The sequence below is a fragment of the Enterococcus sp. BWB1-3 genome (genome assembly GCF_016745275.1).
In the GTDB taxonomy this organism is placed as follows: domain Bacteria; phylum Bacillota; class Bacilli; order Lactobacillales; family Enterococcaceae; genus Enterococcus_L.
This window is the reverse complement of record NZ_JADOEP010000009.1, coordinates 57,672-115,342: the sequence shown is the minus strand read 5'-3', so window position 1 is coordinate 115,342 and position 57,671 is coordinate 57,672. Positions and strand designations below refer to the sequence as shown.

Genomic DNA, 57,671 nt, shown 5'->3' with positions numbered 1-57,671 from the left:
AACAACTGAATCAAAGCGGAAACTATGATTTATATCCACTGAGTGAAATTCAAAATGAGAATAAATTAGGAAATAAATTGATTCAGACAATTGTTGCCTTTGAAAATTATGAGGATGCTTCTCAAGCTGGAATACAAGCACCCTTATTTACGCTAGAAAGAATTAGAGAAGAGACGAATTACGACCTTACATTATCTATTCAAGAAGGTGAGACCTTTGCAATTAGTTTACTGTTTGATAGTAAAAAATATTCAGAGCAAGGGGCAATGCATATTTTGACTCATTTTTGTCAAATGCTTAAATCGGTTGCAGCTGCACCGCAGCAGCAGATTTCAACCTGTGATTTTCTTACCGCTGAACAGCGTATTCAGATTGAAAAAGGATTCAACCAAACGAAAGAGGATTTTCCTGATAAGAAATCAGTTATCGATCTATTTAATAGTATCTTGCCGATGCATCAAAAACAAGCAGCAGTGTCCTCTGAAGGAATTACGGTAAGCTATGAACAGCTTGACCGGCTTTCGACAAATTTAGCGTATAACTTAAAAGCTGTTGGTATCATTAAAGGCGATTTAGTTGCAGTGGTGGCTGATCGTAAAGTAGAAACGATCATCTTCTTTTTAGGTATTTTAAAAGCAGGTGCAGCTTATTTGCCGATTGATGTGAATAATCCGTTAGAAAGAACCGCGTTCATTCTTGATGCTGCCAAATGTAAAGTGATTTGTGATCCGAGTCAGCAAATAAATGATCAGCAATTAGTGGAAAACTATAAAGTAATCACACCAGATGCATTTGATGAAGGGACAACCAAAGGAGAACTGCCTCAAATTGATGCAGAAGATTTAGCCTATGTTATCTATACCTCAGGTACAACAGGTGTTCCAAAAGGGGTTATGATTACACACAAAAATATTTTGAGATTGGTTAAAAATACAAACTATGTTGAATTTAATGATAGCCGTATTTTACAAACCGGCTCACTGACATTTGATGCCTGCACTTTTGAAATTTGGGGTGCGTTATTAAATGGCGGCGAGCTGTTCATGACGACGACAAATGTTTTACTTGATCCCGAACGGCTTGAAGAAGTGATCCAAATGAACAAAATCAACACATTATTTATTACTACAGCATTATTTGTAAATATTGTTGAGCTTTATCCGAAAGCATTCAGCACACTTAAACGAATTCTTGTCGGCGGAGAGAAAATTGTTTCTGCACCAATCAAGCGATTTAAGAAATTTAATCCAAGTGTAAGCATCTGCAATATTTATGGACCGACTGAGAATACGACATTCTCTTTATTTGAAGAACTTGATTATGAAATAGAAACGATTGTACCTATAGGGAAACCAATTTCAAATACCACTGCCTATGTAATGAAAGACGGTCGGTTGTGTGGAATAGGGATTCCAGGCGAACTTTACCTTGGCGGTGCTGGAGTAGCAGCAGGATACTTGAATTTAAAAGAGAGCACAGATGAAAAATTTGTTATTTCAGAATCTAATGAACGATTGTATAAAACAGGTGATCTTGTGCGTTGGCTTGAGAATGGTTCGATTGACTATCTTGGACGTATTGACGATCAAGTGAAAATTAGAGGCTTTAGAATAGAGCTGGAGGGAATCACTACTGTAATCAAACAATTCCCTTATGTAAGTAATGCAATAACGATTATTTTTGAGGAAAATGGTCAAAAAGAGATTTGCTCGTACGTTCAATTTGAAGGTACAGCAGATATTGAATTAGTTCGTCATGATTTGATAGTAAAACTGCCGCATTATATGGTTCCGAAAGTAATCATGAACATGGAGAAATTTAAGCTTAATAAAAATGGAAAGATCGATAAATCAGTGTTGCCTGCTCCGGAAAAAATAGAGGAGCCTGGATTTGCAGCGGCACGTAATGAAACAGAGCGTATTGTCTGTGATACATTTTCTGATATTTTAGCTTTTGATAAAGTTGGAGTGAAAGATGATTTCTTTGCGCTGGGCGGTCACTCATTAAAAGTTATGCAGTTGTCGACTAAACTTGCAGCTGTAACAGGAATTAAACTATCTTTAGAAGAAATTATGACAGCACGAACTGTTGAGAAAATTGCCCAAAAATTACAACTGGGAGAAGCTTACCAGCCGATTGAAAAAGGGAACAGTTTAGTGACGAGTTCAGCACAAAATCGTATTTTATTGGTAGAAGAAGCAGTAACAAACAGCACAACTTATAACATTCCAGTTGTGTTAATGATTGAAGGATCGTATTCACTCGACACTTTGAAACATTCAATGAAGCTGCTAAGTGAAAAATATGAAATACTGAGAACCTCATTCATCTTTAAAGACGGGAACTATTTCCAGACGATTGCTGATGAAGCTGCGATTCCAATATCCGTTTCAACGATTAAAAAAGATACATTAAATCAAGCAGTTTTTGATTTTATTCAGCCATTTGATTTAGCTGAAGGACCATTACTCAGAGGACATGTTTTTACTTTCTCACCCAATGAGCATGCTTTGGTAGTTGATTTTCACCATACTATTTTTGATGGTGAATCAATTCCGATCTTTGTTAATGAACTTACTGCGTTGTATAACGGTGAACAAGGAAGGGATATAAAAATTCAGTACAAAGACTATAGCTCTTGGAAAAACCAGTTAGATCTCCAGCAACAAGAGAATTTTTGGCTGAACAAATTGGCAGATGCGGAACTCAATACGGAATTTCCAACTGATTTTGTTAGAGGCTCTGATGCAAACTTTATCGGAAATAGTGTATCTATTACTCTTCCGGCGAGTGTAAAAGAACAAATTCAAGATTTTGGAAAGAAGCACGGCATCACAAACTATATTTTTTATACAGCTATTTTTGACTTACTACTTTCAAAGTATACGAGAAAAGAAGAGATTATTATAGGAACAGCTATTTCAGGAAGAAATCATCCCGATCTAGAGAATATGCTGGGTATGTTTGTAAATACAGTTGTTTTGAAACAAGAAATTAATCCGGAACGTTCATTTGCTGCGTTTGTTAAAGACGTACAAGTTAATTTCTTTGACGTATTTAAAAATCAAGATTATCCATTTGAAAAATTAGTCGAAAAACTTGGAATTCAATCAAGTCAAACACGCAACCCAATTTTTGATATTATGTTTTCTTATGAAAAATTGGAGGATCAGGAATATTTATTAGACAATGCAGTGCTGCGGCATTATGAACTGCCCAATACTACAGCAAAATTTGATTTGACATTGACGGTCAAAGAGCATCCTGAAAAGGTTCTGCTAAATTTTGACTATGACTTCAAGTTGTATAAAGAAGAGACTATGAAAAAAGCATTAGAACACTTTGTGATGCTACTTACCCATGTACTTGAAGAGTCGAATCGTTCATTAAGTGAGCTTTCAATGATTGATCCAGTCGAAGAAAAAAAATTGTGTCATACATTTAATACACAATCATTGACGCTGTTACAACACGAAACAGCTGCTTCCTGGTTTGAGGAAAATGTAAAGAAATACCCTGACCGCATTGCAGTTGGCATTGGGGACAAAGAGGTCACTTATGCGGAATTGAATCAAATGGCGAATGGCGTTGCCAAAAAATTAAAAGAGTCAGGGGTCCGCAGACAAGATGTAGTTGGATTGCTGTTTCATCGTTCAATCGAATTTGTTGCATCAATTTATGGTGTTTTAAAAGTTGGAGCAGCTTATCTGCCAATAGATGTCGAATTACCGAATAAACGAATTGAATATATTTTAGAAAACAGTCATACAAAAGTAATCTTGACGAATGAAGAAGTTCAGCGATCAAATCTAAAAACAATTTTTGTTTCAGCTGAAGATAGAATAGAAGAGAATTTACCTTTGGACGGTACGGCTGAAGATTGTGCGTATATCATCTATACATCAGGCAGTACAGGACATCCTAAAGGTGTTGAAATCAAGCACAGTAGTTTGATTAATTTAATTGAATGGCAAAAAGAGCAGGGGAATATTACTGACCATAGTGTTGTGTTACAAAAAGCTACTTGTTCTTTTGATGCCTCTGTTTGGGAAATCTTCCTAGCAACACTTTCAGGAGTAAAACTTCAAATGATCTCAGAAGAAGAGAATCAGGATTATGCAAAATTACTCCAAATCATTCAAGAAAAACAGGTTACACATACATTGATGGTACCGACCGTTTTTGATTCTATTTTGGATTATATGAAAGCAGAAAATTTAACTGATGCATTTGATGGTTTGGAAAAAATCTATTTAGGTGCAGAGGCTTTGACAGTGAAGCTATTAGAGAAATATGCAGAAGTAACGAACGGCAAACAAAACTTAACTAAGATTACAAACTTATATGGACCAACAGAGACAACTGTTTGTGCAACTTTCCATGAAGTAAGTCAGGAAGATTTAGCTGATCGTATTGCGATTGGGAAACCTGTCAGAAATACACAGGTTTATATTATGAATGAAGGCAGGCTGTGCGGAATAGATGTAGCAGGAGAAATTTGTGTTGGCGGAATGGGTGTCTTTAAGCAATATTCAGGATCAGAGCGTTTAACTGAGGAAAGGATGCTCCAAAGTACGATCAATGAAGGTCAATTATTATATCGAACAGGTGATTTAGGTAAAGTAGATCAATATGGGCGAATCCATTATCTTGGTCGGATCGACAAACAGATTAAAATTCGTGGATTTAGAATCGAAATTGAAGAAATCGAAAAAGAGCTTCTAAAACTGCCAACTATTTCAAATGCAGCTGTGATTGTCAATGAAAGTCTGGGCAGTCCGCAAATCTGTGCCTATTTAATAAGTGATACACAGATAGATATTTCTAAGATTTCTGCTGAATTGAAGGATGTCTTTCCAGATTATATGATTCCGACTTTTATGAAACAAATTGAAGAGTTACCAGCAAATCATAATGGAAAGCTGGATGAGAAAGCATTACAAGCTATACCGATTGAATACAATACGGCGATTGTTCCGCCTAAAACGAAGGACGAAGCTAAACTGTTGCCATTGTTCAAAGAGGTGCTGAACATTGAGGATATTGGAGTGACTGATAATTTCTTTGAGCTTGGCGGTTATTCGCTTAAAGCTGTGGAATTATCACGAAGAATTGAGCAAGAATTTAGTTTACGAGTGTCGTTAAAAGATATTATGAAAGAACAAAATGTGGAAAATATTGCCAAAATTATCAAGAAAAAAAATAAAAAGGTCTTTAAACCACTGCTAAAAGCCGCTGAGGAGTGCTTAGATGAGTAAAAAGTATTTAATGAGTTCCAACCAAAAACGAATATTTACACTTGAACAATCTCGGGAATCAAGTCTTACCTATAATATGCCGCTTGTTTTAACATTTGAAAAAGCGTTAGATTATTCTCGTTTAAATGAAGCGTTCAATCACTTATGTGAACGTCATGAATCACTTCGAACAAACTTTTTGCTTGAAAAGGATAAGTTCATACAGTGTATCTATCCTTTAAAAAAACAACAAGTTGAAATGATTGATGGGAAAACGAGTGCGGAGGTCATCAAAAAATTTGTACGTCCATTTGATTTGGAAAAAGACTCATTGATTCGAATGGGGCTGGGAAAAGACCAAAACGGGCTTACACTTTTGATGATTGATGCGCATCATATTATTTCTGATGGTGCTTCCACAGGGATTTTACTAAAAGAGTTTAGTGCATTATATGATGGAGATGCCTTGGAGCCGGTAGAGCTTCATTACAAAGATTTTTCTGCTTGGCAAAATAATTTGGATATTGAAGAGCAAGAAGAGTTTTGGCAGGAAGAATTCCTTGAGCCGTTGCCGGAAACAGAACTGCCGATTGATTTTAAACATCAACATCAAGCGTTTGCAGGACATCATGTAGAACGAAAAATCAACAGCTCTATCAAAAAGAGGATCGACGAGCTGAATAAAGAGACTCGCTCAACCGGATTTACGTTGTTTTTAACAACACTGATGATTTTTCTTTCCAAATTGAATCGTCAAGACCGAGTTGTAGTTGGAACTGTTGCTGAAGGTAGGAGTCATCCTTCAGCAGAAGATATGATTGGAATGTTTGTAAATACTTTACCAATCATTGAAACAGTGGATCATCAAAAAAATTTTTTAGAGATTCTGGAAGCTGTCAAAAATAAGAGTTTGGATGTCTTTGAAAATCAGGATGTTCCATATGAAAAAATTGCAGAATATTCTTCTAAAAATCCGATTTTTGATGTGATGTTTTCTTATGAAGTTGGTTATGATGAAATGATCCAGATGGGCGGACAGTATGCAAAAATTGAACAAATTCAATTAGCAGTCTCCAAATTTGATTTAACGATTACCTTAATTGAACATGCTGAAGACTATACAATTAACTGGGAGTATCATTCAGGGCTGTTTAAGGAAGAGACGATCCAGCAGTTAGCAGAACATTTTAATGTACTGCTGGAAAATCTTTTGACTCACCCAGCAGAACCTGTGTCTACACTTCAGTATCTAAAAAAAGAACAGCTTCTTCAGATCAAAGAAGCGTTCAATCGGTCCCAAGAGTTGATAAGTCCCTCTGATTTTGTTTCGCCTATTGATCAATTTGAAAACCAGGTGCTGAAAAATCCAGATAAGACTGCTTTGTATTATTTAGAAGAACAAATTACTTACAGTCAGTTGAACGAGCGGGCAAATGCTGTAGCCAATCAGCTAAAACAAACTGGGATTGGAAAAAATGATGTTGCAGCGTTGATCGTTGCTCATTCTCCGGAATTGATTGTTGGGCTATTGGGGATTTTGAAGACAGGAGCAGCATACCTGCCTATTACACCGACAACACCAATTGAACGGATAAACTATATGATAACTAATAGTCAGGCGAAAGCCGTCTTGTGCTCGTCAACAATTGAGCGGACTGTTACTGACAAACTTGATTGTAAACCGACAATTTTTGATTTTAAAAATAGTTCCAAAGCTTCTATTACTCGTAAGCAAGCTGAAGCAACAGATCTCAGCTATATCATCTATACATCAGGAAGTACGGGAACACCTAAAGGAGTAATGATCGAAAACCATTCCTTAGTGAATTTGATTAAATGGCAGGAAAAAGAAGCAGAGATAAATGAAACTAGTATTATTTTGCAAAAAGCCATTTATACTTTTGATGCTTCGGTTTGGGAAATTTTCTTAGCGTTGCTTTCAGGATCATCATTACAGCTTTTATCGGTTGAAGAGCAGGATGATTTTGGTCTGCTGCTGAATATCTTTGAAAAAAATCATGTGACGCATTTTCTATTAGTTCCAACGTTTTTAGAGGCTTTATTGGATTACACAAAAGAAAATAGCCGTGCTGCAGCTTTTGCAACAATTCAAGCAGTGTATATAGGTGCAGAAAAAGTAACCAATCATCTGCTTCGCAAGTTTGTCGAGATCACAGGCAAAGACCGATCAATAATCCGCAACTTATATGGTCCGACAGAGGGAACGGTGTGTGCAACGTATTATCGCTATTCAGAGCAGCTGGATAATCAGGATACATTGATCGGTAAGCCGATTAAAGGATCAAAAATCTATGTGATGAATGGACAAACCTTCTGTGGAATTGATCTGCCGGGAGAATTATGTATTGGCGGCGAAGGTGTTGCAAGAGGCTACTTGAACCAACCTGAGTTGACAGCAAAACAATTTGTAACACTTGATGGAGAGATAATCTACAAAACAGGAGACTTAGGGAAATATCGTGCAGACGGTTCGATAGATTATCTGGGACGGCTGGATAATCAGGTGAAAATCCGTGGATTTCGGGTAGAGCTGGCTGAAATAAAGCAAGCACTATTACAGGCAGAGAATGTGAAATCAGCAGCTGTTGTAACAAAGAAGTTAAATGGTACGACGCATCTATGTGCATATGTAGTAGCAGAAATAACATCTGAAAATGTGTTAAAGGAGCATTTGAAGCAAAAATTACCGGACTACATGGTGCCGAATTATTTTATATTTTTAGAACAATTGCCGATAACGGCAAATGGTAAATTGAATGAAAAGCAATTACCGGAACCAGTATTTATGCATGAAAAAAATGTTTTGAAGCCGGAAACTGAAAAAGAAGAGCTGGCACTTAGACTATTCAAAGAGGTTTTACAGCTGGAGCAGGTTAATCTTTTAGATAGTTTTTATGAGTTGGGCGGGGATTCGATCAAGGCGATCCGCATTGTTTCAAAAGCCCGTGAGCTGGATTATCAACTAACTGTTAAGGAAATCATGCAGGCTAAAACAATTAGAGAAATTGCTCAAAAAATGAAGAAACACACGCAGCAGCTAACACAGGAAATGGTCACAGGCACTGTCAGCCCTACACCTGTTCAATCGTTTTTCTATTCAAGTCATTTAAACAAGCCGGAACATTTTAATCAGTCAATGATTTTACAAACGAATCAGGTATTGAATACAGACTATTTACAAGAAGCATTAGATGGGCTTGTTTATCACCATGACTTGTTGAGAATGTGTGTGGATCAAAGTGAACAGAAGATCCTGCCTTGGGAAAAAGGGAAGAACTACACTATCCATTTCTTTCAATTAAGCGAAGAGCATATGGATGTATCTGAAGAAATTCAAACGATCGGTGCTGATTTTCAAGCAAAATTTAGGTTTAATCAGTCGCCGCTGCTTAGAATATTAGTGTTTCAGTCAAAAACAGCTGCTTATGTTTGGGTTCAGATGCATCATCTGATCGTAGATGCAGTATCTTGGCAAATTTTTATCGAAGATTTAAATAGCAGCTACAACCAGTTGCTCAAGGGGCACGAGCTTCAGCTTCCGTCTAAAACCATTTCTTATCTTTCTTGGAGTGAAGGATTAAAGGAAGCTGTTAAAAGTTATGAAATCAGCAAAGATTTAACTTACTGGCAAGAAATAAATCAAAAAGTAACAGAGTCAACTGTTTTTGATCAAATGAACGCCTCTATACAAACACAAACGCACACCTTTACCTTTACAGTAGGGAAAGCTGAAACGGAACAGCTGCGCTTTTCTGCAAACAAAGCCTTTTCCACTGAGCTAAGTGATTTGTTATTGACCGCCTGGACAACTACGTTAGGGCACTTCTTTAAACGTTCGACTGTTTCCTTTACATTGGAAGGGCATGGTCGTGAACTATCTGATTCAATCGGTTCTGTCGATCGGACGATCGGTTGGTTTACTTCAATGTATCCGTTAGTTCTCATGATTGAAGATACCTTACCGGAATCAATCAAGCTGGTGAAAGAAACGATCAGAAAAATTCCTAACAAAGGGATAACCTATGGACTTTTAACTAATTACACTGACAAAATCGTAAACGAGAAAACAGATGTGACGTTTAATTATCTGGGAGAGCTGGGAGCAATCCAAGAGGATGAACAAATATTTTCAATCAGTGAGATTGCGAATATAAATGATAGTGCTTCAGAGAATTCAATCGGCAGCCCTTTATCTATTAACTGCTATCTTCAAAACGATCAATTAGTGACGGATTTGGTTTATGCAGAGCCGTTTTTATCAGCTGACGAAGTATCTGTTATCAGCGAGATGTATCAAAAGGAACTTTCAACAGTTATTAACTATTGTGTAACCAGAGGTGAAACACAAAAGACGGCCTCTGATCTGGGAGAACTTTCATGGAGTCAGGCAGAGTTCGATACGGCACAAGAACGTGCCGTTGAGATTGGTAATGGAGGCATTCAGCGAATCATCCCGTTAACATCGATGCAGGAAGGATTACTTTATCACAAACTATTAGATGAGACTTCGACCAGCTATGTCATTCAATGTTCATACGATGTGAATGCTGAAATAAATCAAACGATTTTAGCACAAAGTCTAATACAGCTTGGAGAAAAACATCCTGCATTAAAAACCAATATCCTATACAAAGATATCAAAGAACCACGTCAGGTAATTTACTCCGGTCGTCTTTTAGAAAGTAATTATTATGATCTTTCAAAAGAAGAAGATGCTGAGGCTGAATACCTTCGGTTCAAGACTGCTGATGTCAATAGAGGATTCGATCTGGAAAAAGAAGCGTTATTTAGAGTAACTTTAGTAGAAATGCCAGAATGTCAACGCCTGATCTTTACGTTCCATCATATTATTATGGACGGCTGGTGTTTGTCGATCGTACTGAATGACTGGATGAAGCTCTATGCTTCTCTGGAAAATGGGAATCAATATGTTCGTTTAGCACCAACTGAAGCGGATACAATTTATGAGGAGTATGCTCGGACAGTAACTGCACTAGATAAAGAAGCCAGTCTGGCATATTGGGAAACTTTGCTGGAGGAATATGAAACACAGGCCGGGTTCACAGGAATGTATCCTAAAAACGACCATAATGCTGAAGTTAGAGCAATTTTTGAGACACTCTCAAGTGAAGAAACCAGTATCCTCCAAAAATTTGCCAACCAAAACAGTGTAACAATGAATACGATCATAGAAGCTATGTGGGGATTGGTTTTACAACGGTACAATCATACTGGTGATGTTGTTTTTGGAAAGATGGTTTCCGGCAGAAACATGCCCTTAAATGGGATCGAGCAGGCAGTAGGGCTTTTTATCAACGCAATACCAGTCAGAGTTAAAAATAAGGAAACTGATCCATTTGTGACGATTGTTCAAGAGCTTCAAAAACAATCGATCGAAAGTGATGCCCATACGTACTGCTCACTATCAGAAATTCAAAACAGAAGTCTGTTAGGGAAAGAATTAATCCAAACAATTGTTGTTTTTGAAAATTATGCCGTTCAAGAAGCAGATAATTTTATTGATTTTCTGGGAGAAATGGAAGATTATCGTGAACAGACAAGCTATCCGATTTCGCTAAGTGTCGGCTCTTCAGAGCAGCTGAGTTTTAAATTGATGTTTGATGAACGACTGTTTACAACAATTGAAGCTGAATATATTTTATCCAGAGTTGTGTGCGGACTAAAAGAACTGGCGCAGAATAACCTATTGACATGTGGTGATTTTTCATTAGTGAGTAAGGCTGAGCAGGATAAAGTAATTTGGGGATTCAATCCGGAAAAATGCAATAATCAAAGCTACCCGACGATTTTAGCAGCATTAAAGGCACAGGCTGATATGCAGCCGGATAAGATTGCTGTTGTATTTGAAGAAACACAGCTAACCTACAAACAATTAGAAGTTAAGTCAACCTGTTTGGCGCAACGCCTTCTTGAAGCTGGCGCAAAAGATGCAGCCTATATCGGATTGTATTGTGACCGAACGCCGGAAATGGTTATTGGAATTTATGGAATAATGAAAACAGGAGCAGCATATATTCCTTTGGCGCCAACTTTGCCGGAGGAGAGAATAGCTTATATCTTAGCAGATAGCGGTATCGAAATTGTTGCTGATGCAAGTAAGACAGGGCAGCCATCACGTTTTCCAGCAGTTCATTCAGTTGCGTATACTGTTGATGAGCTGGAAAATGACTCCATGTTGACTGTTGCTTTACCTAAAGTGGAGCCGGATGATAAAGCCTATGTGATTTATACTTCAGGAACCACTGGTCAGCCTAAAGGAGTGACTGTCGGACACGCTTCTTTGATGAATTTAGTGAATTGGCAAAAAGAGTATTTTGAACTGGATTCAAATCAGACAATCCTTCAGCAATTTTCTTTGATTTTCGACGGTTCAGTGTTTGAATTGTTTGCTGGTTGCTTAACAGGCGGAACACTTGAGATCATATCCGATGAAGTTAAAAATGATCCAGATCGTTTCCTGCAAAAATTAGATCAAAAAATCTTAATTACCGTGCCGTCTCTTTTCAAAATGCTGCTGGAATTTGCAGAAGAAAATAATCGTCAGGATGAAATCAGTCAGTTAAGTAAAGTAGGGCTTGCTGGCGAGGCAACAACAATGGCATTAGTAGAAAAATTCTATCAAGTTATGACGGACGGACAAACGACTCTCTATAATTTATACGGTCCAACAGAAACAACGGTCTGTGCATCTGCTTATCAGGTGAACAATCAGCACTATAAAACAGTTCCAATCGGTAAAGCTGTTGCGAATTCCCAACTATTTGTTTTTCATCAGGAAAAGCTGTGTGGAATTGGTATGCTGGGGGAACTATGTGTCAGTGGTGATAATTTAGCTTTAAATTATTTAAATAATGAGCAGATAACTTCAGAAAAATTTGTTGAAAATCCAGTGATGCCGACAGAAAAAATGTATCGAACAGGAGACTTGGTACGTTGGCAGGAAAATGGAGAGCTTCAGTATGTTGGAAGAATAGATGAACAGGTGAAGATTCGCGGATTTAGAATCGAATTAGGTGAGATTGAAAATCACTTAGGTCTGATCCCTTCTATTTGGGATACTTGTGTGATTACCAGGAAGATTAACAATGAGTTAGTGATTTGTGCCTATATTGTAACAAATGGAAATATTACGGTGCCTGAAGTGAAAGAGCAATTAAAACAAACATTGCCTGATTATATGGTTCCGTCTTTTATCACGATAATGGAGAAACTTCCCGTGACAAAAGCAGGAAAAATTGACAAACGAGCTTTACCTGAACCTAAACAAGAGCAAAACAGCACCTACGAAGCACCAAGAAATGAAATGGAGATGATGATTTGCAGTTTGTTTGAAGAAATATTAGAAGTCGATCGAGTAGGGATCAATGATGATTTCTTTGAGCTGGGCGGACATTCTTTAAAAGCTGTTCAATTAGCAAACGGTATCTCAAAAGCATCTGCTGTAAAAGTACCATTAAGTGATATTCTTCAGGAAAAAAATGTCCGACATTTAGCAGAAAAGGTCAAAAAATTAGCAGTGACAGATTCTTTGATACTTGAGAGTATCGAGATAGTAGATGATGAGGAGTTATAATGGTGAGTAAAAAATATTTAATGAGCTCGGCTCAAAAAAGAATCTATACAATTGAACAGGTTCAGGGAAAAAGTACCACATACAATATCCCCATCGCATTTCAGTTATCCAGTCCATTGGATTTAGATAAGCTGACGGACTCGCTTAATAAACTGATTGCACGGCATCAGGTGTTAAGAACCTATTTTCAAATGATTGATGGGAAATTCGGACAAATTGTTGAAGAAAAATACTGGCTGACGGTTGAAAGAATAGAAGATTCAGTTACACCTTTATCTACCATCATCGAGGAATTCATCCGCCCCTTTGAAATCGATAGGCTGCCTTTGTTGCGAGTGTGCTACTGCACACTTGCAACAGGCGAACGCTATTTACTTTTTGATGCTCACCATATTATTATGGATGGTGGTTCAATGGGAATCTTTTTGGAAGAATTGAAGCGTGTGTACAATGGTGAAAAACTTCTGCCGATCAAGCTGCAATATAAGGATTACAGTGCCTGGCATAGAAAAAAGGACAAACATTTAAGTCGAGAATTTTGGCTGGAGCAATTTTCTGATGGACTGCCGGAGTTTGAATTATTTTATGATCATATGCGCCCCAAAGAGCGTGAATATCTAGGAGACACGGTCAGTACCAGTTTATCCTCTGAACAAGTGAGTCAACTGAATGCTTTGGCTGAAAAAGCAAGTACAACAAATTATATGATTTTTATTGCTTGTTTTATGATTTTCTTGTCTAAATACTCCGGAAGCAAGGATGTTGTCATCGGAACAACGGTGTCAGGACGAAATCATCCTGACATTCAAAATTTATTAGGGATGTTTGTCAATACTTTGCCGATCAATGATACACTCCAACCGGATGAAAGGTTTAGCACATATTTAGAACGGATCAAGCATAAATTACTGGGCATATTTGACCATCAGGATTATCCGCTGGAAGAGATCATTGAGGATGTAAAAGCCCCTATTTGCGAGAATAAAAATCCGATTTTTGATATTCTGTTTAATTATCAAAGCAATGGAGAAATGAATACAACCTTGGGAAATAGTGTGTTGACTGAAGTTCCCAGAGATTCTCAAGTCGCAAAATTTGATTTGACCTTTAATTTAGGCAGTGAGAAAAATCAAATAGAACTAGTCTGGGAATATGATGTCAGTCTATTTGAGAAATCAACTATTGAGCGAATGCAGAAACATTTTGTTACATTACTGGGAGATATTTTAGCAGATCCCACAAAAACACTTGGAGCCTATTCTTGTTTAGCACATAATGAAATTGAAAAAATTCTGACTCAATTTAATGAGCCGGATGATGAGGTCCCTGAAGGATTGAATATCATTAAACATTTCACTGCACAAGTTGAGAAGTTTCCTCAAAAGGTTGCACTAGCTGGAGTAGATCGATCCCTCACCTATGTTGAATTGGATGCTGAATCCTCTAAGATTGCTTCATTAATTAAAGAGAAAAATGTCGGCTCAGCCCTTGTTGCAGTTATTGCTGCTAGAGATATTCAAACGGTTACGGCCTATTTGGGGATTTTAAAAGCAGGAGCTGCGTATTTACCGCTTGATCCTAAAAATCCTAAGCAGAGAAACAAAGAGATAATTGAAAAAAGCAAATCAGCGTTATTGATCAATTTTAGCGTAGAAGAACACGATCCTGATTTTTCAATCATGCAGCTAACTTCTGCCGATTTGAAAGAGTCGCAAATAATCAAAGAGGATGCTCCTGCTGCTTTATCGAAACATTCCTTAGCGTATGTCATATACACATCAGGAACGACAGGGGAACCAAAAGGGACGATGATCGAGCATAAAAGTATTATTCGTTTAGTTAAAGATCCAAATTATGTTTTCTTAGACCAGCCAAATATCCTTCAAACCGGTTCTTTGACTTTTGATGCAAGTACATTTGAAATATGGGGGGCTCTGCTAAATGGCGGAACCCTGTACGTATCTGATGTTGAGAATTTAGTTGATCCTGATAAGCTGCAGGAAAAAATTGAACATTGCAGCATTGATGTAATGTGGCTGACAACGTCTTTATTTAACCAACTTGTTTCATTAAATGCACAGGTTTTCTCCTCACTAAATTATTTACTTATTGGTGGAGAAAAGCTGTCAGCATACCATGTAAGGAAGTTTAAAGAAGTCAATCAGCAAACGCATTTGATTAATGGGTATGGACCTACTGAATGTACTACATTCGCCTTAACCTATGAAATACCGAATGCTGCAAACTCCACAGTGGATATGATCCCAATCGGCAGTCCTATTAATTATACGAAAGCGCTGGTTTTTTCTAATGATTCACTTTGCGGCATCGGAATGCCCGGAGAACTGTATTTAGGCGGTGAAGGACTTGCACGAGGTTATTTGGGTAATGAAGCACTGACAAATGAAAAATTTATAGAACATCCTCTTGCAGCTGGAAAAAAGTTATATAAAACAGGGGATCTGGTTCGATGGAATGAAGCTGGGCAAATTGAATTCTTAGGGAGGATTGACCAGCAAGTGAAGATACGCGGATTTCGGATCGAACTGAAAGAAATCGAAGCGCATCTGCTGGACATCTCTGAAATCAGCGAAGCCGCAGTTATTGCAAGTGCAGGCGAATCTTCAGCTGATAAACAACTGATTGCATATGTAAGCATGACAAATGAGCGTTCACCCAAACAAATAAAAGAACAGCTGAGAGTTGTACTGCCTGAATATATGATACCAAAAGCAATCATCCTGCTAGATTCTCTGCCAAAAACGAAAAATGGAAAATTAGCAGTCAATCAATTACCAGCACAGTCAATCGACCAACTACATGAAATAAAAGAACGACCGGAAACACCTCAGCAAACAAAAGTGCTGATGATCTTTAAAGAAATCCTTAACCTTGAAGAAATCGGGATAAATGAAGACTTTTATGATCTGGGCGGTGACTCGATCAAAGCAATTCGTATTGTATCAAAATTAAAGGAACAGGGATACTCATTAACGATTAATGATATTCTTCACTACCGCACGATTAAGGAACTTAGTAATAATCTTAAAAGTAATAAAACTATATTGATTGATCAAGGTCCTGTAACAGGAGTTGTTCCTTTTACACCGATCCAGTTGAAATTTGCTGCAAGTGAATTAGCTGTTCCGAGTCATTTCAATCAATCGATTATGCTTGAGTTTCCAACGGAACTTTTGAATCAAGGGAAACTGGAAAAAGCATTACAGGCAATACTAAGTCACCACGATATGCTGCGGGCCATTTATAGAGAGACGCAATCTGTACAGCCAATTGAAGCTGTGGATTCTTTTAAGTTAGAGCATCATGTTTTTGATCAAGAATGTCAGGAAGTTGACTGGCTTGATCAGACAACAGAAATCTATCAAATGATAAAAGAAAAAAGCAATACAGCTCAAGCTGGTCTTTCTTTGAAAGAGGGAAAAGTATTTAAGGCGGTTGTTTTTCAATTTGCAGATCACGCACTCTTATTACTGATTGCACATCATTTGGTAGTTGATACGATTTCGTGGAAAATTATTATAGAAGACCTTGAAACAGCCTATAAAAATCTATTAAATGATCAGCAGATAAAGCTGCCTTTAAAAACAATGTCTTATCAAAAATGGAGTCAGGCATTAACTGATTATGCTAAAAGTGATGGTTTAGCGAAGGAATGTGCTTTTTGGCAGGAAACAGCCGATATTGTTGAAAAAAGTCAATTACCTATAGAATCGAATACGAAAGGGGAAAAGCAGTTATCCATCTTGTCTGCTAAGCTTGGTACAGAAATGACAGCTAGGTTATTCGATCAGCAAAATCGCATTCCTAATGTTTATGTCAAAGAAATGCTGATTACTGCTCTAGCAAGAACTCTTGCCGGCATGACTAGAAATCAAGAGGTTTCTATATTGCTTGAGGGTCACGGAAGGGAACAATTAACGTCGGAAATTGAAATTGACCGAACTGTCGGCTGGTTTACGATTACCTATCCAGTCGGATTTTCTATTGGGAATTCAATTGTGGAGGATGATATTGCTGAAGTCAGTAAGTCATTAAAAGCTATTCCAAATAATGGGATCGGCTTTGGTCTTGTTAAGACGCTGGTACCTAAGCTGGACAAGTCAGAACCAATGATAACCTTCAATTATTCGGGAGAGTTTGAGGAGTCTCAACAAACAGATCAGATATTTACACTAAGTCCTGCACCGCAGGGCAATGAAATCAGTTCCCAAAATCATTTTGGAACGCCGATTGCAGTGAACTTAGTTGTTGTTGATAAAAATTTGAATTGTAATATTGTGTATGATAAAGGGGTACTGTCGGAAAGTTTCGCTAATGATCTGGAACGAAATTTTCTGAAAGAAATTGAAAATGTGATTCAATTCTTGGAACAAAAACCTAAGCCTATAAAGGATGAAGCGGTTCTTTTTGTTCCTGCGGGATGGGATGAATCATTAATTAAACAAACCATTCGTCCTTCGGCTATGCAGAAGTCATTTTTAAAGAACTTGCGGAAAACATTGGTTTATGCACCATTTGAGCTGCAGACATCTGATCCTGACAAAATTATTCGGGCTGTTAATATATTGATTCAAGAACAGCCATTGTTACGAACAAGCTATGAATTAGTAGGAGAAGATTATAGTTTATATGAGCATACATTCGATGAAGCCTTCACAATTCCTATAGTTGATTTAAGCTTGAAGACAGAAGAAGAACGCTGGACATTCCTGCAAAAAGTAAAAGAAAACATGACAACAGGGTTCTTCGATAAGAAGTCAACAGCTCTTCATCATATGCTGTTGACGAAAATCAATGAAGATAAATTTGTACTGCACTTATTGATCTCTCATAGTATTTGGGATAAATATAGTGATGCGATTTTTTGTGAACAGTTAAAAAATCAACTTGCAGATATCTCTAATCATCGAATTACTGAAAATACGTACACACAATTTTTGCCTGAAATTACAGATATTGAAAAGCTGGAGGGACTTCAAAATCACCTGTTGCGATTTAAAGAAATGAAAGACCGGACAAAATCCAGTTATCAAGCAAATCAAGAATATGCTATTCGATTATCGACATTAAACTTGGGAGCAAAGGTATTAAACTACTCCGAAAATCATTACTGGTCATTCATCATGTATTTGATACAGATTATTATTCGAAAAAACCATCAAATAGATGATTTTCAAGCAATCCCTGTGTATGTCGTGCAGGATAATAGAAAATATATGCCTGATCTATTCTCAAAGGCAATCGGTTCGTATCTTGACTTATGGCCTATTTTACTTGAGCGATCGAATACAGAGCATGTAGTTGAAGTAGAAGAACAGATGAATCAGTTTCAGCAGTTAAAAATAGATACACAAGTTAGCTTGATTGATGAATTTAGCAAAATTGATAATAGTTACATGGCAAAAGAGATCTATTCAATCAACAACCAAACTGCCTTTGAATTGACTGCAGAAACATTGGCTGCTGCAAAAAAACAAATAGAAACGATGACTAAGGTTGATGGGTTCGAAATTGTTATCAATAGATATGCAGATCAGCTTGTACTGATATATCCAGAAAATATAGCGTACGCAGATCAGCTTGAGTCTCTGCTGCAACAAGGCTGTGAACAATTAGAGCATAAATTAGGAGGAGGCAGATGATTCAGTTAGTGATGTTTCCGTACGCCGGAAGTATCGTAAATCCTTATAAAGAGTGGTTATCGTTAGAGGATCAGCAGTTTAAGATCATACAGATTGAATATGATGGGAGAGGCAAGAGAAGTGCTTATAGCAGACCTGTCACTTGGCGTAAACTGATCGAAAACACATTGGGACAGGTGATGGAACATGTTGATTTTACGAAGGAATACATTTTATTCGGACACAGTATGGGAGCTAGAGTAGCTGCAGATATTTATAATAAGCTGACGGAGATGTCAGTGCAGCAGCCCAGATGCTTGATATTTTCAGGAACTGAAGCATTTCGCGCAAAAAGCTATGAGTCTATTTTGTCTGCACCTGTAAAGAAATTCAATCAGTTTTTCTTTAAGATGGGGGGAATTCCTGCAGAAGTTATTCAAGAAGTTGAGCTTTTAGAGCTAGTAACAGATTATTTAAGAGAAGATCTAAAGCTATTAAATCAATTTACATTTCGCTGGAAAAAATCGACAGTGACATGTCCAGTATTGATTTTTAATGGTGTGAATGAAGATAGAAGTGAACTGAGAGACTGGGTCGATCTGCTTGGTCCAAAATGTGAACAGACAATTTTTGAAGGCGATCATTTTTTCATCAGAAACAATGTTCAGGAAATTCTGACAGTAATTAAGAAAAAAATTGATGAAACAAGCTAAAGAGTTTGTTTGCAAAAAATAAAGTATATGGGGTTAAATAAGTAGTGATCGTGGTCTTTTTTGTATATGAACGGATACAAGCAAATGTGATTTAATTGAAAAGACTTAAAAACTTTGATAGTGTTGTAACCTTCAACTATTTAAGTAAGTTTATCATATTCCCAAGGAGACTCGCATGTCAGCTGTGTCGCTGTCAATAATTTGATGAGTCCAGGATTGGATGAAGAGCTGGACTTGAAAAATGCGGCTCCTTGGGAATATTTGTTAGAAGAAATGTCAAAACTGACATTGACAGCTTGAGCCTTGTACATGCGTGACAACGAGCCTTCTTGTGTATGGTGCTGGTTGAGAACTTTTCAAGGCTGATCCCAAAGTTTTTACCCAACTCTGCCAGTTACAGGTATATACCCCAGCTCGTTGTCAAGCCTGTACTAGAGAGGCTGAAAACTAAATAACGAGCGAATTTTAATAAGCGGCTAACTTGAAATTTATAATTGATTGTTTGAATAAAAAAATGAAAAAAGAAGAAATTCTCCTGATTACAGACTTTCAGGAAGAGAATTCCTTCTTTTTTATTTAATGTCTCTGACTCTTTTTGTTTCCTTGTTTCCTAATTAATATACAACTAATAGTCTCAAAGTTAAATATATTCAGTAATTTCCTGCGCCGCTTCTTCATCCAGAATGAGTGTAAAGTTTGGATGAAGCTGAAAGACAGAGGAGGGAACACTTTCAGTAACCTCGCCGAAGAAAGCTTTTTTCATGATGTTTGCTTTACTCCTTCCAGAGGCCATCATGATAATTCTTGGAATGTTCATAATACTTCTTGGTCCCATCGTCACATAACCGTCAGGAAGTTCTTCCGGATTACCATTAACTTCTCCTAATAAAATATCTTTCATATCTGGTCTGGAATCAATAGACACGAAGGTTGTCTGATCACAAAATTTTGTTGTATAAGGCAGATTTCCGCAAAAATGTCCGTCTGCACCAATCCCTAGAAAGACAATATCCAGTCCGCCAACTTGTTCAAGGTAGTCATCATGTGTTTGATAATTGTCCATTGTTAGTTTATGAAGCTGTGCATCTTCAATACCAGCTTTATCAAAAAAGCTCTTTTTTAGATTAGTTATAGTAACACCATCTCCGCCGCTTTGATGAAAAGGAATTTCATCAAAGTTGTAGAAAGTTGTGTCTGGTATTGGTTTATTTTTTAGAATATACTCTGAAGCTATTTCATAAGCTCGGATCGGGCTGCTTCCTGCAGTAATGGAAATATTTTTGAACCCTTCTTCATAGATGGCACTGATTAATCTTTCTGAAATGCGACTGCTCATTTCCTCATAGTTTTTTGTTACAATAATTTTCATTTATTGTGCCCCTTTCAACTCTTTTTATTATATAATAATGTCTATAGCCACTATAGAGTCAAGAGGATGGAGTGAGATTTTGAAAAATTTTCTTTCGATCGGGGAGATGGCTGAATTATGCGGTATCTCCATTCAAAGACTGCGTTATTACAGCAATATAGGATTAGTAGAGCCGATATATGTGAATCAGGAAAATAATTATCGTTATTATGGTATAAATCAAAAGCAGACGATCTTTTTGATTCAAACGCTTCAATACTTAGGATTGGATTTGAAGGATATTTCAGGATTTATTTCAGATCAGCAGTCCACCGATCATACAGCAGAAAAAATAGATGAGTATATTCGAAGAGAGGAAGAAAAACTGACTCGGATTCAACTGATTACAAGTATTCTATTTGAAAAAAAGGATTCAACAAAGCTCCCGGAGTTTTTTTCTACCCTCGAATTTGAATGTCAGGATGAAACAACTGTTTTTGACTATGGTGATGAATGGATGGCGGCAGCCAAATTTTTTAGGAAAGAGCTGCTTAAACGAAATCTTTCTTTAAGCTATTTGTTTTTTTGCGGTGTTAAATTCCATCAAGTTGATGATAGAAAAAAATATTTTTATTATATGGAACTGCCAGGGGTGTTTTCTGACGCATTGAACGAAGAAAGATATGAAGATTATGATCTATTCTTTTCTCAAGCAGAGAGTCCTTCCAAGCTTTTACATTCCAGTCAAACAGTTTATATTTTGAGGTTGCCGGAGTCGGTAAGTAAAAGCAATTATAGAGTGCTGCAGCTAAGGCAGTAGAAATAAATTGGTAAGAGGTTGAACTATTTAGTGTGCTGTTGAAAAGGAAAAAATAATGCAAGCCATTTTATTGGCAGCAGGATAACGTGAAGAAGCTGAGCAGTTAATTTACTGATGAGGCCATTTAAAAAATGCTGCCGATAACAAAAAGAAGTCTAATTAAGTAGAACGGGGGAATAAGAATATGAAAAAGGATGATGGCAATTTACTGGCAATTGGAATTTCGCTGGGGCTGATATTCGGCTTGCTGATGGATAATCTGGCAATTGGTTTATGCATAGGGGTTGCATTAGGAGCCAGCGGTGCTTTTGCAACCAGAAACAAAAAGAAGGATAAAGAATAAGAGTACTGTTGATAATACACTTAAGACAAACGATATGGTGAAGGAATCCTGTGTACAGAAAACGAATTATTTCCTCGATACAGCAGAACTGACAGGTACTGAATGGAGGAGGTTTTTCCTGTTAAAATTTTGCTGTATCAACTGAAAGGTTACATTAGGGTGTATCTGAAAACTCAAGCGGCGAATAGTTTGATGATTTTTATCAAACCCCTCGTCATAAATACTCGCTTATAAACCACATAAGCTGTGTTTTCTTCCTTGATTTCAACAAAAATCACTGAAAAATTCGAATGCCACTAACTTTTCAGATACACCCTAGTCGATGGAGGAGATAAACCAATTGATTAAAGCTGCCTTCGCTGTATGAACGATGTCTTATTATTGTAAAGAATGGCTGTTTTTATGAGATAAATGAGTCAGTGAGAAAAATATTAATAGATCAAAATTTTTATATTAAGAGGGCTGTAGAAAAATTTTTAGACTTATTGGTAATCGTTACACAGGTACGCAGATCAGATTGAGAACGAAAATTGATTTTCTACTAAAAATGATGAGGCGTGAGCTTTACCGGAGTTTTCAGAAGCGTTTTGATTATGGTGTCATTAAAGAAATGAAGAATAGGGAGTGGAGGACTGACTTATTGATAAAAGAAAAACAAAGCTGGATAAACGAAAAAATCTGATTTTTATTATTGTCTTCTGCTTGTTAGCTGTTTCAGTTGTGTATGCGTTCATCATGATGCAGAGTGCACCTTCCGGAATTTCCAATAAGGAATATAAACTTGTGAAAAGTGATTATGTACTGATGGTATTGCAGTGTCTTGTTGGAATGATTGTTATTTTTATTCCATACAGAGTAGAAAAAATGTACGGGATTGATATTCCGGATTTAATGGAAATCCTTTATTTTATTTTTCTGTTTTGTGCAATATACTTGGGAGAAGTACAAAATTTTTATTATAAAATTCCTTTCTGGGATATGATTCTCCATGGATTTAGCGCGGGAATGCTTAGTGCTTTAGGATTTTTGATCGTTGATTTCATCAGCAGAAGTGAGAGAACAGAGGTTTATTTGAGTCCCTTCTTTGTCAGTCTCTTTGCCTTTTGTTTTGCGACAACCTGTGGAGTATTGTGGGAGGTTTATGAGTATCTGGCAGACCATTTTCTACAAACTAATATGCAGAAATTTATGACAGCAGATGGAAAGATTCTTGCAGGACATGAGGCGCTGGGAGATACAATGAAGGATATCATGGTGAATTTACTGGGAACATTGATTGTTGTGGCAATCGGCTATCTGCATTTGAAAAAGCAGGAGAAACGAAAGAGTAGATTGTTAACCTGAAAATTATTGGAAAGCACAAGAATATTTATTTAGCAGAGAGTTGTTTTAACGAAAAGCAGCTCCTGTTTTTATTTTATGGACATTTTATTAATATATATTTCGCATTAGCAAACTGTGAAATCGGATTTACAAAAGTGAATAAAAGTGATTGTGTATGTTATTCGTGATACGTTATAATTTTAAAGATAAAGTATTTAGTGTTAGTTTAATTTCACCATTGTGGGACAAAAGCTTAGGGAGTTGAAAAATGAAAAAGTTTAGTTGTATGGCACTCTTGTTTTCGTTGCTATTGATTACAGCCTGTTCATCTGAGTCAGGAAAGGGTCAATCTTTTAAGGAAGCACATGATGCATTTGAAACAAAACTGATTAGGGAGGAAAGTGATCAAAATCCTGTACCGGAGCCTCCCGCAGGTGTTTTTGACTTAGTTTACTATGATTCTGAAGTTGGAAAACTTGCAGCCTATGTTTCAAGTGATCCGGGAGAGAATGAAAAGCGTCCAATGATGATTTGGGTGACCGGCGGCTGGGGAAATGGACTCGATGAAATTGCCTGGTCTTATCCGGATTGGGAAAATGATCAGACTGCATCTGCATTTAGAGAAGCCGGGATATTGATGATGTATCCCTCTTTTCGAGGAGGCAGCGGCAATCCGGGAAACTATGAAACACTTTTTGGCGAAGTAAACGATATTGTTTCAGCCTATGAATATGCTGCTTCATTGCCTTATGTTGATCCAGATCGTATTTATCTTGGCGGACACAGTACAGGCGGTACTCGAGCACTGCTTGCTTCTGAGTATACGGATCAGTTTCGTGCGGTATTTTCGTTTGGACCGGTAGATGATGTCAGTTACCATAATGCTTCTGAATTTACCTTTGACACAGAGAATAAAGAAGAGTATAGATTACGTTCGCCGATTCATTGGTTGTCTGATATCAAATCACCTACATTTGTAATTGAAGGATCAGCTGGAAATGCCAGTAATCTCAAGGAAATTGAACGCCAATCTAAAAATGAAAATTTGCAATGCTTTATTGTTGAGGATGCGGATCATTTTTCCGTACTTGCACCGGTTACCAGACTATTTGCACAGAAAGTTATTAAAGATACAGGAGTGGAACCGGATATTTCTTTGACTGAAAAGGAATTACAGACAGCGATGAAACAGGTACCTGAGAAAATATATCCTCTGATGAAAACGTACAGAAATGAAATGTTTGGCTTTGGAATGGAAATCCCGGCTATCTGGGAAGTTTTTGACGAATCAGAAGATGAAGCGGACATCATGTTTGCTTCGGCGTATGAAGGAGATAATTTCTGGGAAGCGTCTTTATTGTTCAGTTACGTGTATGAAGCTGAATCTGCTGTTGCCTTTAGCGAATTCATTCAATACTTAAATTCTGAAGGTGATCAATATGAGGGAAGTGAGATTGATATAAATGGGCAGAAAGCTTTTTCTGCAGAATGTCTGACCTACAGCAGCGGCATTTCGTTTTATAGTAAAGTTATTGGTATTCAAAAAAATGGTAAATTTTATGAGTTTTGGTTTGATACACCGGAAGAATTTTGGGAAGATGCAAGCATTATCTTTGAGCAGGTGATTGAGTCAATTACGTTAAAATAATTTTTTATAAGGAATTATATCTTTTAATTGGCTATACGATGAAATAGTAGTTTAATGCCATCCTTTTCCTCGTAATATAAGGAAAGTGATGGCTCTTGTTTTAACCATTTAAATTGACTTTGCCATTGTAACTCCTTTAAGATTATTTATAAATAACGAAATTCGATGGAAAATTACAGATTTTCCCATCTTAGTTAAATTAATGAAAGCATAAAAGGAGCTGCTAATGAAAATAGTAATTGCAGATTATTCTGATTCGATGATGCCCGCACATGAATATGAACGGGAGATTTTGAAACATGGGTTAAAAGATTGTGAAGTTGTTGTTTATGAATACAGTGACGAGCAAAGGGCAGAATTTTTTGATGTAATTAAGGATGCGGACGCTCTCTTGACCGCATTTATTAGAATAGATGCTGAAGCGATGGATCATGCGCCCCATTTAAAAGTCATAGCCATAAATGCAACAGGCTACGATAATGTAGATTTGCTGGAAGCAAATAAGCGAAAGATCGGTGTATGTCCGGTTGGTGAATACTGCACAGTTGATGTCGCAGAATTTACAATTTCAATGATGATGGCTTTGGTTAAAAATCTGAAAGTTTACAGTCAGGCTGTTGATCTTCATCATCAATGGAGGTATGACTCGGGTGTACCTAATCGACGATTGGAAGAAATGACATTGGGTATTTTTGGCTTTGGAAAAATCGGCAGACAGGTTGGCAAACGAGCGAAAGCATTGGGGATGAAAGTCATTGCCTGTGATCCATTTATTGATCAAAGCAGCGGGAAAGAGTTGGGGATTGAACTGGTTGATAGAGAGGAAATTTTTGATCACGCAGAAGTTATTACTAATCATATGAACCTAAATAAGACCAATGTTCATTTTTTCAACTCTGCTGTTTTCAGAAAAATGAAACGACAGCCCTATTTTATCAATATGGGTCGCGGGACTTGTGTGGTAGAGAATGATTTGATCAAAGCGTTGAATTATGAATGGCTTAAGGGAGCAGCGTTGGATGTTCTAAGTGATGAAACACCTGATTTGGCGAATCATCCGCTGGTTGGACGAAGTAATGTACTGATCAGTCCTCATGCAGCCTTTTATTCTTCGACATCTATTCGGGAGCTGCAAAGAATCTCAACAGAAAATATTGTCTACTATTTGAATGGTGAAAAAGAAAAGGTGTTCAAACTGGTAAGTGAGAATTAATAAATTATACATGCTTTTCAAGCTATGACTTGGGGAACGGAATTATAGCAGATTTATTGATAGAAAAAATAGAACAATGAAAGGTGCAAAAATTGAAACTACGCATACTATAATTCAGCTCCTAAAGGCTAATTAGCAAGTAAAATTCTTTGGAATATGAGGGTCTCCTCCATTCTACTATAGGTTTCTTTATTATTGCTCTGACCAAATTATAGATTACAATAAAAGATAATGTTCAATAATAGAAAATTATAACTTATGTACGTCAATTGTACGTCAATGATAAGAACAAGCAGCTGCAAAAGTGTAATGGTATGAAGCTGGCAATCTTTGAATGTGTAAACATTCAAACTTTAAATAGAGTCAGTCCTCTTGATCCAGCAGAATAATATGCGAATGACAATCAGATGAAGCAGCAATAATTCATTCCTGTATTAAAAGCTTGCTTCTACGAATGCTCGTCACATGTCTTATGGTTATGCAAGATAAGCTGCAAATTATATAGTGGAGAACAAATCGGCATTTTTTACGAGGTGTTCCTGTGCTGACTGCACATTTCTTGGATTAGAAGTATAGCTCAGTTTTAAATCAGTCAAGATATTAATAGAACTGGCGACTTATTTCCTTAATAGTTTTCAGGCCGATCCTGTAAAGTGCATAATTAAATAAATAGATAAAAAATCCTTGGACTTTATGTATGTCTAAGGATTTTTTTTATTATCTGAATATTGAATAATTCAGAGTTGGAAGGAATATCAGTTTTTCTATAAAGAAAAACTGATTTAAAAAGGTGGTTTCTATAATTTGAAATTACAAAAGATGAGAGCTTCCTAAGCTTTATCTAGCAAATTCCAGAATTAATCTGAAGTGTCGAAAGTTAAGTTTCTTAGCTGTTTATGGATGATACATTTTATCCAAAAAACAAAAAAAGTTCTGTTAGAGATGATAGTTTATTTGAATGAAATAAGCCAACTGTTCTTCATCCTCCCTACTAGAACATCAAAGTCTAAAGCTTGTTAAATAGAAATACACTCATTAGATTTTTTATTCAATTCTATTGACTTCTATAACTAACTGCGTTAATATCGAATAGCATTAATTACTAACACTATTAGTTATTAATAATTCAATATAATTATTTTGAAAAAAGGAGGACTCCTATGTCATTCGCGGAAGAAGCTGAAAAAGAGCTCGTTCAATTGATGATCCAAAATCGTGATGGTGCATTTAGCCGGTTTGAAAAGAGTAACAGAGGTGAAAACATTGTCATCAAGTTTCTTGATATTCAGGGTGAACCGATCAGTCCTAAATATTTGGCTGATTCATTGAATCTTTCAAGTGCACGGATTGCGGCTGTTTTAGGAAGTTTAGAGAAAAAAGGACAAATTATTCGTCACATGGACCCTAAAGATCGTCGCCGTATTAATGTTACTTTAACTGCCCGTGGGAAAAAAGCTGTAAATGCGGAGAAAAGAGAGATGCGTGAGAGAATAATTTGGGTTTTTAATCAAATGGGTGAGGAAGATACAAAGAAGTTCATTGAGCTGACTTCCAAGTTCATAGGATACTCCCAAAAATTCTCCCTGGAAGAGGAAGGTGACTGAAAGTGAAAATATTTAAATATCTAGGGAAATACTGGTATGCGGTCATCGCAGTTCTTGTACTTTTAGTCGTGCAGGCACGTAGTGATTTGAGTTTACCGAGCTTAACATCGAATATTGTCGATGTCGGTATTCAACAGGGAGGGCTTGAATACTCCACTCCTGAAAAAATAAGGAAGACAACTCTTCAGGGAATTAAAATGTTTATGACTGAAGATGAGAAGCAGACGATTGAAGACAATTATAAGCTGACAACAGAGACCATTGATGGAAAAGAAGTTGAAGTGTATAAGTTAAACCTTCAAAAGAATATGACGGAAGAAAAACTGGCAGATATTTTTAATTTGCCAATGCTGATGCTGGCATCTTCACAGGCAAAAGATTCATCTGGAGCTAGTGATGCTAAAAAGGTTTTGGATGCCTATACAGCTATCTCAGAAGATGCAGAAAAAGCCCGGAAACTTGGTGCCGAAGCTGCTTCTTTAGGAGAACAGGCAAAAGCTGCCGGAGAAGCTGCGGCTGCAGCAGCAGATATGGCTGAAGCTGCTGAAAAAGGCGCCGAAGCAGAATCTTTGGCAGCAGAAGCACAGGCAAAAGCTGCTCAGGCCCAGGAACTGGCAGATTCCATTAAAGAGGCAACAGATGCTATGCCGACTAAAGTTGAGGCAGCACGCAAAGCTACCAAAGAAAGCCTGGGTGATTTGGGTGATAATTCAATGCGGACAGTTGGGATTCAACTGACTTTGGCAGAATATAAAGCATTGGATATGGATATTCAGCAAATCCAAACGGACTATATAATGAAAACCGGATATCAAATGATTCTGTTGACACTTATTTCAGCAGTTGCTGCAATTATTGTTGGACTGATTGCTTCGCTGGTTGCCGCTGCAGTTGGACGCAATTTGCGTGTTGGTCAATATGAACGAACGCTTCAATTTTCAAATACTGAAATGGAAAAATTTTCTCCGGCTTCCTTAATCACTCGTAATACAAATGATATCCAACAGATGCAAATGGGTATTGTTATGATTATGCGGATGGTGCTGTATGCGCCTATTCTGGGAATCGGCGGAATTTACAAAGTATACAAAACAGGAACAGGTATGGGCTGGATTGTCGGTGTTGCTGTAGTTGCCGTTCTGGTGTTGGTATTAACCCTATTGCTCTTTACTATGCCTAAATTTAAAGCATTGCAGAACTTAGTTGACAGAGTGAATCTGGTTTCCCGTGAAATTATCACAGGATTACCAGTTATCCGTGCTTTTTCACGTGAAAAATATGAGGAAGCGCGCTTTGATGTTGCAAATACAAACTTGATGAAAACTCAATTGTTTGTCAATCGCTCCATGTCTATTATGATGCCGGTCATGATGCTAATGATGAATGGTATTTCAATCCTCATTGTATGGGTTGGCGGACACGGCATGAATAATGGGCAGCTGCAGGTTGGGGATATGATGGCCTTTATCACATATACAATGCAGATTATTATGGCATTCATGATGCTGTCAATGGTTTCAATTATCCTGCCTCGTGCAAATGTAGCTGCCGGTCGTGTTGAAGAAGTACTGGAAACAGTACCGACAATTAAAGATCCTGAAAAACCAAAAGATGATCATGACTTTAAGGGTGAAGTGAAGTTTGAAGGCGTACAGTTTCGCTATGGAGATGCGGATGAAGATGTGCTGCATCATATTAACTTTACTGCAAAACCTGGACAGACGACTGCGTTGATCGGTTCAACAGGTTCAGGGAAATCAACCATTGTAAATCTAATTCCGCGCCTTTTCGATGTAACAGGTGGACGGATTACAATTGACGGTGTAGATGTTCGTGATATGACCTTGCATAAACTGCATGAGATCATGGGCTTTGTACCACAAAAAGGGGTTCTTTTCTCGGGAGACATTGCTTCGAATATTAAGTTCGGTGATGCAGATATTTCAGATGAGCAGATGAGAAAAGCAGCTAAAACAGCTCAAGCAGAAGAATTTATTGATTCAAATGAAAAAGGCTACAGTCGTGAAATTTCTCAAGGAGGCACCAATGTTTCCGGCGGTCAGAAACAACGTTTGTCGATTGCCCGTGCTTTGGCAAAAAATCCTAAAATTCTTATTTTTGACGATTCGTTCTCAGCGCTTGATAATAAGACAGATGTAGCTTTACGTAAAGCTCTTTCTGAAAATATCAAAGAAGCAACACAGATCATTGTTGCCCAAAAAATCTCTACAATTATTCATGCTGACAATATCATTGTTCTAAATGAGGGACGCATCGTAGATCAGGGAACACATGAGGAACTAATGCAGTCATCGGAAGTCTATCAGGAAATTGCTCAATCGCAGTTAAGCAATGCTGAATTAGGCTTAGAAGAAGCGGATTAAGGAGGAGCGAGAAGAATGGCAGAAGAGAAAAGACAAAATCGCCCTCGCGGCGGCGGCTTCGGACAGATTGCACCGGTGGAAAAAGCCAAAGACTTCAAAGGAACAATTAAAAAGTTAGTTTCATATCTTGGCGCTTATAAAATCCCCGTTTTTTTTGTAATGATTTTTGCGATTGCCTCAACAATCTTCAATATTTGGGGACCTAAAATTTTATCAAAGGCAATCACTGAGCTTTTTAATGGGTTAATAGAAAAATATCAGGGAACAGGCGGTATTGATTTTGAAAAAATCGGTGGTATTCTGTTCTTCCTGTTGGGATTATATGTTATAGCAGCCCTTTTTGGAACGATTCAAGGATGGATTATGTCGACAATTTCACAAAAAATTACGTATCGTATGCGAAAAGAAATTTCAGAAAAAATCGATCGTATGCCGATGAACTATTTTGAAAGTCGTACAACAGGTGAAGTATTGTCACGGATTACCAACGATGTCGATACATTGGGACAGTCGCTGAACCAGTCCATCACACAGTTGATTACTTCAACGTTTACCATTATCGGAGTTATTATTATGATGCTGTCTATCTCGGTGCAGATGACAGGAATATCAGTATTGATTGTACCCATCTCATTTATTCTCATTATGATTGTTGTAAAAAACTCACAAAAATATTTTAAAACACAGCAGGAATATCTGGGTGTTATTAATGGTAAGGTAGAGGAAACGATCGGCGGGTATACTATTGTTCGGTTGTTTAATGATGAAGAAAACTCACTTAAAGAGTTTAAAGAGCAAAATGATGTTCTATTTAAATCTGCGTGGAAATCCCAGTTTCTTTCAGGCTTAATGCAGCCGATCATGAATTTTGTCGGTAACTTAGGCTATGTGGCAGTTGCCATCATCGGTGGGATTATGGCATACAATGGGACTATCACTGTAGGAGATATACAGGCGTTTATCCAATATGTTCGGAACCTGACACAGCCTATTGCTCAACTTGCTCAAGTATCAAATATGCTTCAGTCAATGGCTGCAGCTGCAGAACGTGTTTTTGAATTTCTTGATGAGGAGGAAGAAGATCAACAGGCTAAAAATCCGGTTAAACTTGACCAAGCAAGGGGCATAGTAGATTTTGAACATGTACAGTTCGGTTACACTCCAGATAAAATTGTTATCCATGATTTCAGCTCCCATGTCGATCCGGGACAGACTGTAGCAATCGTTGGTCCGACTGGAGCCGGTAAAACCACAATGGTTAAACTGTTAATGCGCTTTTATGATGTGAATTCCGGAGTGATTAAAATCGATGGACACAACATTAAAGACTTTAATCGGGCAGATCTCCGTAAAAATATTGGGATGGTTCTTCAGGATACTTGGCTGTTTAAAGGAACAATCATGGACAATCTTCGTTATGGTCGACTAGATGCAACTGATGAGGAAGTATATGAAGCGGCAAAAGCAGCCCATGTTCATCATTTTATCCAAACATTACCAGGCGGCTATAATATGGAATTGAATGAAGAATCTTCCAATATTTCTCAAGGTCAGAAACAGCTGTTGACAATTGCCCGTGCAATTTTGGCAGACAAACCGATTCTAATCTTGGATGAAGCCACTTCGTCTGTGGACACACGAACGGAAGGGCTGATTCAGCAAGCCATGAATAACCTGATGGCTGGTCGTACATCCTTTGTTATTGCACACCGACTGTCAACTATAAAGGATGCAGATAAGATTCTTTATATGCAGGAGGGTGACATTAAAGAGCAGGGAACCCATGAAGAACTGCTTAAACAAGGCGGCTACTATGCGTCGCTATACAATTCGCAATTTGAAGAATTAGAAGACTAAAATAGTAAAGAGAAAGACTGGAAATCTGCAACAGATGGTTTCCAGTCTTTTATATAGATTTTCAGAATGACCGTAAGTGTATATGAAAGAATGTGATGTTAAGCACAATCTTTCTATTTTTTTGTGTTGATAGAATAATAAATTTCCCTAGATAGAAGTCGAAAACTGTAATTAATTGTTCATTAAGCCTGATTAATAAATTATATCAACATAATAATACGATTTTTAAATTTTTTAAAGACTGTTTTCTAAAATGTGATATAATGAACAATAGAAAAACAATTATATTTAGGGGGCTAATTTAAATGAAAAAAATCGTTTTAACTACTGCGGCATTGTTAACGTTGCTGGCAGTAACAGGGTGTGCTTCAGATAGTAAAGATACAGGAAGTTCATCATCAACTGAGGCAAGCAGTACAGCTGCTGCGGAAAGCTCAAGCAATGCGGCAACTGCTGATATTACAATTGCCGACGGAAGTACAAAAGATTCAGCACCGGCTGAAGGAACAGTCTATATGAGGCAACTGCTAACAGCACCTCATGGTACGAAATCTTTTGCAGTAGTGAACGTAACAATGAATGGAGACAAAATTCTAGGTGTTCAGTTTGACGAATTCCAGTATGTTTCTCCAGATGATTTCACTGGTGTACCGAATGCAGATGGTGCTTTTGGTGAAAACTTCCCAACAGATACTGTTTTAGCAAGCAAACGTGAAAATGACAAAGCATATTCAGCAATGATGGCAGATAAGGGCGGAGCAACTCAAAATTGGTCTGACAGCATGGATGCAATTATTGATTTTGCAGTAGGTAAAACTGCTGGAGAACTGGAAGCAGCTGTTGCTGACTTGGATGCTTTAGGAGAAGATGACAGTCCTGCTGATATAGTAACAGGGGCAACCTTCTCTGATACTTCTGGTTATCTACAAGCGATTATTGATACAGCGAATACAGGGATGATTTCTGAAGGCGTGAAAACTACTACAGAAGACTTCAAAGAAGCACAGCTTTTAGGTGCACCACACGGAGATAAGTCCTTCTCTGTTACAACAGTAGCACTGGATGGCGATAAGCTGGCAACAGTTACTGTGGATGAATTCCAATATGTTGATCCAGCTGACTTTGGCGGTGTTCCAAACTCTGATACCGATTTTGGTGCAGATGTTCAGGGTGGTCTGGTATTATCTTCCAAACAGGCAAACAACGAAGCATATTCAGCAATGATGGCGGATAAAGGCGGAGCAACCAATGCATATTCAGATAATATGGCGGCAATTACTGAATTTGCTTTAGGGAAAACAGTGAAAGAGCTGGAAGATACAGTGAAAGAACTGGACGGTTTAGGAGAGGATGACAGCCCAACTGATGTAGTAACAGGGGCAACCTTCTCTGATACTTCCGGATACCTGCAAGTAATCATTGATGCAATGAATGCAGCAAAATAATTTGTTTGATTAATTAATACGAACTTCCGAAACTGAGAGTAAAATCTGAGTTTTGGAAGTTTTTTAGTTCCATTTTCTACAGCTGCTCTGGTCAAAATAATGTATCAATTCACAGCTATTCATTTTATGAGTAGTGTTTCTTGACAATTTTCGTATATTCCGACTTATTGTCATAAATCACTACGATTGACTTGTCAGAGTAGGTGTGCATGATACCTACTTGGTTCTTGAGCCAGAACACTTCTATCACAACCTCGTTTTGATTCTCTTGTTTCTATTATTAATAAAATTATATTTTTAGAACCATACACTAATGAAGTCATGAAAAAAGCTAAGAAACTCACTCATTAGAGTGTAATTTCTCAGCTTTAAAATTTAGTACTGCAGATTAATCATCCGGATTCATCTTGTTTGCTGCCAGAATAAATGGTGTCCAAATTACAAACGCCACTGCCAGATTCACTAGAGTCAGTACAATGGCACGCCAGTCTCCGCCGGTAGCCAAGAAGCCGCTGAGAATCGTCGGCATTACCCAGATAACATTTACTACCACTGGTCTAACCAGACCAGTCATTGTTGCGAAGTAAGCGATTGTTGCTGTTGCAATCGGTGCCAAGACGAATGGAATCATCAAAATTGGATTTAATACAACAGGCAAACCAAACATTACCGGTTCATTGATATTAAAGGCACCAGGACCGATTCCCAATTTACCAACAGTTTTATAATCATCACGTTTAGAGAAGACCAAAATACAGATAAGAAGAACCAGTGTTACACCGGCACCGCCAGGCCATACAAATGCTTCAAATGAGCCTGCAACCCATTTAAATGGAATTTCCTCGCCGGCTTGATACGCATTGGTATTTTCAACCATGGCTGTACCATATAAGGTTTGTAAAACAGGCGACATGATGTTGGTTCCGTGCAATCCGAAGAACCATAGCACATGTATCAAAATCACGATGATAAATACAGCAAAGTATCCCTGAGATAATTGCATTAACGGAGCCTGGATAGCTGAAGAAATCCAGTCAACCAGATTCTGTCCTGAAATCTGTTTAAACACATCATGAATCAGACCGACAGTATATAATGATACGATTGCCGGAATAATAGCCGCAAATGCTTTTGATACAGCAGGAGGAACACTGTCAGGCATTTTGATAATAAGTTTTTTGTTCATTAAAATTGAGAAAATGACTACTGAAATAAAACCAAAAATCATTGCTGTAAATAATCCGGAGCCGCCCATGTATGAGCCGAAACTGAAGTAGCCCCAGGCACTTCCGCCGATACTTGAAACGCCGCCTTCTGTAACTACAGTACCGCCTGCATCTGAAATCATTGTAGCCACTTCAGATGGAAGTTCACCGGCTAAAGAAAGTGTAGTGGAAGCTGAATCCGGCAAACCAATGAAAAAGGCAACCAAAGATACGATTGCTCCGGAAAGCGGGTCCACTTTGTAGGCTTTTGCCAGATTAAAACCTAAGGACATTGCAAAAACAACGGCCATAATTGCTAAAGTCCCTGTCCAGACCAACCCGTTTATTCTAATAACAGGTGTAAAAAAATCAGTAACTGGATTTGGGTTGCCGATGTATTCTCTTGGAAAATCACGATTCCGATAGGTAAGCCTTTGAAATAATCGCCAACTTTTCCCCCGGACCACACCGTACGTGAGACTTTCACCTCATACGGCGTTCCATCAATTTTACTGATATCAATATACATTTATTTTACAACAAAATTGAACGGTTTTTGTTGTAAAACATTAGTGAAAGCAACAGTAAAAATTACTGTATCAGAACAGAAATCAGTTAATTTGAATAAACCACTGAATCCTGAATGCCTTAAGACATTTCTTTCTATCTATGTAAAGCACATATTTATCAGTAATATGCTTGACTTGCGGCTATCCCTCCACAGCTTGTTATCACTGCTTCACAGGTACTGTGCCGCTACTCTCACTGGTATAAATGAGTTTATTTTTTTCGTCTCAACCATTTCACAGGAAGGTTTAGTCCTCCATGTTACCAGCTTTCCACGTTCCGATGATTCTATCCATTTGTGATACTTTTAGGTGTCTGCTCTAGACCTGTAGTTATCTGGCGCCTGTAACGCCACACGGTTGTTCATATCTATGAATTTTACTAAACCGCAACTTACACTCATTTATAGGGGGATAACCTAATTAGGAGTAGATACATTTCTGTATCCCATGCTTCTAGATCTGTACCTTCGCAGATTTGTCAGTGCTGATGCACATTCTCACCATGAGTATTTTTGGGACTCCCGGCCTATAGGTTACACCATCCGCCTCCGGACAGCTTTCGCTTGTTTACACAACTGCGGTAACTCTCAGCCGACTTCACCGAGCTTTTGACCATTCGCTGCTATCCTCAGCCAATTGCCAATCGGAGTATCAGAGGAAACATTTCCAGACGTTACTCTGTCATTCCATTTCTCGAATCATCAGTTCTCCTTGAAAATTAACTATTCAAGTGCCCAGCCTTTTCAGCTGGAAACGTGTCGCACCATAAAAGCATTTAGTAATACTGCAATAGCACCGGCCATCGTTGCCGGCATCGTTCCGATAAACGCATCCCGCAAAGCAACCAGATGTTTTTCTGATCCGATCTTAGCTGCAACGGGCAGGATGTATTTCTCCATAAATTTCATAATCCCATTCATAATTATCTCCTTAGTTCTTTGAATTTTGTATTATAAGTCAACAAATCTTTCAAAATAATTAAAACGCTGTCATTTCAATTATTTCTGGAAACCAACCACTCCTTTCTATTTTCTGAAACGATACATCTTAATTAAACTTACCTCCCTTCAAATTGGTCTCAAGAATATAATAAGCAAGAACTATGCCGTATTTATTATAATGTTATATGTTTATAAATGCGGTTGTTCCAGTCTTTTTTGAATTTTCTGATATACACACTAAAATTACTGTGCAGAAAAACAGTGTGTATTTTTACACAGTTTGGGTAATTGAGTAAACGAACACAACTCTTATTTACTATTAGAATAGGAAATGGGAATATTTTTTAGGAAGTCATTTTTTCATTTGAAAAGAACAGTGCGTGGTTTTAATAAGAGCATACAGTATCAGTGGGTACTGTCTATGGGAATTGTTCTTTGGTAGGATAAAAAAAGAAAAGCTGCATTGTCTGCAGAAAAAATTCTAAGTTGCAGGCAACGCAATATGCTATTTTTCATTTTTTATTTGATGTACTTTTCGTGCCAGCATTTCAAGGATGTATGTAACCGGCAGCTGAGAGGTAATATTTGTTTCCCGATACATTTCCGTGTTTGTGTAATAGGGTAAATTGACATCTGAAAGACGGGAAATAGTTGAATTAGCACTATTTGTAATGGAAATAATATGTGATTTATGAATTTTTAATTGATTGATACAGTCAATCAGATCTTCATTCTCTCCAGAAACTGAAATGGTAATCAGACAGATTTTACTATCCAGATTTGATGAAATATTATATAAAGGTGTGTTCAATGGATCTTCTATATTTAAAGCTAATGTAAACAGAGAGGAATACAGCATTGCGCCGTATCCGGCCATCGTACTGGATGTCCCGATTCCAACAAAAAGAACTAGATCTGTCTCTTTTAAAATAGTTGCTGCAGCATTAATTTTTTCTTGAAACTCTGGGAAACTTGTACGTTTAAGAAATTCAATAAATGGCATTTCATCAATTGAAGATACTTCCAGCGCTTTTTTATCCAGCTCCTCAGTATAGAGTTGAAGGCGAAGACGAAAATCGGAATATCCTTCACAGCCGAACTTTTTGCAAAAACGTAAAATTGTTGTAGTGCTGACATGAGTGGCATTTGCCAGATCCCTTATTCTCATAAAGCAGACTTTGTGTATGTTCGCAGTAATGTAATTGTAGATATTGACCTCGATATCTTTTAATTCAACCTGATGAGATAAAAAAAGCATATAAACGCTCCCTTAACAGCTTTGTTTTTTTATTCTATTCTTCTGCTCATTCTACGCAACAGATTTTTATCTGTCAAGTATAGAGAATTACTGATATAAAGAGTTTTATGGGGGATTTTATTACGGAAATGAGAAAAAACACAATGTTTTATTTTGTGACATTTTACAAAATAGTGAACATTTCTCTAAGAAAGGTGAAACCATTTACAGAAAGTGTCGAACTTTATATACTTAAGCCATAAAAACAGATTTATATGAAAAAATTAACTATAAAGAAGACAGGAGAATGAAAAAATGAAAAAGCTTAAAATTGTAACAATTGGCGGAGGCTCAAGCTACACTCCTGAATTAGTGGAAGGATTCATCAAACGTCATAAGGAACTGCCTGTCAGTGAATTGTGGCTGGTTGATATTGAAGAGGGGAAACATAAGCTGGAAATTGTCGGTGCAATGGCTGAAAGAATGGTGAAAGCTGCTGGGATTGACTGTGAAGTACATCTAACATTGGATCGCCGTGAAGCATTAAAAGACGCAGACTTTGTAACGACTCAGTTGAGAGTCGGTTTATTAGATGCACGGGTTTTGGATGAGCGCATTCCATTAAGCCATGGCTTAATTGGACAGGAAACAAATGGCGCAGGAGGGATTTTTAAAGCATTGCGCACAGTTCCAGTGATCCTGGATATCGTGGAGGATATGAAAGAGCTGTGTCCTAATGCCTGGTTAATTAATTTTACAAATCCGGCAGGAATGGTAACAGAAGCTGTCTTGCGATACGGCAACTGGAACAAAGTTGTAGGATTATGTAATATTCCTGTCAATGCAGTGTTTGAAGAGTCAGAACTGTTGGGAGAAAAACCGAAAGATTTATTCTTCCAGTTTGCTGGAATCAATCACTTGCACTGGCATACGGTGGTTGATAAGGATGGTCAGGATCGTACCGATGAATTAATTAAAAAAATGTATGGTGGGTCTGAATCAACAACAATCGTTGCAAATATTAAAGACAATGATCTGATTTTTGAACAGGTTGAAAATCTTCATATGATGCCATGTCCATACCATAACTATTACTATTATACAGATAAAATGCTTGCAGAAGAATTGGAAGATTTCAAAAATAATGGGACAAGAGCTGAGAAAGTTAAAATTATTGAAGAAGAGCTGTTTGAACTGTATAAAGATCCCAAATTGGATTATAAACCACAGCAGTTGGCAGAGCGCGGTGGAGCGAGATACAGCGATGCAGCTTGCGAAATCATCAATTCAATTCATAATGACAAACGGACAACAATGACTGTCAGCACCCGAAACAACGGAACAATTACTGATCTTCCGGATGACTCAGCGGTGGAGGTTACTTGTATGATTACTGGAAAAGGGCCGATTCCTTATAATTTTGGCAGCTTCAAGCCACAGGAAAGAGGGCTTCTGCAGTTGATGAAATCTATGGAACTGTTAACAGTTGAAGCAGCTGTAACTGGAGATAAAGGAACTTTATTGCAGGCCTTCACAATGAATCCGCTGATTACAAGTGGTGATGTAGCGAAAGAAGTCATGGAAGAACTGCTGGAAGCACATAAAAGCTATCTTCCTCAATTTTTTAAATAGATAAAAGTGTGTAAAACCAACAGATACTTTTGATGGATGAATCTTTGAACGATACGCTGTCTTTTCCCGATCAAATGGGAAGCAGCAGGCGTTTAAAGGTTCATTTTTTGTGTTCTAATAAATAGCTGCAATGTTTTCGGAACTTTAAGTAATGCAACTGTCTTGCAAGCTTTTTGATGGAAACCTTGAAATGAAATAAAGAACTTTTTCTTTTCTTGTTTAATTACGTTAAACTGGATAGTAACAGTAGCTGGCAACTCAAAAGAACCTATAAAAAAACTTCCTTATTAAATAACCAGTGCACTTGACAACAGGTCTCCATCATTGAGCGTTCGGGCGGTACAAAGAGCAGCGAAGAAACACGCCAGAAAAACGATTGCAGCTCAATGCAGCTCATTGTAAAGTGTTTGGTTTGTTCATAGTTAGCTTATTACAAAGGGGAGAACAAGCACAGGGTATGAATTTTTTCATAATCAAGGATTTTTGGATTTTAGGTGAATATAGTTTAAATTATCCAGTAGATGATGGGGGAGAGACATGAAAAAAATTTGGCAGCGGTTTGGGATGTTTACGATAATGATTCTTTTTGGTGCAGTCATAGGGAGGTACCTTGGGTATTCAGTTGGCTCCGGTGAGTTGACTGGAAGGGAAATTTTCCAGCTGCTTTTATTAACAGTTATCTTTTATATTATTCATATTGTCATTCATGAAGCGGGACATGGTCTTTTTGGTTTTTTAACCGGTTATAAGCTGGTCAGCTATCGGATTTTTTCTTTTATATGGATTTGGCAGGAAAATGGCAAGGTGATTTTTCGACGTCAGAAAGTCCCTGGAACATTGGGACAGTGTCTGATGTCTCCCCCAGCCTATCAAAGAGGAAAATATCCATTTCGCCTATATCTTATGGGCGGTGTTATGGTTAATTTAATTGCAACAGTCATTGCAGGCATCTTTTTTGCGCCTGTTTCATTGTGGGGCAGCTGTTTTGTTGTTGTCGGTTTATTTATTATCGTAACAAATGGTATCCCTATGGGCTTTAATGATGGGATGAGTATAATGCTTGCTTCTGCAAGCGAAGAACAGCAGTACTTACTTTATCTTCAGTTCGAAGTAAATGATCAGATGATGAAAGGAAAAACCTATCGGGAACTGCCTGACAGTTATTTTAGTGATGTTCCTGAAATTCCTAAACGTACGTATTTTAATGACTATCTGAGTTTCCTGCAGGTAGGTCGTGCATTGGATTGTCGTCAATGGAGAATCTATAAAACGAAACTGGAAGAGATTTGGAGGCATAAAGAGGACATTATCAGCCTTTATCAAATAGAGCTGAAGAAAGAGCTGCTGTTTTGTCTGTGTATCTTCGGAGAAAAAGATGTGCGTATTTCTCAATTATGGGAAGACAAGGATGTTCAAATGAGTTTGAAGCAGTCTTCAATGGGAAATTGCCGTGTGACAGCAGCTTACTATTATTATATTGAAAAGAAAAAAGATGAAGCATTGAAACAATTGGAAAATGGACAGCAGCTGCTGATAAAAGCACCAAATCCGGGAGATGGGAAAATGGAGCTCCAGCTGAATCAATGGCTTTCGGAACAAATCATGGAGAACTCTCAAGGTGTATTTTTTTAGAAGAAAATGACCGCAATAAAAAATGACGGAAAAAAAAGAATCGGGGAACCTGTTAATAGAGAACAGGACACTCCGATTTTTTTATTGCTGAGGCTTAATTTTGAGAGATCAATGTGAATGAGTTTTTTTTATAATCAATCAATCCATCTGTTTTCATTCTACCCAGCTCTCTGGATAGTGCACTGCGATCAACACCTAAATAGTCAGCAAGCTCCTGACGAGAAAAAGAAATATCGAATTGGCTGCTGTTGTTTTTTCTGCTTTGAAGTTGTAGATAATAGAGCAGCTGTTCACGGAGATTTTTTTGTGAAGCTAAGTCTATTTTTTGATAAAGAGACTGATTATTTGATAAGAGTAGCTGGAACAGATTTTCAATGATACGTTGACGCAACGGACAAGTCGTTTTTTCGGGATGCAGAATTTTGTCTCTTTCAATGTACAACACAATACACGAAGCGGCAGCTTCGACTTCAAATTTATTGATCGTATTTTTTTCCCACAGACAATTTTCCCCGAAAAGTTCTCCGGCAGAAAGCTCAGCAAAGATTTGCCGCTCCCCATGGATGTTTGTTTTGCTCAGATAAACACTTCCTTCTAAAAGAATACCGATTGAATGAAACACTGTATCAGGATAAAAGAGCGTGTCTTTTTTTGCGTATAAAATTGTCTGTCCCTGTAAACAGTTCAATGCTGTCTGCGTCTCTTCCAGAGTAAAGCCGTTAAAGAATACAGAATGCTGAATTAACGGAAGGTATTTTTCCATAAATTTCCTCCATGTTGCATATGCAACCGAATTTATTTTATTTTTGTGCTATCTTTAAATGAGAATGATTTTCATTATCATTTGTATCAGTTCAATTCTATCAAAAAAAGCTCATTTATAAAAGAGGGGATTAGGAATGAATAATACTGTAGTATCTCTAAATAAGCTAATTGATTATAAAAATGGTCAAATTAGAAGCAGGAATCTGCACAAAACATTTAATATTGAGCTGCCTTTAATGATTTATGCGCTGGATAAAGGAGAAAGTATCAGTGCTGAACAAACAAATCTGACAAAGCTGATTCAAATCATTGATGGATCGCTGGAAGTAACGATAGAAAATGAACCGCATTATTTGAAGACAGGTGAACTCATTGTCATTACTCCAAAAGTACTTCATGAAATCAAGGCGGATGAGCAATGTAAATTTTTACAAATTGAAACATTATAAAAGAAAGGAAGAAACTGATGAGTTATATACAGAAAATACCGCACAGTAAAGTATTAAATCTAAAAGAAGAGGTACCGGTTGAGAAAGAACAGGTTGCAAGCATGACTCTTGTACAACGTCAAGACTTGGGAATGACTATTCTTTCCCTTGACAAAGATCAGGAGATTGGCGGACATTCTTCAAAAGGCGATGCAATGGTCAATCTCTTGAGTGGTCAGGCAAGAATAACTATTGGAGATGAAGTATTTGTTATTAATGCAGGTGAGACCATTATTATGCCCGCAAATATTAAGCATGCACTGTACGCAGTAGAAGCTTTTCAAATGCTTTTGGTTGTGGTAAAACCAGAAGGAGAGTTGTAAGAATGGCTGGAAAACAGGTAGGTCATACATTTTTGGCTAAACTGGGGAAGAAGCGGCTTCGTCCCGGTGGATTGGAGGCAACACAATGGTTATTGTCTGAAGGAAATTTTTCCAGTGAAAGTAAAGTTCTTGAAGTTGCCTGCAATATGGGAACAACATTGGTGGAGGTTGCGCAGAAATATCATTGTGAAATTATCGGTGTGGACTTGGATAAGAAAGCGCTCGAAAAGGCAAAACAGAACATCCAGAAGGCCGGTCTTCTGGATACAGTCAGCGTTCAATCCGGAAATGCATTAAAACTTCCCTTTGAAGATAATACATTTGATATCGTTATTAATGAAGCCATGCTGACAATGCTGGATAATAGCTCGAAAGCAAAAGCGCTGAAAGAATACTACCGTGTGTTAAAGCCGGGAGGAAAGCTGTTAACACACGATATTAGTTTGTCGGAACCCAATGAGCAGTTGGTGAATGATCTTAGCCGTGCGATAAACATGCGGGTAGCTCCATTAACATTGGACAGCTGGCAAAAGCAGTATGCGAATGCCGGTTTTCGAAAGGTCAAGCATCAGACAGGAGCCATGTCATTAATGAATCCTAGAGGAATGATTCGTGATGAAGGATTTCGCGGAGCGTTCATGCTTATCAAAAACGGCTTGAAAAAAGAGAATAGAGAACAGTTTATGACAATGTTCCGCTATTTTAAAAAGGAACAGAAAAATATGCAGTATATTGCCAACTGTGCAGAAAAATAAGCATAGAATAGAAATCAAACAGTGACTGTAATTGAAGCAATGGTTTTGTTTATCGGTAGTAAAAGGAGTTGCTTTTGTCCCGCCGTTTATTCGGGTTTAGGTATGAAGAGAGTTTGGAACTTTGATTCTGTTCCAAACTCACCTATTATTATGTGTCACAAAATAGTCACATAAATTTCATCATAGAAAAATAACTTTATTCCAAAAAATTCATACTTGATCAGTAATATAGAGTTATACCAAATAAGCAAACCCTAATAAACACTTTTTCATTTTTTAACTCCTTTCCCGCCCTCCCCCAAGGGGCGGGTTCTTTTTTTATTTTCATAAAATATATTCAATTAACCATTTTAAAATGTCGAAACAACAATATTACAATAGAGCCCTGAGTGCAGAAAATGTCTTTTGCATTCAAGGGTTATTTGCCCTCAAACTTTCTCAAAAACTCTATTGAAATAAGTAAATATTGGAAATTCCTTTTTAAAGATTGCAGACAACTGCAAGTCTGAGTCTGGTATAATAAATAATTGTTTGGAGTAATATTTAATAAATTTATACTGGAACCGGGTAACTTTTCTACGGTTAAGGGGTATTTATAGTAAGGAGGAAACATGAGAAAGGAAGAAGGAGAGCTGTTGGGTGCTGAAGAACTGCTTGATGAATATGCGGATATGGTTTATCGTATCGCCTTTGTTCAAATGAAGCAATCCAGCGATGCCGATGATATATTTCAGGAAGTATTTTTGCGTCTGGTAGAACATATACATACACTGAAAAGTAAAGAGCATGCGAAGCACTGGCTGATTCGAGTCACCATTAATTGTTGTAAAAAATATTTTGATACTTCATGGAGTAAAAAAAGAGTGGGAATGGATGAGTATTTGCTGGAACAAAAGACGATTTCTCAGGATGAAAATGTTGAGAATCTTTTAGAGGCATGTCTTTCTTTAGGTGAAGATCAACGAACGGTGATTCATTTGTTTTATTTTGAAGGCTATTCTGTCAGAGAAATCAGCCAGTTGCTGGAGCTGTCGGAATCTGCGGTTAAGACCAGATTATCTCGAGCAAGAGATGCATTGCGATTAAAAATGAAGGGAGATTTTTTTGAATGAAAGACGAATATAAAAAACAGTTGAATCAAATTAAAGCTCCCAAAAGTTTAATCGAGAAGACCAGACTTGAGCTGAGAGAACGTGAAGAACAAAAAAAGCAGGAAGTACCTCCAAAAACAGACATAAAAGAACAACCTGTTTCTTTACCTGTAAAAAGAAAGCTCTCACAATCGGTTCGCTTTGCGATATTGGCAGCTGTTCTTGTTATTATAGCTGGTGCAGGCAGTTATGGGTATTATCAATCCCAGCATTCACTTCGCATAGCATTTGTTGAACAGGAGAGCGATACTTTTTCGATAGACAAAAATTTCGGTCAAATTGGTGGAAGTAAAAATGAAAATATTGAAGTCAGTAAAGGCAGCAGCAGCAAAGTAATTCCGGATTTTCTGAGAGAAACAGAGCCAAATAAGCTTAATGAAATAGATGTTTGGCTGGCAAAGAATGAAGAGAATATTTTTTTTGCCGGCTATCAAAAAGACGGAATCTATTACTTTATTCAGGCAAAGGAAATTTCTGAAACAGAATTTTTAGCGTATATAAAAGACAGACTTGAATAAAAAGTGATTTTACCTGTAACCTTTTTTGAGTTTAAAAGGTATTACTGGTAGAAAGGCGGAAAAGAGGAAGATGAAAAATAAAATTTTTGTGGTGTTGGCGGGAATAACTCTAATATTGGGGGGATGTCAGTGGACAAAGAGGGCAGCTGAAAAAGATGAATCAGCAGGAAACGAAATATCTTCGACTAAGCTTGCTTTAGATATCAAGAATAAATACGATGAAGCCTATATCTATTCTGAAGAAAGACTGATGGTTGAACGTGATGAACCGCTCAAAATAGAAATCGGATTTGACCCTGAAGAATTAGGAATGAAGAATTACACTGAAGTTGTTGAAGTGTTCCAGGATCCGGAGTTGACACAATCGCTGGGTACAGGATTTGAAATGGACGAAGAACGGACACAAATTGAAGTGCTGCCGCCGAAAACAGCGCCCGCTTCTATATCTTCTTCTGATTTGGATAAAAATTCCTATGGCTATGATAGTGCTGAGTACACTTTGTTTGATAAAGGGGAATATGGAGATTGGGGAAACTTACAGCAGTATTATATGATCGTCCGTGTAGATTTGGACACTGGCGAAAAGCTTGAGAAACCAATCGTAACACTCTTTTCAGTAATTCATGAAATTCCCGATTCATTGCGTTTGAAGATGAAAATCAATGAAGAGGGAATGCCGGAATATTCTTGGAATGAAGTGGAAGATGCAGAATATTACTATATTTTGGATCTCGATTATACTGAGAAAAATGGGTATCGATGGAGCGGTTCTGTCAGAGCGCAGACAGAAGAGACGACCTGGACGCCTGAGAATGTTGCCTATTTACGAACGTATTCAGTTTCTGAGTACGAACGTCGGAAAGATTACAACATTGAAAAATATGGTGAAGGGGATGAACCGATTTATAAGGATCAGACATACCAAAGTAATTATGCTGTGATTGCTGTATCTAAAGACGGAACATCAGCAATCAGTAATGCGATGGATATTGCTTCGATGGCGGAACGTATACCTTCCAATGAAGAAATTGATCTGAGTAATGAAGAAGAAGGTAAATTAAGAGCGGATTCTTATAGTCAGCTGCCTTCTTATCGCTGGGTGACCATGTGCGACGGCTCTCTTGTTCAGAAGCTCGTTACTTATGAAGTATCTAAGGCGAAAGTTGCAACAGAGTCTATTTACTCGTATGAAAAAGAAGATATGTCCGATATGACTGCCGAAAAAGTAGAGGTAGTGGTGATTCCCTATACAATAGATGGAACTGGTTTTTCAGGGAAAGCAAGAGTGGAAACCTTTAAGCAAAAAACGCTAGAGGATGATTTGTCTGCTTTGGAAACTCGGCAGAACTTGTTGCGCAGTCGGGCAGGAACAACTGAAATGGAAGTTGTTCCTGAAGCTGAAGCAGAGACAGAGGATGAAAAAGAATCATCTGACAGTATTCAGGAAACAACCGATAAAATCACTGCAAACAGTGCACTTAGTGAGTACCTGGCGATTCATATGATTTCCGGCAAGACAACGATTGATCTAAAAGATTTTCCCGAAGCACGAGATCAGACTTATTTGGCGGATGCCTGGATGGAAGCAATTTATCAAAACCCATTAATTTTGGGTGCTGAAGGGGCCTCAATTTCAGATGACGGCATGAAAATAATGATTCGTTATAATATGGATACTTCTGCAATGAAGAAGCAGCAAAAAGAATTAAGAGCTGAAGTAAAAAAAGTTGTTAAAGAGATCATTACGGATAAAATGAGTGATCTTGAAAAAGAGTATGCAATCAATCAGTATCTTTGTGAAATTGCTGAATATGACAATGCTGCTTTGAAAAATGCGGAAGAAAATGATTTTGTGACAGTTGATGAAGCGTTTAACGATTCATTTACGCCTTATGGAGTTTTGATTAATAAAGTTGGCGTTTGTGCCAGCTATGCCAGTGCTTTTAAGCTTCTGGCAGATGAAGCCGGGCTTGAAACGATTGTTGTTACTGGTTATCTGGATGGAGATCTTCCACATGCCTGGAACAAGGTCAAAGTAAATGGGGAATGGAATGTTCTGGACAGTACCAATAATGATAATGAATTACTGAATAATGTCTTGCTCAATGTTTCCGGAAAAGCATCAAAGCGAGTATTGGTGGAAGACAGCCTTTATGTCCTTGATAAAAACCTTTTAGATTATGAAATTACGGAAGATGTAGCCGATAAAGAATTTTATCATGTAGAAGAGAAATTTTTTGATGAGGATAAAATTTCTGATAAGCTAGTTGATTCTTTGGAAAAAGAAGGTCTGGCAGTTTTACGTACATCCTATGATTTGGATGATCAGCGATTCGCGGTGATTGCAGAGAAGGTACTCAGTAAAACCAAGAATGAAGAACTGCAGGGCTTTTACTGGATGGGTGTTATTTACATGGATGATGGGAGTCACTCCTTTGAATAATTCTTTATCTATATAAAAAAGGATACAAATAGAAAAATAAAAAAGGTAATGGTTGAAAAGGAACGTTGAATGGTCAAAATCTTGAAAGAGTGAACAGTTTCTGGACAGCTGTCAGCTTTTAAGTTTTGAATATTTTTGAGACAAAAATGAAGGTGACGGAGACTGTTGTTGGTCTGACTCACGCTTTCTTAAGCAGGGGATACTTTAAAAAGGGAAATCCTTTTCCTGCTGATCTCAAAACAGGATTGAAAATTAGGCAGATGAGAGCTGTTTTTCCATAATTGATTTTTTGTGGGAGTAGAAAATCAGTTTGATGGAGAAGCTGCTTCTCTGTCTAAAAAATTTTAAAAGAACTATCCCTCTAACTAAAAAAGCTGTACAGACATTTAGGTTTGTACGGCTTTTTAGTAGATTAAAAAGTTGGTTGTATCTTAATAGGATTGAATTGTTCCGCTTGTCGAAGATCAGAGTGGAAATAATCCAATATTAGTTTTTTTCTTGTCTCTCCCAATACAATAAGGTACGATTAAAGAGGAACAGAATTCGAGGAAAGGGGCCGGCTCTCATGTTATATAAAAAAGCAGGAATTCACTCAATAAGAATGAGAATAACCTAAGTCTCTTCTGATTTTGGAAAACATTCCGATATCAGAAGATTCTTTCGAAGCATAGGGGTATTGAAAAAAGTGATTTTTCAAACTTTCTTTTTGCTTCTCAAGCAGGAGCACGATTGGACTGTGACATAAGTATATCTGAGATCCTAAAACCGAATAAACGGTGTTCCAGAAGCTGTCTCTTCGGAAATAAGTCGAACGATACTGAAAATATGAGTAGCTCCAGGGAGGTATCAATTCACAGCTAGTCATTTTATAACTAGTGTTCCTTGACAATTTTCGTATATTCCGACTTATTGTCATAAATCACTACGATTGACTCGTCAGAGTAGATGATGCATGATACCTACCGGGTTCTTGAGACAGAACACTTCTGTCACAACCTCGATTGCGTTCTATCACTATTTCATGAAAGAATAAATATTAGGAGTGTTTTTATGACTGAGAATATTATGATTCCTCCTCACTGGAGAAAAAATATCTATCTATTTCTTACTGGACAATTTTTATCTGGAATAACCAGCATGATTGTTCAGTATTCAATTATCTGGTATCTGACGAAAGCGACCGGATCGGCAACCATCCTCAGCTTTGCGACATTAGTGGGCATGATTCCAATGGTTTTGTTAAGTCCGTTTGTTGGACCTTTTGTCGATCGGTTGAATAAAAAAACTATTTTAATCGTTACAGATGTTATTGTTGCGATTTTCGCACTGATTTTAGCAGTTTCAGGAACTCTTGCTGATGAGTTTCCTCTTTGGCTGGTTTTCGTTTCGTTATTTATGCGTGCTGTAGCTCAAACATTCCAGATGCCGATCATTCAGTCGATTTTACCGACCATGGTTCCTGAAGAAGAGCTGACAAAAGTAAATGGTCAGCTGGGCATGGTTCAATCTGCCAATTTTATCATTGCGCCGGCTCTGGGAGCCTTTCTTTTCACCATTATGCCGATGAATTTGTTGATTATGCTGGATGTACTGGGCGCATTTTTGGGCGTAGGGCTGTTAATTTTTGTAACTATTCCAAGAATTGTTTCTGAAGGGGAAAAAATACATCTTTTGGAAGATACGAAGTTTGGTCTAAAAAAACTGATGGAAAACAAAGGTCTTTGGTACATCACTATTATTGGTGCTGTATTTATGCTGATTTTCATGCCGGCAGCCAGTCTTTATCCCTTGATGACGATGAATTACTTTGGAGGAACAGTAGGGCAGGCTGGTTTGGTTGAAGTCATCTATGCAGTAGGAATGTTGGCAGGCGGTGCAGTTATAGGTGTTTTTGGAAACTGGAAAGATCGAATGAAGCCTATATTTTTTGCGTATTTTGTGATTGGACTGACGATTGGTGCCAGCGGCTTGCTTCCTGGGACGAATAGAGGATTCATGCTCTTCATCATTTTGAATGCAATCGCCGGTTTCGCAACGCCTTATTTCAATACATTGCTGATGACAATGATCCAGCAAAGCTACGAACCTAAATATCTTGGTCGAGTATTAGGTGTATTGAATTCACTGATGAGTATTACCGGTCCTGTAGGTTTAATTATGGCAGGACCGCTGGCAGATAATATAGGAGTAGAAAAAATGTTTTTAATTGCAGGAATTGGTACACTACTTTGCGGTATTCTTAATTACCTCATTCCTGCTGCGCGGAATTATGATAAAGAGCTGCAAAAACGTTTGAAGAAAAGACATAATAAAGAGGAGATAGCAGAAGAAAATCTCTTAGGCAGAATAGATGAATAATTGTCTGATGTAAGCGACACTAAACTGTTAGAGAATAAAACTAATACAGAATAATTGGTTAAAAGCAGATTAAAGAAGAGCAGAAGAGAATTAGCGTACTGCTTTTAAACAATGAATAGACTTATTCTATATGTCACGATGCCTGATTGGAAAGAAGTCATCCTCTGATAAAAAAGAAACTGTTTTTACAGTGAAACTTGAAAGAGCCTTATAAAGTTTCCTGTAGCTTGAACAGTTTCTTTTTTGATTTATTTTGGAAAGGGAATTAAAATAGAAAAATTTGGAAATAATATCAGTAAAAGAAAAACTAAAAAATAACACACACCGAATAGGTAGTAATTCTTTTAAGGTAGAAAATTAGTTGAAAAGCACTGTTTATAAAAGTGGGGCTTTTGTACCGCCATTTATTCGGGGGTAGATACAAAGAGAGTTTGAATCTCAATGAACAAATCTCAGAGCATGGATTAGCGGTTTTGTGAACGTATGGGATACAGGTTATTAATATCATCTGTTCCTCTCCTTCGGTAATTCTCAATGATTCAACTGTCGTTGGCTTGATCACTTCAATTCCTCATATCTTGTAGGAAAGCTTCTGAATCTAAAATCGACAGAATAAAAATATCTCCTGCTTCCAGTTCCGATAAATTGGTTAAAAATGTATTGTTTAGCAGTCCTCTATGAACTGAAATCAAAGAATATAGTGCATACATGATTAATTCTTATCAATTGGTGGTGCATGGATATCGTGTACTTTAGATAGAAGAAACAGCTAATGAAATCAGATAGGTCGAAACTACTTCTAGAAACAATCAGATTATTATCTTGGCTATTACAGAATTTTCCAATTTATCTTACTTCATTCTTTTTATATAAAGTCATTAAAAAAAGAATGAGTGTGTCATGAAAAAGAAGAATAGCAGAAAAGAGGGGATGGAAGAATATTCGCGTTCTCTCAAGTTGTCTTTGGGGGATTGAATATAAGCGGATTTTAGAGAAGAAATTGTCTGAAAACCAGTATACTCAAGATATTTCGGAAGTAATGTTTCCCAGGTACGATAATAGCAGTTATTACTGAACAACTCCTGATAAATGACTGATCAAAGGTGCTCCTTTACGTCTGATTTTACCATTTTACGAGTATGCAAAAGAAGATGAACGGTTTTTGGAAGCATTGGTTGCATTGGAAGGAATCATGGAAACTAGGGAGATTGCGGTCATTCGTCAAAGCAAAAATTATCTATCTGTAAAAAGGAACAGCTAAGCAGGCTTGCAACAGAACGTTAACAGAAGATTTTTCAACATTCAAGCAGAAGGTAAACTGAAAAAAGTATCCGTTCAAAAGACAAAAATGTTATTAAGCAATTAAAAATCGGCAAAAAAAGATGAGCCTTCACAATGTATCGATCGTCAAAAAGCTGCTATATTTGACCAACCTTTTGGAACGATTAGGATACATATATTGAAATTGCTCATCTTTTAGTTATTTTCTATTTAAAGTAGACACAAACACATTCCGGTGCATAGATATCTTTTTGAATTACCGTCAGCAGACCGTTTTCTTTGTCTCTGCGATAAAGTGTTAAATTATCTGTATTCTGATTGGCAGCAACAACAAATTCTTCAGAGCTGTTCAAAGCAAAATCTCTTGGGAAATCTCCTTCTGTCGAAATCAGTTGAATGAGTTCAACTTCATTTCCGCTCTCGTTGACTGCAAAAACAGCGATTGAATTATGCCCTCTGTTTGAAGCGTAAAGGAAGCGTCCATCTTTTGAAATACGAATGGCAGCACCGCCGTTAAAATCAGTGAAATCTTCAGGCAGTGTAGATAATTTCTGTGTTTGGCTGAATGTTCCATCAGCTGCATTATATGCTAATACAGTTACAGTATTGTCTAATTCGCCAAATAAATACGCAAACTGATTATTTGGATGGAAGACTAAATGACGCGGACCTGTTCCAGGTTCTGCAACATATTGAGCAACCTCTGTCAATTTGCCATCATCATCCACATCATAAGTGTACACACGATCTGTTCCTAAATCACAGACAACAAGTCGTTGATCTGGTGTTAAATCTGTATAATGAACATGGGCATTGTTTTGGTTCTTATGTGGACCAGTTTCCTCGTCGTGAGTAACTATGTCTGCCAGTTCCAGTGATCCGTCAGCCAGTATACGATGAGTATAAACCATGCCTCGGTGATAATTGGCACCATAAAGCAGCTGGCGGTTCTCATCAACGGCAACATAGCAGTGAGGGGCTCCTTTTTCTGTTACTGCATTAATCAGTTTAAAGCTCTTTTCTCCATCTTTTTCGAATGCAGCTGCACCGCCTTCCTCACCCAATTCGATTACTGAATACAAGTTTCCTTTCTTGCTCATGGTTACATAAGTCGGACCATTTCCTTCAGCTGCCAGTTCAACCTCTAAAAGCTGTCCTTTATCTGTATCTAATAGAATTTCATGAATTCCCTTACTAGCTCTTCGAGTGTATGTACCTAGTAAAATTTTTTCCAACATGCATTATGCCCTCCATTTATTAAGTTTTATAAGTTAAACGCTACATCCCATAGTATAACATAAAGAAGATTTATTTAAGAATATCTTTATTCTAAAAACTGCTGCTGCAAAATTCGCATTTTTGTCTTATTTGTGATATGATTCCCTAAGACTGTTCTCTCAGTTACTTTTTATTTTTTAAGGAGGAACATACGTGTACGACAACACAAATAATAATGGACCTGTTCGTTGTTCTTTCTGTGGTAAAACACAGGAGGAAGTAAAGAAAATTGTTGCAGGACCGGGTGTCTATATCTGTAATGAATGTATAGATCTGTGCAAAGAGATTATTGATGAAGAATTTTATGATGAAGCTGTACGTGAATTGACTGATGTTCCTAAGCCTCAGGAGATTTTAGATATTTTAGATCAATATGTCATTGGTCAGGAGCAGGCAAAACGTTCTCTTTCAGTGGCCGTTTATAATCACTATAAACGTGTGAACCATACTGAGAATAATACTTCAGACGATGTTGAGCTACAAAAAAGCAATATTTGCCTAATTGGACCAACGGGTTCCGGTAAAACTTTTCTCGCTCAGACTTTGGCAAGAACATTAAATGTACCATTTGCGATTGCTGATGCAACCAGCTTAACAGAAGCAGGGTATGTAGGAGAAGATGTGGAGAACATTCTGTTGAAACTTCTGCAGGCAGCAGATTATAATGTGGAGCGTGCTGAAAAAGGGATTATCTATATTGATGAAATTGATAAGATTGCCCGTAAAAGCGAAAATGTTTCTATTACAAGAGATGTTTCCGGTGAAGGTGTGCAGCAGGCACTGTTAAAAATTTTGGAAGGGACAGTTGCTAGCGTTCCTCCTCAAGGTGGAAGAAAGCACCCTCATCAGGAGTTTATTCAGATTGATACTACCAATATTTTGTTTATTGTCGGTGGAGCATTTGATGGTATTGAAGGTATCGTTAAAAACCGTCTGGGTGACAAGACTATTGGTTTCGGAACAAACAACAGCAAGCTTTCAGAAGATGAAAGTATTATGCAGCAGATTATCCCGGAAGACCTGCTTAAATTTGGTCTGATTCCTGAATTTATTGGTCGGTTGCCGGTTACTGCTGCTTTGGAAAAACTTACGGTTAATGATCTTGTTCGTATTCTAACTGAACCGAAGAATGCTTTGGTGAAACAGTATCAAAAACTGTTGGCCTTGGACAATACGGAGCTGGAATTCGAGGATGATGCATTACGTGGAATTGCCAAGCAGGCAATTGAGCGGAATACAGGAGCGCGCGGATTAAGATCTATTATTGAAGGAATAATGCTGGATGTCATGTTTGATATCCCATCTGATGAAACAATCAAAAAAGTAATTATTACTGAATTGGCTGTTGAAGGAAAAGGAAAACCAGCGATCATTTACAATAAAAAGGATCAAAAGGCCGGTTAAACAATCGGATTAAAATTGCTTCAGTGAATCATTAATATGCAATTCTAAAGCTGGGAGGAAATATCTGATGGAAGGTATGAATCTCAGCTTTTTTCTATGAATTGAAGCAGTTCGAAAGCTGTCCTGCAGCTCATAACACAGATTAATGAAGTATGGAAGCAGAATAAACTGCATTTTTCTAGAGAAAAATGAAATCATTAATACGAATAAGGAGCTCACCATGAATGTACATAACGCTGAAATTGTAATTAGTGCAGTGTCACCTGCACAATATCCGGATACACAGCTGCCGGAAATAGCATTGGCCGGACGATCCAATGTTGGAAAATCATCATTTATCAATACGTTGATTAATAGAAAAAATCTGGCTAGAACCTCAGGAAAACCTGGGAAGACACAGACACTGAATTTTTATTTGATTGAAGATGCGTTGCATTTTGTCGATGTTCCCGGCTATGGCTATGCAAAAGTGTCAAAAACGGAACGGGCTAAATGGGGGAAAATGATTGAGACATACATGACACAAAGAGAGCAGTTGAAAGCGGTTGTTTCATTGGTGGATTTACGTCATGCCCCTTCTCAGGAAGATGTTCAAATGTATGAGTTCCTAAAATATTATGATATCCCTGTAATAATTGTTGCAACAAAAGCAGATAAAATACCACGAAGCAAATGGAATAAACACGAAAGTATGGTTAAAAAAACATTGAATTTTGATCCGTCTGATGATTTTATCCTCTTTTCTTCAGAAACAAAACAAGGGAAACAGGAAGCCTGGAAAGCAATCGAGCAATATTTATAATCTGATTTGCTTGAGTGAATCAAAAAACAGAACAACAACCAGATTTTCTGATTATTGTTCTGTTTCTTTTTGGTCTTCCTTTTTCTCAGCAAGTTCTTCTTGCGGCTTTTCCTTTTTCTTAGGATCAACAGCGAAAGATTCAAATAATCTATCTAAATCATCCACTCGTTCAAATTTTAAACCCATGTTTATTCCTCCATTCACTATGTCATAGTTTAGCACGATTTCGGGTGTTTGAATAGTCCTCGGTACAAGGGGAGGATAAATTTTTAGATTACTTAAACTTATTAATCTATGCAATGATTGAGGACTTGCATAAGTGTGGGAAAAGCGATATAGTTTTTGCGAGCGGGGAAGAAGGGGGAGTAAAAGATGTTTGGAAAAATGATCATTTCTGTCGTTGGTTTCTATCAACGATTTATTTCCCCGGCTTTGGGACCTAGATGCCGCTACCATCCTACTTGTTCAGAATACATGGTGGATGCTGTTCATACACATGGCGGAATCAAGGGCGGTGTTATGGGGATAGCACGAATTTTACGCTGTCACCCATTTGTAAAAGGCGGAATTGATTATGTTCCATTAAAATTCAGTCTGCGTAGAAATCCTGACGAAGAATATCATGGTCCCTATAATTACAGAAGACACAAAAAATAAAGATAGAGGGTGGAGAACAATGGCAATCTTGGCATTTGATTTGGGCGGTTCAGCAGTGAAATATGGTGTGTGGGAGAAGAATGAACTTCATGAAACTGGGAGTTTTGTCACACCTAAAACGTGGAAAGAGATGAAAGCATCCCTTTCCAAAGTGATCAAAGCTGCAACGTACTCTATTGAAGGAATTGGAATGAGTGCTCCGGGAGCTGTTGATGAAGAAAAACGACAAATTCTTGGGATTTCCGCTATTCCCTATATTCATCATTTTGACATTTATGATGAGCTGGAAGAGCTTTTTCAATTACCTGTAACGATCGAGAATGATGCTAATTGTGCGGGTATTGCTGAAATCGCTGAGGGGGCTGCCAAAGGTAAAAAGGAAGTTGCTTTCGTTGTAATCGGTACAGGTATTGGCGGAGCTGTTTTTCATGATGGCAGAATCGTTAAAGGCGCTCATTTATATGGAGGCGAGTTTGGTCTGATGTATTTGAATAACGGAAAGACCTTCAGCTCTCTGGGAACTGCAGTTCAAATGGCTTGGCGTTATTGCGACAGAAAGGGCCTTGACCGTGAAACAGTTTCTGGCAAGGAAGTGTTTCAACTAGCTGAACAGGGAGACGATGTGGCAGCAGAAGAAGTAGAAAATTTCTATGAATATCTGACACAGGGACTTTTCAGTATTCAATTTTCATTAGATCCGGAAATAATTGTTTTAGGCGGCGGGATTTCAGCGAAAGAAGGGCTGCTGGACGAGATCAATGGAAGAATGAAGAAAAAACTGGAACATTTTGAGTTGAAGGATTTTGTTCCGGAAATAGTCATCTGTGATTATCGAAATGATGCAAATTTAGTTGGTGCAGCAGCAAATTTTTTGGAAAAACAAAAATAAAAATAAGAATAGGGGCGTGGAATAAAATCCTGCGCCTTTATTTTTTTAATAAAGAAAGAGTAACCCCATGTTTCAAAAGAATCATTCAAAATGATTTTTCTTGCATTGACTTGTAGCTCCTAATTATTTTTTTTGAGCTGATTCGAAAAAAATGCTTAATCAGGATGACTTTTTTCCTAATTGAACAAAGAAATCAGATAATCCAATGCTTTTTGAAGTAGGGAAAACCAAGAAGCAATCATTTTTCATCCCGCTATTATATGCCTGATTTTTCTTCCAAAATATGCATATAATATTTAAAAAAAGCAAGTTATTTTCTGCTCAGATTTTTCCATAGTTCCTTTAATAATTTGAATTATAGAAATTTTCTGAAAATTCGTTGACAAGAATCTTCTTTTTTATTATATTTGTATACATACTCTTTAATAATTATTATTTGCAGAGTGAAACGAGGGGGTAATCGGATGAAAAAATTTAGTTATTTATTTGCCAGCCTATTTTTACTGGCAGCATGCGGACCAGCTGCAACAAGCGGCGGGGGAGACTCAGCCGGAAATACATCAGACGGTGATACAATTAAAATCGGGATGAACATGGAACTTTCCGGGGGAGTATCTGCTTACGGAAATGCCGAAAAAGAAGGCATTGAATTAGCAGTCGAAGAGATTAATGAAGCCGGCGGAGTACTAGGTAAGAAATTAGAATTAGTTTCAAAGGACAACAAATCAGAAAATAGTGAAGCGGCATCGGTTGCTTCTAATCTGACAAATGAAGACAAAGTCGTTGCAGTAGTTGGACCAGCAACATCAGGAGCGGTGAAAGCGACTATTCCAAATATGACAAAAGCGGGTGTACCGTTGATTACACCTTCAGGAACAGATGATAGTATTACAACTGCCAATGATACAGTGCAGGAATATGTATTCAGATCTTGTTTCCAGGATACATTCCAGGGGGTTATTTTAGCTAATTTTGCTCAAGATAATCTTGAAGCTGATAAAGTCGTGATTCTTGGAGATAAATCAAGTGATTATGCAATTGGCTTGGCTGATTCATTCAAAGATACTTATAAAGGCGAAATCGTGAGGGAAGAAAATTTTACTGCCGGAGATAAAGATTTTCAGGCATTATTGACTAAAATTAAAGCCCTTGATTATGATGTAATTTATGTTCCCGGCTACTATACTGAAGCTGGTTTGATTATCAAACAAGCTAGAGAAATGGGGATTAATAAACCAATTATTGGTGCAGATGGATTTGGCGACGAAAAACTGGTTGAAATTGCAGGAAGTCAGAACGTAAGTAATGTCTATTATACGGGTCACTTCTCTGAAAATGCACCGGCAACAGATAAAGTTACACCATTTGTTGAAGCATTTAAAGAAAAATACGGCAAACAACCTTCAGCATTTAATGCTCTTGCTTACGATTCAGTATACATGCTGAAGCAGGCAATGGAAGATCAGGATTCAGCGGACTCTGCAAGTATTACTAAAGGATTGTCTGAATTGAAAGATTTTGAAGGCGTAACTGGAATTATGACAATGGATAAAAACCATAACCCGGAAAAATCTGCGGTTGTACTTGGACTGACTGATGGAAAAGAAACATCGGCAGAGCCTGTTAATCCTTAATAATTTTAGAATGATGGGGACTGGGATTTGTTTGTATCCCAGTCTCTAAATATATTCTGAATTGAATAAACAACAGAATGAAGCTGAATTAATAAGAACAGTTTTGCTGGAGGAATTGACTCTTCATACTGTTCATAAAAAACAACTGCTTCTTTTGTTACTGAAAAACCAAAAACTGGATGTGATTAAATGGCAATAGAAATGCTGATTCAACAGCTGATAAACGGACTGTTTCTTGGCAGTATATATGCATTGTTGGCTTTAGGCTATACAATGGTTTACGGTATTATAAAATTAATTAATTTTGCCCATGGAGAAGTTTATATGCTGGGTGCATTTATGGGATATTTTTTTATTAACAGCTTTAATCTTGGATTTTTTCCGGCACTGATTCTATCAATGATCTGTGCAGCTGTGATTGGTGTAATCATTGAGTTTTTAGCTTATCGTCCTTTAAGGAAATCAACCAGAATCGCCGCATTAATTACTGCGATCGGTGTATCTTTCCTGCTTCAGA

Annotated in this window: 33 protein-coding genes and 2 pseudogenes (2 of these 35 cut by a window edge); 28 read left to right on the top strand and 7 right to left on the bottom strand. The window is 37.5% G+C overall.

Annotation, left to right across the window (positions count from 1 at the left end; all coding sequences use genetic code 11):
• The 4 genes in view from IW492_RS08535 to IW492_RS08520 are tightly spaced (at most 2 nt apart) and all read left to right on the top strand, a layout consistent with a single transcriptional unit that may run on beyond the window.
• A protein-coding gene (locus tag IW492_RS08535) for a non-ribosomal peptide synthetase (RefSeq protein WP_202067192.1) crosses the window boundary here: on the top strand, nucleotides 1–5,258 show its 3' portion. It extends 4,165 nt beyond the left edge of the window; 5,258 of the gene's 9,423 nt are visible here — the last part of the coding sequence; its start codon lies beyond the left edge, outside the window; its stop codon occupies nucleotides 5,256–5,258.
• Nucleotides 5,251–12,852, top strand: a complete 7,602-nt coding sequence (locus tag IW492_RS08530) for a non-ribosomal peptide synthetase (RefSeq protein ID WP_202067191.1) — start codon at nucleotides 5,251–5,253, stop codon at nucleotides 12,850–12,852. The genes IW492_RS08535 and IW492_RS08530 overlap by 8 nt, the downstream gene beginning before the upstream one ends.
• A gap of 2 nt (nucleotides 12,853–12,854) precedes the next feature.
• Entirely contained in the window at nucleotides 12,855–18,515 is a 5,661-nt protein-coding gene (locus tag IW492_RS08525) for a non-ribosomal peptide synthetase (RefSeq protein WP_202067190.1), read from the top strand.
• Complete coding sequence (locus tag IW492_RS08520) at nucleotides 18,512–19,207, top strand: thioesterase II family protein (protein WP_202067189.1); 696 nt, start codon at nucleotides 18,512–18,514, stop codon at nucleotides 19,205–19,207. Before IW492_RS08525 ends, IW492_RS08520 begins: the two co-directional genes overlap by 4 nt.
• Nucleotides 19,208–19,847: 640 nt before the next feature.
• Here the strand turns inward: IW492_RS08520 and IW492_RS08515 are convergent.
• On the bottom strand, nucleotides 19,848–20,576 hold the full coding sequence (locus IW492_RS08515) for a glucosamine-6-phosphate deaminase (protein ID WP_202067188.1): 729 nt from the start codon (nucleotides 20,574–20,576) through the stop codon (nucleotides 19,848–19,850).
• Nucleotides 20,577–20,655: 79 nt separating this feature from the next.
• Between IW492_RS08515 and IW492_RS08510 the strand changes: the two genes are divergently transcribed.
• The 9 genes from IW492_RS08510 to IW492_RS08470 all read left to right on the top strand — a co-directional run bounded on the left by IW492_RS08510 (nucleotide 20,656) and on the right by IW492_RS08470 (nucleotide 33,192).
• Nucleotides 20,656–21,375, top strand: a complete 720-nt coding sequence (locus tag IW492_RS08510) for a MerR family transcriptional regulator (RefSeq protein ID WP_202067187.1) — start codon at nucleotides 20,656–20,658, stop codon at nucleotides 21,373–21,375.
• Nucleotides 21,376–21,559: 184 nt separating this feature from the next.
• A complete protein-coding gene (locus tag IW492_RS08505; RefSeq protein ID WP_202067186.1) occupies nucleotides 21,560–21,718 on the top strand; it encodes a hypothetical protein in 159 nt (52 codons plus the stop codon).
• A 783-nt stretch (nucleotides 21,719–22,501) separates the two neighbouring features.
• Nucleotides 22,502–23,062 (top strand): hypothetical protein, encoded by a 561-nt coding sequence (locus IW492_RS08500; protein WP_202067185.1) that lies wholly within the window; start codon nucleotides 22,502–22,504, stop codon nucleotides 23,060–23,062.
• A gap of 247 nt (nucleotides 23,063–23,309) precedes the next feature.
• Complete coding sequence (locus IW492_RS08495; RefSeq protein WP_202067184.1) at nucleotides 23,310–24,689, top strand: alpha/beta hydrolase family protein; 1,380 nt, start codon at nucleotides 23,310–23,312, stop codon at nucleotides 24,687–24,689.
• Nucleotides 24,690–24,915: 226 nt separating this feature from the next.
• Complete coding sequence (locus tag IW492_RS08490) at nucleotides 24,916–25,902, top strand: NAD(P)-dependent oxidoreductase (RefSeq protein WP_202067183.1); 987 nt, start codon at nucleotides 24,916–24,918, stop codon at nucleotides 25,900–25,902.
• A gap of 1,160 nt (nucleotides 25,903–27,062) precedes the next feature.
• On the top strand, nucleotides 27,063–27,506 hold the full coding sequence (locus tag IW492_RS08485; RefSeq protein WP_202067182.1) for a MarR family winged helix-turn-helix transcriptional regulator: 444 nt from the start codon (nucleotides 27,063–27,065) through the stop codon (nucleotides 27,504–27,506).
• A gap of 2 nt (nucleotides 27,507–27,508) precedes the next feature.
• The gene (locus IW492_RS08480) at nucleotides 27,509–29,890 is read left to right on the top strand and encodes an ABC transporter ATP-binding protein (protein ID WP_202067181.1); all 2,382 of its coding nucleotides are present in this window, start codon (nucleotides 27,509–27,511) and stop codon (nucleotides 29,888–29,890) included.
• Nucleotides 29,891–29,905: 15 nt separating this feature from the next.
• On the top strand, nucleotides 29,906–31,747 hold the full coding sequence (locus IW492_RS08475) for an ABC transporter ATP-binding protein (protein ID WP_202067180.1): 1,842 nt from the start codon (nucleotides 29,906–29,908) through the stop codon (nucleotides 31,745–31,747).
• A 305-nt stretch (nucleotides 31,748–32,052) separates the two neighbouring features.
• Nucleotides 32,053–33,192, top strand: coding sequence for a peptidoglycan-binding protein (locus IW492_RS08470; protein ID WP_202067179.1), 1,140 nt, complete (start codon nucleotides 32,053–32,055; stop codon nucleotides 33,190–33,192).
• Nucleotides 33,193–33,580: 388 nt separating this feature from the next.
• On the opposite strand, the pseudogene IW492_RS08465 reads toward IW492_RS08470, so the two are convergent.
• The 3 genes and pseudogenes from IW492_RS08465 to IW492_RS08455 form a co-directional block, all read right to left on the bottom strand.
• Nucleotides 33,581–34,813, bottom strand: a pseudogene (locus tag IW492_RS08465) (PTS sugar transporter subunit IIC); the annotation flags it as partial.
• A gap of 917 nt (nucleotides 34,814–35,730) precedes the next feature.
• Nucleotides 35,731–35,886: pseudogene (locus IW492_RS08460) on the bottom strand (PTS sugar transporter subunit IIC); the annotation flags it as partial.
• Nucleotides 35,887–36,412: 526 nt separating this feature from the next.
• The gene (locus IW492_RS08455) at nucleotides 36,413–37,165 is read right to left on the bottom strand and encodes a MurR/RpiR family transcriptional regulator (protein ID WP_202067178.1); all 753 of its coding nucleotides are present in this window, start codon (nucleotides 37,163–37,165) and stop codon (nucleotides 36,413–36,415) included.
• 294 nt (nucleotides 37,166–37,459) lie between these two features.
• On the opposite strand from IW492_RS08455, the gene IW492_RS08450 reads away from it, so the two are divergent.
• Both IW492_RS08450 and IW492_RS08445 read left to right on the top strand, forming a co-directional pair.
• Nucleotides 37,460–38,776, top strand: a complete 1,317-nt coding sequence (locus IW492_RS08450) for a 6-phospho-beta-glucosidase (RefSeq protein ID WP_202067177.1) — start codon at nucleotides 37,460–37,462, stop codon at nucleotides 38,774–38,776.
• A 537-nt stretch (nucleotides 38,777–39,313) separates the two neighbouring features.
• Nucleotides 39,314–40,408, top strand: coding sequence for a hypothetical protein (locus IW492_RS08445; protein ID WP_202067176.1), 1,095 nt, complete (start codon nucleotides 39,314–39,316; stop codon nucleotides 40,406–40,408).
• Between the two features lie 94 nt (nucleotides 40,409–40,502).
• On the opposite strand, the gene IW492_RS08440 is transcribed toward IW492_RS08445, so the two are convergent.
• Nucleotides 40,503–41,171 carry a Crp/Fnr family transcriptional regulator gene (locus IW492_RS08440; RefSeq protein ID WP_202067175.1) on the bottom strand — a complete coding sequence of 223 codons (669 nt, stop codon included), beginning with the start codon at nucleotides 41,169–41,171 and terminating at the stop codon, nucleotides 40,503–40,505.
• A 136-nt stretch (nucleotides 41,172–41,307) separates the two neighbouring features.
• On the opposite strand from IW492_RS08440, the gene IW492_RS08435 reads away from it, so the two are divergent.
• From IW492_RS08435 to IW492_RS08405, 7 genes are all read left to right on the top strand, one after another.
• Nucleotides 41,308–41,622 carry a cupin domain-containing protein gene (locus IW492_RS08435; protein WP_202067174.1) on the top strand — a complete coding sequence of 105 codons (315 nt, stop codon included), beginning with the start codon at nucleotides 41,308–41,310 and terminating at the stop codon, nucleotides 41,620–41,622.
• Nucleotides 41,623–41,639: 17 nt separating this feature from the next.
• Nucleotides 41,640–41,984 carry a cupin domain-containing protein gene (locus IW492_RS08430; RefSeq protein ID WP_202067173.1) on the top strand — a complete coding sequence of 115 codons (345 nt, stop codon included), beginning with the start codon at nucleotides 41,640–41,642 and terminating at the stop codon, nucleotides 41,982–41,984.
• A 2-nt stretch (nucleotides 41,985–41,986) separates the two neighbouring features.
• Complete coding sequence (locus IW492_RS08425; RefSeq protein WP_202067172.1) at nucleotides 41,987–42,739, top strand: class I SAM-dependent methyltransferase; 753 nt, start codon at nucleotides 41,987–41,989, stop codon at nucleotides 42,737–42,739.
• A gap of 611 nt (nucleotides 42,740–43,350) precedes the next feature.
• Entirely contained in the window at nucleotides 43,351–43,851 is a 501-nt protein-coding gene (locus IW492_RS08420) for an RNA polymerase sigma factor (RefSeq protein ID WP_202067171.1), read from the top strand.
• The gene (locus tag IW492_RS08415; RefSeq protein WP_202067170.1) at nucleotides 43,848–44,408 is read left to right on the top strand and encodes a hypothetical protein; all 561 of its coding nucleotides are present in this window, start codon (nucleotides 43,848–43,850) and stop codon (nucleotides 44,406–44,408) included. Before IW492_RS08420 ends, IW492_RS08415 begins: the two co-directional genes overlap by 4 nt.
• Before the next feature lie 70 nt (nucleotides 44,409–44,478).
• Nucleotides 44,479–46,851, top strand: a complete 2,373-nt coding sequence (locus IW492_RS08410) for a transglutaminase domain-containing protein (RefSeq protein ID WP_202067169.1) — start codon at nucleotides 44,479–44,481, stop codon at nucleotides 46,849–46,851.
• A 1,050-nt stretch (nucleotides 46,852–47,901) separates the two neighbouring features.
• A complete protein-coding gene (locus tag IW492_RS08405) occupies nucleotides 47,902–49,209 on the top strand; it encodes an MFS transporter (protein ID WP_202067168.1) in 1,308 nt (435 codons plus the stop codon).
• Nucleotides 49,210–50,696: 1,487 nt separating this feature from the next.
• On the opposite strand, the gene IW492_RS08400 is transcribed toward IW492_RS08405, so the two are convergent.
• Entirely contained in the window at nucleotides 50,697–51,728 is a 1,032-nt protein-coding gene (locus IW492_RS08400; protein ID WP_202067167.1) for a lactonase family protein, read from the bottom strand.
• 193 nt (nucleotides 51,729–51,921) lie between these two features.
• On the opposite strand from IW492_RS08400, the gene clpX reads away from it, so the two are divergent.
• A complete protein-coding gene (gene clpX, locus IW492_RS08395; protein WP_202067166.1) occupies nucleotides 51,922–53,172 on the top strand; it encodes an ATP-dependent Clp protease ATP-binding subunit ClpX in 1,251 nt (416 codons plus the stop codon).
• A 220-nt stretch (nucleotides 53,173–53,392) separates the two neighbouring features.
• Nucleotides 53,393–53,974, top strand: a complete 582-nt coding sequence (gene yihA, locus IW492_RS08390) for a ribosome biogenesis GTP-binding protein YihA/YsxC (protein WP_202067165.1) — start codon at nucleotides 53,393–53,395, stop codon at nucleotides 53,972–53,974.
• 51 nt (nucleotides 53,975–54,025) lie between these two features.
• On the opposite strand, the gene IW492_RS18365 is transcribed toward yihA, so the two are convergent.
• Complete coding sequence (locus IW492_RS18365) at nucleotides 54,026–54,160, bottom strand: SPJ_0845 family protein (protein WP_267491492.1); 135 nt, start codon at nucleotides 54,158–54,160, stop codon at nucleotides 54,026–54,028.
• A 186-nt stretch (nucleotides 54,161–54,346) separates the two neighbouring features.
• Between IW492_RS18365 and yidD the strand changes: the two genes are divergently transcribed.
• The 4 genes from yidD to IW492_RS08370 all read left to right on the top strand — a co-directional run.
• Entirely contained in the window at nucleotides 54,347–54,631 is a 285-nt protein-coding gene (yidD, locus tag IW492_RS08385; protein WP_202067164.1) for a membrane protein insertion efficiency factor YidD, read from the top strand.
• 19 nt (nucleotides 54,632–54,650) lie between these two features.
• Nucleotides 54,651–55,520, top strand: a complete 870-nt coding sequence (locus IW492_RS08380; RefSeq protein ID WP_202067163.1) for an ROK family protein — start codon at nucleotides 54,651–54,653, stop codon at nucleotides 55,518–55,520.
• Between the two features lie 464 nt (nucleotides 55,521–55,984).
• Nucleotides 55,985–57,154, top strand: a complete 1,170-nt coding sequence (locus IW492_RS08375; RefSeq protein ID WP_202067162.1) for an ABC transporter substrate-binding protein — start codon at nucleotides 55,985–55,987, stop codon at nucleotides 57,152–57,154.
• A gap of 195 nt (nucleotides 57,155–57,349) precedes the next feature.
• Nucleotides 57,350–57,671: the 5' portion of a branched-chain amino acid ABC transporter permease gene (locus IW492_RS08370; RefSeq protein ID WP_202067209.1), read on the top strand. It continues 557 nt past the right edge of the window; 322 of the gene's 879 nt are visible here — the first part of the coding sequence; it begins with the start codon at nucleotides 57,350–57,352; the stop codon falls past the right edge of the window.

Bases quoted from the DNA above. Each gene is read 5' to 3' on its own strand.
- IW492_RS08530 (WP_202067191.1), top strand. From the start codon at position 5,251: ATGAGTAAAAAGTATTTAATGAGTTCCAACCAAAAACGAATATTTACA.
- IW492_RS08520 (WP_202067189.1), top strand. From the start codon at position 18,512: ATGATTCAGTTAGTGATGTTTCCGTACGCCGGAAGTATCGTAAATCCT.
- IW492_RS08515 (WP_202067188.1), bottom strand. From the start codon at position 20,576: ATGAAAATTATTGTAACAAAAAACTATGAGGAAATGAGCAGTCGCATT.
- IW492_RS08505 (WP_202067186.1), top strand. From the start codon at position 21,560: ATGAAAAAGGATGATGGCAATTTACTGGCAATTGGAATTTCGCTGGGG.
- IW492_RS08495 (WP_202067184.1), top strand. From the start codon at position 23,310: ATGAAAAAGTTTAGTTGTATGGCACTCTTGTTTTCGTTGCTATTGATT.
- IW492_RS08490 (WP_202067183.1), top strand. From the start codon at position 24,916: ATGAAAATAGTAATTGCAGATTATTCTGATTCGATGATGCCCGCACAT.
- IW492_RS08485 (WP_202067182.1), top strand. From the start codon at position 27,063: ATGTCATTCGCGGAAGAAGCTGAAAAAGAGCTCGTTCAATTGATGATC.
- IW492_RS08475 (WP_202067180.1), top strand. From the start codon at position 29,906: ATGGCAGAAGAGAAAAGACAAAATCGCCCTCGCGGCGGCGGCTTCGGA.
- IW492_RS08470 (WP_202067179.1), top strand. From the start codon at position 32,053: ATGAAAAAAATCGTTTTAACTACTGCGGCATTGTTAACGTTGCTGGCA.
- IW492_RS08455 (WP_202067178.1), bottom strand. From the start codon at position 37,165: ATGCTTTTTTTATCTCATCAGGTTGAATTAAAAGATATCGAGGTCAAT.
- IW492_RS08450 (WP_202067177.1), top strand. From the start codon at position 37,460: ATGAAAAAGCTTAAAATTGTAACAATTGGCGGAGGCTCAAGCTACACT.
- IW492_RS08445 (WP_202067176.1), top strand. From the start codon at position 39,314: ATGAAAAAAATTTGGCAGCGGTTTGGGATGTTTACGATAATGATTCTT.
- IW492_RS08440 (WP_202067175.1), bottom strand. From the start codon at position 41,171: ATGGAAAAATACCTTCCGTTAATTCAGCATTCTGTATTCTTTAACGGC.
- IW492_RS08435 (WP_202067174.1), top strand. From the start codon at position 41,308: ATGAATAATACTGTAGTATCTCTAAATAAGCTAATTGATTATAAAAAT.
- IW492_RS08430 (WP_202067173.1), top strand. From the start codon at position 41,640: ATGAGTTATATACAGAAAATACCGCACAGTAAAGTATTAAATCTAAAA.
- IW492_RS08425 (WP_202067172.1), top strand. From the start codon at position 41,987: ATGGCTGGAAAACAGGTAGGTCATACATTTTTGGCTAAACTGGGGAAG.
- IW492_RS08420 (WP_202067171.1), top strand. From the start codon at position 43,351: ATGAGAAAGGAAGAAGGAGAGCTGTTGGGTGCTGAAGAACTGCTTGAT.
- IW492_RS08415 (WP_202067170.1), top strand. From the start codon at position 43,848: ATGAAAGACGAATATAAAAAACAGTTGAATCAAATTAAAGCTCCCAAA.
- IW492_RS08410 (WP_202067169.1), top strand. From the start codon at position 44,479: ATGAAAAATAAAATTTTTGTGGTGTTGGCGGGAATAACTCTAATATTG.
- IW492_RS08405 (WP_202067168.1), top strand. From the start codon at position 47,902: ATGACTGAGAATATTATGATTCCTCCTCACTGGAGAAAAAATATCTAT.
- IW492_RS08400 (WP_202067167.1), bottom strand. From the start codon at position 51,728: ATGTTGGAAAAAATTTTACTAGGTACATACACTCGAAGAGCTAGTAAG.
- yihA (WP_202067165.1), top strand. From the start codon at position 53,393: ATGAATGTACATAACGCTGAAATTGTAATTAGTGCAGTGTCACCTGCA.
- IW492_RS18365 (WP_267491492.1), bottom strand. From the start codon at position 54,160: ATGGGTTTAAAATTTGAACGAGTGGATGATTTAGATAGATTATTTGAA.
- yidD (WP_202067164.1), top strand. From the start codon at position 54,347: ATGTTTGGAAAAATGATCATTTCTGTCGTTGGTTTCTATCAACGATTT.
- IW492_RS08380 (WP_202067163.1), top strand. From the start codon at position 54,651: ATGGCAATCTTGGCATTTGATTTGGGCGGTTCAGCAGTGAAATATGGT.
- IW492_RS08375 (WP_202067162.1), top strand. From the start codon at position 55,985: ATGAAAAAATTTAGTTATTTATTTGCCAGCCTATTTTTACTGGCAGCA.